Annotated in this window: 47 protein-coding genes, 1 rRNA gene and 1 riboswitch; of the genes, 20 read left to right on the forward strand and 28 right to left on the reverse strand. The window is 47.2% G+C overall.

Features of this window, described 5'->3' with window-relative positions; genetic code table 11:
- Positions 1-134: 134 nt before the first annotated feature.
- The 5 genes from EKM73_RS10070 to adhE all read right to left on the reverse strand — a co-directional run bounded on the left by EKM73_RS10070 (position 135) and on the right by adhE (position 6,185).
- Positions 135-485, reverse strand: a complete 351-nt coding sequence (locus EKM73_RS10070; RefSeq protein ID WP_125701772.1) for an aggregation-promoting factor C-terminal-like domain-containing protein — start codon at positions 483-485, stop codon at positions 135-137.
- Positions 486-720: 235 nt separating this feature from the next.
- The gene (gene apf / locus EKM73_RS10075) at positions 721-1,335 is read right to left on the reverse strand and encodes an aggregation-promoting factor (protein WP_125701773.1); all 615 of its coding nucleotides are present in this window, start codon (positions 1,333-1,335) and stop codon (positions 721-723) included.
- Between the two features lie 563 nt (positions 1,336-1,898).
- A complete protein-coding gene (gene apf, locus EKM73_RS10080; RefSeq protein ID WP_125701774.1) occupies positions 1,899-2,513 on the reverse strand; it encodes an aggregation-promoting factor in 615 nt (204 codons plus the stop codon).
- 389 nt (positions 2,514-2,902) lie between these two features.
- Positions 2,903-3,373: a flavodoxin gene (locus EKM73_RS10085; RefSeq protein WP_125701775.1), complete on the reverse strand. Its 471-nt coding sequence runs from the start codon at positions 3,371-3,373 to the stop codon at positions 2,903-2,905.
- Between the two features lie 193 nt (positions 3,374-3,566).
- Positions 3,567-6,185, reverse strand: coding sequence for a bifunctional acetaldehyde-CoA/alcohol dehydrogenase (gene adhE / locus EKM73_RS10090; RefSeq protein ID WP_125701776.1), 2,619 nt, complete (start codon positions 6,183-6,185; stop codon positions 3,567-3,569).
- A 373-nt stretch (positions 6,186-6,558) separates the two neighbouring features.
- On the opposite strand from adhE, the gene EKM73_RS10095 reads away from it, so the two are divergent.
- The gene (locus EKM73_RS10095; protein ID WP_225421375.1) at positions 6,559-8,412 is read left to right on the forward strand and encodes a glycerophosphoryl diester phosphodiesterase membrane domain-containing protein; all 1,854 of its coding nucleotides are present in this window, start codon (positions 6,559-6,561) and stop codon (positions 8,410-8,412) included.
- Positions 8,413-8,498: 86 nt separating this feature from the next.
- On the opposite strand, the gene EKM73_RS10100 is transcribed toward EKM73_RS10095, so the two are convergent.
- From EKM73_RS10100 to EKM73_RS10115, 4 genes are all read right to left on the reverse strand, one after another.
- Positions 8,499-8,867, reverse strand: coding sequence for a type II toxin-antitoxin system PemK/MazF family toxin (locus EKM73_RS10100; RefSeq protein WP_125701777.1), 369 nt, complete (start codon positions 8,865-8,867; stop codon positions 8,499-8,501).
- Positions 8,857-9,093 (reverse strand): type II toxin-antitoxin system PemI/MazE family antitoxin, encoded by a 237-nt coding sequence (gene mazE, locus EKM73_RS10105; protein WP_125701778.1) that lies wholly within the window; start codon positions 9,091-9,093, stop codon positions 8,857-8,859. The genes EKM73_RS10100 and mazE overlap by 11 nt, the downstream gene beginning before the upstream one ends.
- A 108-nt stretch (positions 9,094-9,201) precedes the next feature.
- Positions 9,202-9,729 carry a DUF1836 domain-containing protein gene (locus tag EKM73_RS10110; protein WP_020089570.1) on the reverse strand — a complete coding sequence of 176 codons (528 nt, stop codon included), beginning with the start codon at positions 9,727-9,729 and terminating at the stop codon, positions 9,202-9,204.
- 194 nt (positions 9,730-9,923) lie between these two features.
- Positions 9,924-12,263: a cation-translocating P-type ATPase gene (locus EKM73_RS10115; protein ID WP_125701779.1), complete on the reverse strand. Its 2,340-nt coding sequence runs from the start codon at positions 12,261-12,263 to the stop codon at positions 9,924-9,926.
- A 171-nt stretch (positions 12,264-12,434) separates the two neighbouring features.
- On the opposite strand from EKM73_RS10115, the gene EKM73_RS12790 reads away from it, so the two are divergent.
- Both EKM73_RS12790 and EKM73_RS10120 read left to right on the forward strand, forming a co-directional pair.
- Positions 12,435-12,596 carry a hypothetical protein gene (locus EKM73_RS12790; protein ID WP_164508912.1) on the forward strand — a complete coding sequence of 54 codons (162 nt, stop codon included), beginning with the start codon at positions 12,435-12,437 and terminating at the stop codon, positions 12,594-12,596.
- Positions 12,597-12,721: 125 nt separating this feature from the next.
- On the forward strand, positions 12,722-13,570 hold the full coding sequence (locus EKM73_RS10120) for an aldo/keto reductase (RefSeq protein ID WP_125701780.1): 849 nt from the start codon (positions 12,722-12,724) through the stop codon (positions 13,568-13,570).
- A 137-nt stretch (positions 13,571-13,707) separates the two neighbouring features.
- Here the strand turns inward: EKM73_RS10120 and EKM73_RS10125 are convergent, their stop codons facing one another.
- Both EKM73_RS10125 and EKM73_RS10130 read right to left on the reverse strand, forming a co-directional pair.
- A complete protein-coding gene (locus EKM73_RS10125; RefSeq protein WP_125701781.1) occupies positions 13,708-14,133 on the reverse strand; it encodes an Hsp20/alpha crystallin family protein in 426 nt (141 codons plus the stop codon).
- 390 nt (positions 14,134-14,523) lie between these two features.
- Entirely contained in the window at positions 14,524-14,889 is a 366-nt protein-coding gene (locus tag EKM73_RS10130; protein WP_125701782.1) for a hypothetical protein, read from the reverse strand.
- 215 nt (positions 14,890-15,104) lie between these two features.
- On the opposite strand from EKM73_RS10130, the gene EKM73_RS10135 reads away from it, so the two are divergent.
- The gene (locus EKM73_RS10135; RefSeq protein ID WP_125701783.1) at positions 15,105-16,475 is read left to right on the forward strand and encodes a hemolysin family protein; all 1,371 of its coding nucleotides are present in this window, start codon (positions 15,105-15,107) and stop codon (positions 16,473-16,475) included.
- A 72-nt stretch (positions 16,476-16,547) separates the two neighbouring features.
- On the opposite strand, the gene EKM73_RS10140 is transcribed toward EKM73_RS10135, so the two are convergent.
- Positions 16,548-16,757: a hypothetical protein gene (locus tag EKM73_RS10140; RefSeq protein ID WP_125701784.1), complete on the reverse strand. Its 210-nt coding sequence runs from the start codon at positions 16,755-16,757 to the stop codon at positions 16,548-16,550.
- Between the two features lie 101 nt (positions 16,758-16,858).
- Here EKM73_RS10140 and EKM73_RS10145 point away from each other — a divergent pair, with 101 nt between their 5' ends.
- The gene (locus EKM73_RS10145) at positions 16,859-17,782 is read left to right on the forward strand and encodes an AEC family transporter (protein ID WP_125701785.1); all 924 of its coding nucleotides are present in this window, start codon (positions 16,859-16,861) and stop codon (positions 17,780-17,782) included.
- A 139-nt stretch (positions 17,783-17,921) separates the two neighbouring features.
- Positions 17,922-19,256, forward strand: coding sequence for an MATE family efflux transporter (locus EKM73_RS10150; RefSeq protein ID WP_125701786.1), 1,335 nt, complete (start codon positions 17,922-17,924; stop codon positions 19,254-19,256).
- Positions 19,257-19,392: 136 nt separating this feature from the next.
- Here the strand turns inward: EKM73_RS10150 and EKM73_RS10155 are convergent, their stop codons facing one another.
- Together EKM73_RS10155 and EKM73_RS10160 are read right to left on the reverse strand one after the other, a co-directional pair.
- Positions 19,393-20,826 (reverse strand): DHA2 family efflux MFS transporter permease subunit, encoded by a 1,434-nt coding sequence (locus EKM73_RS10155; protein WP_125701787.1) that lies wholly within the window; start codon positions 20,824-20,826, stop codon positions 19,393-19,395.
- A gap of 135 nt (positions 20,827-20,961) precedes the next feature.
- Positions 20,962-22,473, reverse strand: a complete 1,512-nt coding sequence (locus tag EKM73_RS10160; RefSeq protein ID WP_125701788.1) for an ABC-F family ATP-binding cassette domain-containing protein — start codon at positions 22,471-22,473, stop codon at positions 20,962-20,964.
- Between the two features lie 367 nt (positions 22,474-22,840).
- Here EKM73_RS10160 and nrdI point away from each other — a divergent pair, with 367 nt between their 5' ends.
- Together nrdI and EKM73_RS10170 are read left to right on the forward strand one after the other, a co-directional pair.
- Positions 22,841-23,314 carry a class Ib ribonucleoside-diphosphate reductase assembly flavoprotein NrdI gene (gene nrdI, locus EKM73_RS10165; protein WP_125701789.1) on the forward strand — a complete coding sequence of 158 codons (474 nt, stop codon included), beginning with the start codon at positions 22,841-22,843 and terminating at the stop codon, positions 23,312-23,314.
- The gene (locus tag EKM73_RS10170; protein WP_125701790.1) at positions 23,307-24,059 is read left to right on the forward strand and encodes an NADPH-dependent oxidoreductase; all 753 of its coding nucleotides are present in this window, start codon (positions 23,307-23,309) and stop codon (positions 24,057-24,059) included. The genes nrdI and EKM73_RS10170 overlap by 8 nt, the downstream gene beginning before the upstream one ends.
- Before the next feature lie 48 nt (positions 24,060-24,107).
- On the opposite strand, the gene EKM73_RS10175 is transcribed toward EKM73_RS10170, so the two are convergent.
- Both EKM73_RS10175 and EKM73_RS10180 read right to left on the reverse strand, forming a co-directional pair.
- A complete protein-coding gene (locus EKM73_RS10175) occupies positions 24,108-25,307 on the reverse strand; it encodes an AAA family ATPase (protein ID WP_125701791.1) in 1,200 nt (399 codons plus the stop codon).
- Positions 25,308-25,545: 238 nt separating this feature from the next.
- A complete protein-coding gene (locus EKM73_RS10180) occupies positions 25,546-26,709 on the reverse strand; it encodes an MDR family MFS transporter (RefSeq protein WP_125701792.1) in 1,164 nt (387 codons plus the stop codon).
- Between the two features lie 237 nt (positions 26,710-26,946).
- Here EKM73_RS10180 and EKM73_RS10185 point away from each other — a divergent pair, with 237 nt between their 5' ends.
- From EKM73_RS10185 to EKM73_RS10205, 5 genes are all read left to right on the forward strand, one after another.
- The gene (locus tag EKM73_RS10185) at positions 26,947-27,174 is read left to right on the forward strand and encodes a heavy-metal-associated domain-containing protein (protein WP_125701793.1); all 228 of its coding nucleotides are present in this window, start codon (positions 26,947-26,949) and stop codon (positions 27,172-27,174) included.
- 29 nt (positions 27,175-27,203) lie between these two features.
- On the forward strand, positions 27,204-27,431 hold the full coding sequence (locus tag EKM73_RS10190) for a heavy-metal-associated domain-containing protein (protein WP_125701794.1): 228 nt from the start codon (positions 27,204-27,206) through the stop codon (positions 27,429-27,431).
- Between the two features lie 32 nt (positions 27,432-27,463).
- Positions 27,464-28,024: a Dps family protein gene (locus EKM73_RS10195; protein ID WP_125701795.1), complete on the forward strand. Its 561-nt coding sequence runs from the start codon at positions 27,464-27,466 to the stop codon at positions 28,022-28,024.
- A 419-nt stretch (positions 28,025-28,443) separates the two neighbouring features.
- Entirely contained in the window at positions 28,444-30,753 is a 2,310-nt protein-coding gene (locus EKM73_RS10200; RefSeq protein WP_125701796.1) for a glycoside hydrolase family 31 protein, read from the forward strand.
- 549 nt (positions 30,754-31,302) lie between these two features.
- On the forward strand, positions 31,303-33,204 hold the full coding sequence (locus EKM73_RS10205; RefSeq protein ID WP_125701797.1) for a heavy metal translocating P-type ATPase: 1,902 nt from the start codon (positions 31,303-31,305) through the stop codon (positions 33,202-33,204).
- Between the two features lie 97 nt (positions 33,205-33,301).
- Here EKM73_RS10205 and EKM73_RS10210 read toward each other — a convergent pair whose 3' ends face one another.
- On the reverse strand, positions 33,302-34,114 hold the full coding sequence (locus EKM73_RS10210) for a hypothetical protein (RefSeq protein WP_125701798.1): 813 nt from the start codon (positions 34,112-34,114) through the stop codon (positions 33,302-33,304).
- 198 nt (positions 34,115-34,312) lie between these two features.
- Positions 34,313-35,137, reverse strand: coding sequence for an Ig-like domain-containing protein (locus EKM73_RS10215; protein ID WP_125701799.1), 825 nt, complete (start codon positions 35,135-35,137; stop codon positions 34,313-34,315).
- Positions 35,138-35,474: 337 nt separating this feature from the next.
- On the opposite strand from EKM73_RS10215, the gene EKM73_RS10220 reads away from it, so the two are divergent.
- On the forward strand, positions 35,475-36,722 hold the full coding sequence (locus EKM73_RS10220; RefSeq protein WP_125701800.1) for a glycoside hydrolase family 28 protein: 1,248 nt from the start codon (positions 35,475-35,477) through the stop codon (positions 36,720-36,722).
- Positions 36,723-36,742: 20 nt separating this feature from the next.
- Here EKM73_RS10220 and EKM73_RS10225 read toward each other — a convergent pair whose 3' ends face one another.
- The 4 genes from EKM73_RS10225 to EKM73_RS10240 all read right to left on the reverse strand — a co-directional run bounded on the left by EKM73_RS10225 (position 36,743) and on the right by EKM73_RS10240 (position 43,356).
- A complete protein-coding gene (locus tag EKM73_RS10225; protein ID WP_125701801.1) occupies positions 36,743-37,708 on the reverse strand; it encodes an AraC family transcriptional regulator in 966 nt (321 codons plus the stop codon).
- A gap of 95 nt (positions 37,709-37,803) precedes the next feature.
- Positions 37,804-39,126, reverse strand: coding sequence for an MFS transporter (locus EKM73_RS10230; protein WP_125701814.1), 1,323 nt, complete (start codon positions 39,124-39,126; stop codon positions 37,804-37,806).
- Between the two features lie 31 nt (positions 39,127-39,157).
- On the reverse strand, positions 39,158-41,812 hold the full coding sequence (locus EKM73_RS10235) for a family 78 glycoside hydrolase catalytic domain (protein ID WP_125701802.1): 2,655 nt from the start codon (positions 41,810-41,812) through the stop codon (positions 39,158-39,160).
- Between the two features lie 32 nt (positions 41,813-41,844).
- Positions 41,845-43,356, reverse strand: a complete 1,512-nt coding sequence (locus EKM73_RS10240; protein ID WP_125701803.1) for an MFS transporter — start codon at positions 43,354-43,356, stop codon at positions 41,845-41,847.
- A gap of 325 nt (positions 43,357-43,681) precedes the next feature.
- Between EKM73_RS10240 and EKM73_RS10245 the strand changes: the two genes are divergently transcribed.
- Positions 43,682-44,524: an aldo/keto reductase gene (locus EKM73_RS10245; protein ID WP_125701804.1), complete on the forward strand. Its 843-nt coding sequence runs from the start codon at positions 43,682-43,684 to the stop codon at positions 44,522-44,524.
- 482 nt (positions 44,525-45,006) lie between these two features.
- Positions 45,007-46,494 carry a glucose-6-phosphate dehydrogenase gene (zwf, locus tag EKM73_RS10250; protein ID WP_125701805.1) on the forward strand — a complete coding sequence of 496 codons (1,488 nt, stop codon included), beginning with the start codon at positions 45,007-45,009 and terminating at the stop codon, positions 46,492-46,494.
- A gap of 88 nt (positions 46,495-46,582) precedes the next feature.
- Here zwf and EKM73_RS10255 read toward each other — a convergent pair whose 3' ends face one another.
- Positions 46,583-47,035: a GNAT family N-acetyltransferase gene (locus EKM73_RS10255; RefSeq protein WP_191988635.1), complete on the reverse strand. Its 453-nt coding sequence runs from the start codon at positions 47,033-47,035 to the stop codon at positions 46,583-46,585.
- 81 nt (positions 47,036-47,116) lie between these two features.
- Between EKM73_RS10255 and EKM73_RS10260 the strand changes: the two genes are divergently transcribed.
- On the forward strand, positions 47,117-47,548 hold the full coding sequence (locus EKM73_RS10260) for a MarR family winged helix-turn-helix transcriptional regulator (RefSeq protein WP_125701806.1): 432 nt from the start codon (positions 47,117-47,119) through the stop codon (positions 47,546-47,548).
- 148 nt (positions 47,549-47,696) lie between these two features.
- Entirely contained in the window at positions 47,697-49,136 is a 1,440-nt protein-coding gene (gene gndA, locus EKM73_RS10265) for an NADP-dependent phosphogluconate dehydrogenase (RefSeq protein ID WP_125701807.1), read from the forward strand.
- A gap of 120 nt (positions 49,137-49,256) precedes the next feature.
- Here gndA and EKM73_RS10270 read toward each other — a convergent pair whose 3' ends face one another.
- Together EKM73_RS10270 and EKM73_RS10275 are read right to left on the reverse strand one after the other, a co-directional pair.
- Entirely contained in the window at positions 49,257-49,520 is a 264-nt protein-coding gene (locus EKM73_RS10270) for a hypothetical protein (protein ID WP_125701808.1), read from the reverse strand.
- A gap of 93 nt (positions 49,521-49,613) precedes the next feature.
- A complete protein-coding gene (locus EKM73_RS10275; RefSeq protein WP_125701809.1) occupies positions 49,614-50,255 on the reverse strand; it encodes an SDR family oxidoreductase in 642 nt (213 codons plus the stop codon).
- 196 nt (positions 50,256-50,451) lie between these two features.
- Between EKM73_RS10275 and EKM73_RS10280 the strand changes: the two genes are divergently transcribed.
- Together EKM73_RS10280 and EKM73_RS10285 are read left to right on the forward strand one after the other, a co-directional pair.
- Entirely contained in the window at positions 50,452-50,799 is a 348-nt protein-coding gene (locus tag EKM73_RS10280) for a hypothetical protein (RefSeq protein ID WP_020090377.1), read from the forward strand.
- A 149-nt stretch (positions 50,800-50,948) separates the two neighbouring features.
- A complete protein-coding gene (locus EKM73_RS10285) occupies positions 50,949-51,953 on the forward strand; it encodes an aldo/keto reductase (protein WP_125701810.1) in 1,005 nt (334 codons plus the stop codon).
- Positions 51,954-52,020: 67 nt separating this feature from the next.
- Here the strand turns inward: EKM73_RS10285 and EKM73_RS10290 are convergent, their stop codons facing one another.
- From EKM73_RS10290 to rrf, 3 genes are all read right to left on the reverse strand, one after another.
- Positions 52,021-52,584 carry a peroxiredoxin gene (locus EKM73_RS10290; RefSeq protein WP_125701811.1) on the reverse strand — a complete coding sequence of 188 codons (564 nt, stop codon included), beginning with the start codon at positions 52,582-52,584 and terminating at the stop codon, positions 52,021-52,023.
- A gap of 209 nt (positions 52,585-52,793) precedes the next feature.
- Positions 52,794-52,964: riboswitch (M-box (ykoK) riboswitch) on the forward strand.
- 719 nt (positions 52,965-53,683) lie between these two features.
- Positions 53,684-54,970 (reverse strand): dicarboxylate/amino acid:cation symporter, encoded by a 1,287-nt coding sequence (locus EKM73_RS10295; protein WP_125701812.1) that lies wholly within the window; start codon positions 54,968-54,970, stop codon positions 53,684-53,686.
- 365 nt (positions 54,971-55,335) lie between these two features.
- Positions 55,336-55,452: ribosomal RNA gene (gene rrf, locus EKM73_RS10300) — 5S ribosomal RNA — on the reverse strand.
- Between the last annotated feature and the right edge of the window lie 48 nt (positions 55,453-55,500).

Below are 55,500 nucleotides of genomic sequence, written 5' to 3' on the forward strand. Positions count from 1 at the left end.
TTTTGCTATCCGCCCGCATAGCGGGTGGGTTTTTGTTTCGCACGCTTTAGCGTGCTCAACTGGGCCTAAAGGCAATACTAAAAAAGGTTCCTTGACCTTATCAGTCAAAGAACCCCTACATATTTACGATTTAATTAGAACCAACCCCAGGATAACCAGTGGCGCTTAGCCTGCGTCCACGTGCCATAACGGCTATGCGCGTAACGGTCAGCCGTCTTTTCTTGGTTAGCCTTACTGTAATCACCCTTCAAGTATGAGCGGGTCAACTGGTACTTCCCGTAATACCGGCCGTTGCTGGCGCGGTAGTTACCGCCAGATTCCTTATTAGCGATCCAGGCCTTAGCCTTCTTTTCGCTCTTAGACAGGGTGCAAACGTACTTCACGCTAGCTTCTGCCGTAGTGGTCGTGCCAGCAACTGAGGAAACGCTAGGTAGAACCATTGAAACAACCATTAACATAACCATAAACAGTGACTTAAGCTTCAATGTGGTCCCCTCCTAGCGAATTTGTTAAGAACAGCATAACGTTATTAAGTTACAGGAAAGTTGTCCGAATGTTACGAAACAGTAACAGCGACCCCCACTTTTAACAAAATGGGGTGAAAATCCCTGATTTACACGCTTTTAGGGACGCAAAAACGACGGTCCACCCTTTCAGGTTTTACCGTCGTTTCTTATTTTAGTTGCTTAACTGACTAAATTTAGTGACGCGTGGCTCAGTTTAGTACCAGCCGTTTGCTTGCCAGAAGGACTTTGCAGCTGCCCATGAACCGTAACGGGAAGAAACGTAGTTGTTCGCAACCTTTTCTTGGTTAGCGGCAGAGTAGTCCCCATTGAGGTAAGACTTACTTAATTGATACTTACCGTAATAGTTCCCGTTAGAGGCCGTGTATGAGCCGCCAGATTCCTTGTTGGCAATCCAAGACTTGGCTGAAGATGAGTCAGACGTTGAAGAACTCGTCGTGCTCGTTGCAGCTGAGCTCGTCGTCCCAGTAGAAGCAGTGGACGTGCTGTAGTTGCTCGTACCAGTCGTGGCACTCGTCGTTGACTTGCTTGGTGTCGTTGCTTGGCTAGTCGTGGTCGTTGATGTTGAAGCCGTTGAGCCAGGAACCACTAAGGATTCACCCACGTAAATTAAGTTGACGTTCTTTAAGCTGTTTGCTTTTTCGATTGAAGAAACACTTGAACTGTATTGGTTAGCGATCTTTGCGACAGTGTCTCCCGACTTCACCGTTACCCGGACGTCGGCGTTAGCGGAAGTGGTGCCTGCGAATAAACCTGCACCTAAGACTGCGGCAGTACCTAAAGTAGTAACTAAAGCTTTTTTGATATTCATAGAAATGAATGTCCTCCTTTTGATTTAAGTGAAGCGGTTGTCTATCAATTACTTAACGATACCTATCATAACCTGTGGAGGTTACACCGCGATTGTTCCTGAGTTACACCCGCGTTAAGAAAAACCTGGTTAAATGACAAACTGTAACATGGTTAATGGTGCCGAAACATTAAGCCGGTTTTCGAGTGCTTCTTTGCTGAGATGTGACGGTTTTAACCTAAATCGCGAATTGTTCGGCAAAAAAGATTCAGGTCTAAAGTCTCGAAAAAACGGAAAGATTCCATCTTATTTAGAAAAAAGTCTCATTTTTTGGAAAACCACGGTCCGTTTCCCTCGATAACGCGTCAGTTTGTGACCGCAACACAATCACACTCCCCCCCAATAGCTACTACAACTATTTTCTGATTCCTCAATACCAGTAGAAACAGGCCCATTTTCTACCTGCTACGATCCTTATTTTCCCAATCCTCACCAACATACGTTGACCTAAAAACGCAAAAAAGCCTCCACGGACCTGCATCCGTAGAGACTTACTTGATTTAAACGATTAGATTAGCTGAGTTTTAGTACCAGCCGTTTGCTTGCCAGAATGATTGCGCAGCAGACCATGAACCATAACGGGAGGTAACGTAAGAGTTAGCCACCTTTTCTTGGTTGGCAGCTGAGTAGTCACCGTTTAAGTAGGAAGAACTCAATTGGTACTTACCTACGTATTGGCCGTTACGAGCTGAGTATGAACCACCGGATTCCTTACCCGCGATCCAAGCCTTGGCACTGGCTTCGGAGCCAGAAACACCAGTAGACGCAGTCGTGTTGCTGCTAGTAGAAGCTTGGTTAGAGTAAGAAGTGGTTGCTTGGCTAGTCGTGGATTGACTAGTTTGCGTAGAAGCGTTGTTACTGTAGTTTTGGTTAGAAACAGTAGCAGCAGTCGTTGACGTCGTCGTGCTCGTAGGCACGTTCAACGTTTGACCAACGTAAATCAAGCTACTGTTAGCAAGGCTGTTAGCCTTTTCGATGGCGTTAACGGACGTCTTGTACGTGTTAGCTAATGACCAAACAGAATCCCCCTGCTTGACCGTAACAGTATCGGCGTTAGCCGTTTGAGTAGTAGCGAAGAAACCGGCACCGACAATAGCGGCCGTTCCTAAAGTAGTAACTAAAGCTTTTTTGATATTCATAAGAAATGAATGTCCTCCTTTGTTTGCTTAACGGATATTAGAATAACTGATGGGTATTACATTCAAATTGATGTTAGATTACGCGGAGGTTAAGAAAAATATTACATTGTGACATTCCGTAATATTTGTAATGATAGCGTAATATAAAACGCTTTAATCAACCAATTTTTACCCATTTTGGGCAAAACGAGGGCCAATTTTGTGTGCACTTTGCACTGAAAAATCGTGTTTTTTTGTCATAATTAATGATAATTCGATGAAAATACACCATTTTTCCGAAGGATTTTGGAAATTTTCGGAAATCACGCCCAATTTAGAGGCCAAAAAAACGGTAAATTTCGCTGAAATCATCTTCTTCAGCAAAACCTACCGCTAATGCTATTCATTATTTATAAGGGGAATTCATCCTTCATGCCGGTCGCAATCTCATCCGGCGTATTCGCTGTAAAGCTGTCTTGGATCGTAAAATCCCCAACTTCCGCCCACTTCCGCAAGTATGGCAAGCTCTCGTCTACCCGGCTACTAGCACTCGTCACAAACGGAATCACTGTCTTACCAGCCAACTGGGTAGTCGTCAAGAAGTTCTGAATGAGCCGTGGTGGCTGATGGTACCAGGTTGGGAATCCTAAATAAAGCGTCTCAACTTGACTCACATCGACGGGGTCAAACTCAGGTAACTTACGCTGCTCATTCTCGGCGTCGGTCCGCGCGACCAACTGCTGGAAGCCTGTCGTGGGATACGGATCACTAGCTTTCAGCCGAACCGGAGTTAGCTGCAGGTATCGGCCCACCGCCTCGGCGGCCGTTTGGGTCCGTCCTGATACAGAGAAGTACACAACTGCTGTTTTTGTTTGTGGCATAATGATTCCTCCTCAGATTAATTTGACGCCTTAAGCATAACGCTGTTTAGGGACTAACGGTAATGATTATTCCTATATTATAGAAGAAACGCGTTTATTAAGGCGTAAATTCACAGCCGTTCACCCCCTAGTTTTCCCCTTAGAGATTGCAAAAACGGCCACTCCATTCAGAGTGACCGTTCCCGGTTAAGCGCTATTTTTCGACGTTCTTGCCGTCGTATTCATCAATCATGATTTGCTTTAATTCAGAAACTAATGGTTCCTTAGGGTTAGCAGTCGTGCATTGGTCACCGAAGGCCAATTCTGCCAAGTGGGCAACAACCTTGTCGAAGTGGGCCTTGTCCACACCGTTAGCCTTCAAGCTCAAGGTAACGCCAACTGAGTGAGCCAAGTCAATAACCTTCTTGACTAAGGCTTCCTTCAGTTCTTCTTTGGTGTTCCCTGGTAAGCCCAGGTAACGGGCGATTTGGGCGTAGTCTTCGTCAGCACGGAAGTATTCGTACTTAGGCCACATAGCCAGCTTCGTTGGTTCCTTGAAGTTGTAACGAATAACGTGTGGCAAGGTGATGGCGATAGCCAAACCATGAGGTAAGCCGAATTCCCCACCTAACTTGTGGGCAATCGAGTGGTCAACCCCGAGGAAGGCGTTAGCAAAGGCCATCCCGGCAAGTGTTGAAGCGTTATGCATTTCTTCACGTGCCGTCACATCACCATTGTAAGAGTTAGTCAGGTTGTCCATAACTAACTTGATGGCTTGTAATGACCATGGCCGGGTGTAATCGGAAGCCATTGCGGAAACGTAAGATTCGATGGCGTGGGTTAAGACGTCTAATCCAGAGTAAGCCACCGTCTTCTTTGGTACCGTTTGGATAAATTGTGAATCCACGATAGCCACGTCAGGCGTCAAAGCGTAGTCGGCCAGTGGGTATTTCACGTGAGTCTTGGAATCAGTGATGACGGAGAATGGCGTCACTTCTGAGCCAGTCCCAGACGTCGTTGGAATTGCGACGAATTGGGCCTTGTGTGGCTTGTGGAACTTGTAAGTCCGCTTCCGAATGTCCAAGAACTTCTGCTTAGCACCGAAGAAGCTAGCGTTAGGATCTTCGTAGAATAACCACATGTTCTTAGCGGCATCGATTGGTGACCCACCACCTAAGGCGATGATCGTATCTGGCTTAAATGTCCGCATCTGAGCGACCCCACGTTCAACCGTGTCAGTCGTTGGATCTGGTTCAACGTCGGAGAAGAGGGAGTATTCGATACCACCTGGTTGGCGCTTCAATTCGTTTAAGACGGTGTCGATGTAACCCAATTCAACCATGGATGGGCTGGTTACCAGGAAGACCCGCTTGATGCCAGGCATATCGTCGAGGTAACGGACAGACGTCTTTTCAAAGTAAACTCGAGGTAATTTAATCCATTGCATATTATTTCGCCGCTTTGCAATCGTTTTGATGTTCAACAGGTCAAATGAGGAAACGTTATGGGATACGGAGTTCTTACCCCATGAACCAGTCCCCAGCGTCAATGAAGGAATCATTTCGTTGTAGAGGTTCCCAATACCACCGATAGCGGATGGCGTGTTGACCAGCACCCGGCTAGCCTTCATCTTAATCCCAAATTCAGTAGCTAAGTCGTCATCCATCGTGTGAATGCCGGCCGTGTGACCTAAACCACCGAAATGGAGAAGTTCATCACAAAGTCTGAATGCATCCTCGTGGCTCTTTGCTTTGTAAACGGAAAGAACTGGAGATAGCTTTTCTTGTGAAAGTGGGAACTTAGGACCAACGCCCTTCAATTCAGCAGCCAGCACCTTGGTTGTAGCTGGAACCTTGATGCCAGCAATCTCAGCAATCTTCTGTGCGGACATCCCTGCGATAGGCCCCTTGACCCCGCCTTCTGGACGGAACATTGCGTCAGCTAAGGCTTTTTCGTCGCTCTTCTTAATGAAGAAGACGCCACGGTCTTCCATTTCCTTCTTAACGGTGTCGTAGATTTCTTGGTCGATCACGGCACTGTTTTCAGAAGCACAGACCATCCCGTTATCAAACGTCTTGGAAAGGACGATGTCGTAGACGGAACGCTTGATGTTGGCCGTCTTTTCAATGTAAGCTGGACCGTTACCAGGGCCAACACCTAAGGCTGGCTTCCCAGTTGAGTAAGCGGCCTTAACCATACCAGGACCACCGGTAGCCAAGACACTGGCAACCATTGGGTGGTTCATCAATGCTGTCGTAGCTTCCAAGCTAGGCTTGTCGATCCATTGGATAACACCTTCTGGCGCACCAGCAGCAATCGCAGCGTCGCGGACAACTTTAGCAGCCATCACGGAAGACTTCTGTGCTTGTGGGTGGAAGGCGAAGATGATTGGGTTCCGCGTCTTAACGGCGATCAATGACTTGAACATTGCCGTTGACGTTGGGTTGGTTACAGGCGTTACCCCGGCCAAGATTCCCAGTGGTTCAGCAACAGTGATCAGTTGACGTTCGCGGTCATCTTTGATGATGCCGACCGTCTTGTCGTTCTTGATGGAGTGCCAGATTTCTTCAGTGGCAAACATGTTCTTAACAGCCTTGTCTTCCATCACACCACGGCCAGTTTCTTCAAAGGCCGCCTTGGCTAATTCCATATGGTGGTCCAAACCAGCAATCGCCATTTGGTGGACGATGTGGTCAACTTTTTCTTGGGTAAAGTCATCCATGGCGCAGAGGGCGTCGTGGGCTTTAGCGGTCAACCGGTCGATCATTTGGTCAACGGTTTCCGTACTTTCTTCTTTTTTTACTTTTGGATTTTCTTTCACGTCTTTTAACATTGTTATGCCTCCATTTGAAAACATCTTGTTAAGTTCTTCACGAGTTAAATCATATCACCTTTTTAGAATTCTGCAAGAGGTTTATGTTAAAAAAATCACAACTAGGTAGACTGACAAACAAACCCACTATCCGCAAGGCTTACGGCGATAAAGAATGTAAGCGCATACACAGTTTTAAAAAACTTTTCAGAAAATTTTTCGATGTATTTTAAATCACAACCCTTCGCCTTTCTTTCATAATTTCGGCGATTATGTCACTGAACCCTTTCGTTTGCCAAGTTTTTTCCACCAACTGAACGGTTTCCATACCGGCAGTGCACCGATTATGCTAAAGTTAAGATGTGAAAAATCTACAGCCTGGCTACTTAGCACGGTGAAAGCACGCTATGCCAGCCGACTGCAAATCGTAAATAAATTCGAAAGCGTGATTTCTATGCGACCTTTAGCCTTCTGGCGGGACGCGAACAGCCACTTCTTCCATCATTGGGGAAGTTACGTCACCCTAGTCTTTCTGACCAACTTGGTCGTCAGCTACATTGCAGTGCCAATCTTTACCTGGTTGACAGCCGCTCTGATGCGTTGGCAGCATGTGCCTTACATTTCCTATACCAACGTTGGCTCCCTACTGATTCGTCATCCCCTAGCCATTCTGGGACTGATCGTCATTCTATTGGCCATTATTACCTTGATCTATTGGCAATTTGCCTACTTACTTCTAGGAATCACCAATATCCGTCACGGTCGGCCTCAAACCATGTTGGGCGTTTTAGGCGATACCATTCGCAGCATCGCCGGTGCCTCACCCAGCACATTTCTCTTCTTTATTGGCTACTTCATTGTGATCATGCCTTTTGGGAGTGAACTCTTTACGACGCCACTGCTCAACAAAGCCAAAATCCCGGCATTTATCATCAGCTACCTCATGGACAACAATGCTTTCGCCGTTCTGCTGGGGATCTTCTATGTGGGAGCTGCCTATCTGGGAATTCGGTTAATTGCCGTCCTACCCCTAATGATGATTGACCATTACCACAGCCGTGATGCCATTCGCCTAAGTTGGCAGCGCACCCGTGGTCACTTTTGGAATTACTTTCTCAAAATTATCGTGACCCTCGTCATCGTCAGTATCGCCGTCGCCATCATCTACGGCGCACTCTACCTAGGCCAAGTTCTCTTTGATAAGACGGGAATTGCTCTGATCACCGCGACCATCAACCTCTTTCTAATGGAGGTGATTACGGAGTTCATTGTCTGCTACGCCACCGTGATCTTTATGATGGTAATTCTCAGTAGCCACGATACTCATCAGCCCACGCCATCCGTCCTGTTTAGCTTCCGTGAACCCGCTAAAACCCGGTTACGAACTCGCCTCCTGATCATCAGTGGCTTAACGGTTATCAGTGCCGCGCTAGTTGGATTCAACTTAATCTACCTGAATGGACTGGCCATGAGTAAGCCCCTGACGATTGCTCACCGCGGGGTGGACAATGGTAACGGCGTTCAGAATACGATTCCAGCCATGGTCAAGACCAGTAAGGAACGGCCAGACTACGTTGAAATGGATATTCGGATGACGAAGGATCACCAGTTCGTGGTCATGCACGACGCCAATTTGAAAAATCTAGCTGGGTTGAATCGTAAAGTCTCAAAGATGACTCTCAAGCAATTGACCGCCGTTACAATCACGGAAAATGGCTACCAGGCCAAGATTCCGAGCTTCAACAACTACCTCAATACCGCAATCAAGCACCATCAAAAGCTGCTGATTGAAATTAAAACGGGTGGGGCCGATACCAAGGATCTGCCGGAACGCTTCTATCGGCAATTTGGTAGCCGGATTCTCACCAACCATGAACAGGTGCACACGTTGAGCTACACCATCATGAACCGTCTGAAGAAGGAACATCCCAACCTCTTTGTCAGCTATATCATGCCGTACAATCTCACCTTCCCCCAGACGCGGGCCAACGCCTACACCATGGAGGAAACTACGCTCAACGATACCTTCATCGAGCAGGCTGACCGCGAGCATAAAAAAGTTTATGCCTGGGACATCGATGACATTACCAGCATGGATCAAATGATGTTTATCGGGGTTAACGGGGTCATCACCAACAACCTTCACCTAATTCAGCAGGAAATTAAGGACAACACGGATCATCCGAGCTACGCCAACCTCCTGTTAACGTTTATGAACGACTTAACGTTGGAAACGCAGACGCAATAGACTTTAAAAATTGAAGTTTAGAATAAATAAGAGTACCATGCTACTTTCAAAATCTGAAAGTGGCATGATACTCTTATTTGAGTTACTTAATAGATTCCAAATATATCCTTCACTGCTTCCAAAGCACGTATTCGTAGAGCCTTGCTAACATGATCCACAATTTCTCCATTTCTCGCAGCAAAATCATATCCTAACACATTACTCAACACAGCTATTCCGTGAATTTCAGTATTTTCCAATTTCAAGCCCGCTGGAAAACCATCGGGGACAACCGAAGTAATCGGAAATCCTACAACCATTCCAGTTCGTTCATTATAGACGTCTCCGCTAATAATTAGCATTGGCCGCCTAATATTACTTATTGCATTGTGACCACCATATTCGTGTCCAGCATGTGGTTCTGCATCAATCCAAACCAAATCACCTTGCTTAGGATACTCTACTTTACCAGACATTTTCTTTGCCTACTAACTTTCCGTTATCATTCAATCCCATTTGATCAATTGCCATTTTAAAATCATAATTAGGGTTTTGTGAAAAGATATTTTGATGTACTGGCACAAACGACAATATACCATTATCATCAAGAACTGGCTTATACTCAACATTTTCATCAACTTTAAAATCTGCTGGAATCGTGATCATTAAGGAGTTTCCTTGCTTACGCGTCTTCACCGTCATAATTATCACCTCGCTGTAATTATATATGTAATTACGAATAATGCAATCTATTCGCTTATCCTCACAAAAAATCTCTTTACAGCCGTACGCCGCAAAGAGACTCTAGAACTATTTACTTTTTTCGATCTTTCGGAGCGGACGCTTAATCAAGTGCAGTAGCTTTTCTGACTGCAACCGAGCCACTACGGCATCGACCGCGACCTGCATCAACTTTTCATTCAAATCCTTGGCGGCAGGCTGAACCTGTTCTTCACCTAAATGGTGCAAGCGGTCTTCCAACTGGCCAATAAAGTTATCGTAGGCTTGCTTAGGGTAATCTCCGGCCGTAATCTGGTCAATCCCGGAGCGCACTGTATCCGTTTGGAACATGGGCTTGAGGAGGCTGATCATCAGGATATCCGTCAACTGCATCGTCTGATACTTCTTCTTGACGGGCGCTAGGATCACGTGATGCTTCACATAATTATTGATCATTGCCGGCGTGATGGTATCGATACCCAATGGTCCCAGAATATCGTTGATCAAGGCAGTCACCTGGTCCATGTAGAGGTCAAACTTTGGTAAATCATCCCATCGTGGCAATTTAGCTTTGTGCATCTGGTTTTCCCAACGGGTGTATTGATTATAATCAGCCATATTTCTTCCCTGCCCTTCCATTTCTTACTTTCATTATAGCATATTACCTAGTTTTAGTGACTAGATATGACTAGATTAAGTTATTTCAGCTAGCGTTGAGATGAAAACATCAGTGAACGTAATCAACAGTACCTACTCCAAATTGCAGTGAGCATACTCGAATATGCCAACTGCAATTTTAAATCTTTTAAAATTTACCGCCACCGAATCCGACTTAAAATCCGTTTGCCTAAGCCCTCTTGAACCACGATGAAGACTGGGTACACGCTGAGCATCAGCGGTAAGTAGATCAAGGCAAGCTTCCAATTCAACAGGCTAACCAGCGAGAAGATTGGGCCAAACAGCAAGAAGACAGCGGCAAAGAGGCTCGCCATAAGGGCGATCAAACCGATCTTAAACCGGTTCAACGGCCGGGCAACCATGATCAAAGCGTTTAGACTGATCAATCCGGTCATCAAGACACTTAACGTGGAGGTCGTGGCGAAGCTCAGACCAAATTGTGTGCCTAACGCCAGAATGACTAGGATATAACCTACCACGCAGACCGCAGCCGGCGCGGCAATTTCCATAACTTGTTTCATAAAGCGACCGGCAATTCGGGCGTAGTTCGGTTGCAGGGCCAGGAAGAACGTTGGAATCCCAACCATCAGTGAAGAGATTGGCGTTAACTGAATGGGTTCAAATGGATAGCTACGGCTCATGAAGATAAAGATCAACGTGAGCACCACAGAGTACATGGTTTTAATCAGGTAGAGTGAGGCCACCCGCTCGATGTTATTGATGACCCGGCGTCCTTCATTCAGGACATTGATCATCGCGTCAAAGTTGGAGTCGACCAACACGAAATCCGCCAGGCTCTTCGTGGCTTCACTACCTGAGGCCATCGCAATACTACAATCGGACTGACGCAACGCCAACAGGTCGTTGACCCCATCCCCAGTCATGGCAACGGTGTGTCCCGCCGTTTGGTAGGCTTTGATCAGCCCTTGTTTCTGTTGCGGCGTCACACGGCCGAAGACGTTATAGTCCGCGACTAAGCGGTCATAGTCGGGGTCCGTCCCAACTTGACTCATATCGACTAACTGATCAGCGCCGGCAATTCCTGCCCGACCAGCAATGCTGGCAACCGTGACCGGATTATCTCCAGAGATGACCTTCAGCGCCACGTCTTGATTGGCGAAGAAGCTAAAGGTATCCGCGGCGCGCGGCCGCAACTCATCGGTGATCAGAATTAATCCGATGGCTTCCGGTGCAGTGGGCTTGGGCGACGTTAACGCCGCAACCTTGGCCAGTAACAACACCCGATAACCCTGTGCGGCGAGCGTTTGAATTCGCTGCTTCACAGCTGCCGGTACAGTATCAAAGATGAATTCTGGTGCACCCATAACATAGGCACCCTTGTCCAATTGGGCCCCACTCCATTTGCGCCCAGACGAAAATGGTAAGACCTCCGATGAAGTGACAGTTGGTGTTCCTAGAGCATTCTTGATGGCCGTCGCCGTTTCGTTATCGTCCCCCGTCGCCGCGACAAGTTGCGCCAGCGTCTCATTCAAATCATCCGTTGACTCAGTTCCTATGGCTTCGACCTTTTCCAATTCCAATTTACCGTTGGTGATGGTCCCGGTCTTATCCAAACACAAGACGTCGACTCGCGCCAGCGCTTCAATCGCGGGTAGTTCTCGAACCAACACGTGTCGCCGACCCAGGGTAAAAGCCCCCGCGGCCAACGCCACTGACGTTAATAAGACTAACCCTTCTGGAATCATCCCAACCATCGAGGCGACGGTTCCCAGAATGGCACGATTCTGGTCTTGCCCCCGCATCAGTGCGGAAATAAACAACCCTGCACCCAGGGGGATAATGGCAAAGGTCAAGACTTTAATAATCCGATTAATAATGATCAGGAGTTGACTGGCAGAACGCCGTTTTTGCTTAGCCGAATGGGCCAGCTGCTTGACGAAGCTGCCACTGCCAACCTTGGTGGCCTGGACAATGGCCTTGCCACCGAGAATGACGCTTCCCGAAACCAGCTGGTCATTGGTATTCTTTATGATTGGCGTCGATTCCCCGGTAATCTGAGATTCATCGACTTCCATCCCGGCCGTCTCACGGACTAACCCATCGACGGGTAGCTGATCCCCGCGACCAATCGCGAGCAGATCATCCTCGACAATTTTATCCTGATGCATGGCCGTAAGCTCACCATCTCTAAGAACGTTGATCTGCGCCTCCGAAAGCAACGCTAGCTTATCGACCTGGCGTTTCGAACGAATTTCCTGAAAAATTCCAATCCCAGTGTTGAAAATAACCACACCTAAAAACAGCAAATTTTTATAGCTGCCCGTAAACAGGACAAGGCCGCCCAACAGAATATTGATTAAGTTAAATAGGGTCAATAAATTATCCCTAAATATTTGTTTCACACTCCGCGTTAACGGTGGTAATGGGTCATTCTTTAGCCCGTCAGCCACCCGTTGTTTCACTTCGACCGCAGTTAAGCCTTGGTCGAGTGGTGGCAGGTAACGTTCCGTCATTTAGGCGTCCTCCTTTACCGATTCGTTACCCATATTGTACTCGATAATGCGCTTTCATACCGACTAATCTGTTGCTTTTTTCGGATTCTTAAGCGAAACGCTAGCTGTTAACAGGGCTCGTCAAGAGTGGTTAAATGGAGATGAACCCAATTATACGAGGGAGGAATTACCATGAATCATAAATCATCGGCAGTTATTTTATTTATCCTCTACATTATTTTGCTCGGCTGCATGCTGGCACATCAAGAGATGTTGGCCATGTGGTTGATGACTTTCGGGATGCTGGCAGAAGCCGCAATTAACCTCTACGACCAATTCAAAACTAAAAAGTAAGCGTTGCCAACACTGCTAAATTGGCTTAACATATTATTTATAACCGGATTTTGGCGTTGCCCGCCGACTCGAATCGCTTCCGATATTCGCTCGACCAACGTCCTTAATGCCAAGGAGGAAAAATAATGACACTTACTAACATTGCAGACACCATCAAGCTCGCCGATGGCCATGAGATTCCCGGCTTTGGTTTCGGGACCTACCTCATCAGCGACCAGGAAAGCATGGATACCACCATCAAAGCCGCGTGGGACGAAGGTTACCGGCTGTTCGATACGGCGATGCTTTACCGTAATGAAGACATCTTGGGTGAAACCTTGCACCGCCTCGAAATTCCCCGTCAGGAACTGTATTTGACGAGCAAAGTTGCTGAAGAAGTTCAGGGTTACGACCAAACACTGAAGTCCGTTGAAGGATCTCTGAAACGGCTACAAACGGATTACCTGGACCTATTACTGATTCACTGGCCCGTCCGCGAACATTTCTTCGACACGTGGCGCGCCTTTGAACAATTAAGGGCGGACGGCAAGGTTAAGTCCATCGGGGTCTCCAACTACACCGCGGCACATTTGGACTTACTGGCAACCAAGGCTAAAGAAATGCCGGTCGTTGACCAAGTGGAATACCACCCCTACTTGAATCAGTTGGCGCTTCTGGACTACAACAAGCAGCATAACATCGTAACGGAAGCGTGGAGCCCACTGGGCCGGCGCGCTGTTCTGGGCGACCCAATGATTGCTAAGATTGGAAAGCACCACGACAAGTCCGTCGCTCAGGTTATCCTACGCTGGGAACTCCAACACGGCATCTTACCAATTCCTAAGTCCCAACATCCAGAACGAATCGTCGAAAACACGAAGGTCTTTGACTTCACATTGGATGAAGACGAAATGTCCACGATCGACCTGCTGAACAAGTACCAACGGACCGGGAATGAACCGGAAATCGTGTATGAAACGGGTAAACAATACTAACAATTAGAAAAGACCTGATGGCTGGTGAGAGAATCACTGCCAATCGGGTCTTTTGCTTTAGCCACTATTTTTATCCCTAAAGAAAAGGCACGTATTCCGATCTCGCCAGAATACGCGCCTTCACTCGTCTTTAAAGACTAGTCAATACTGATTTTATGGTTATCTTCAACTTCGGTTTGCTTTGGCAGGGTCAACGTCAAGACGCCATCGGTGAAGCTTGCCTTAACCTGCTTCAAGTCAATGTTTGGCAGATAGAAGGAACGCGCAACGTTTTGGCTGTGACGTTCTTGCCGTAAGATCCGTCCATCATCGTCCTTAGCGGATTGACTGACTTCGGACTTACCGGAGATCCGCAACGTCTCATCGCGGTAATCCACGTGGATATCATCCTTCTTGAACCCTGGCAATTCAGCCGTAACCACGTAGTCCTTGTCGTGTTCAACGACGTCGGTCTTCATGTCACTCTCACCACTAAACATATCGTGACCCAAGTTACCCACTTCGTTAAAGAAATTCATTGGATCAAAGAAATCAAAGTTCCGGTTCATTACATCATTAGCCATAATCAATTAACCCCTTTCTGCTTTGTTTGATTACATTTTCTATAATAGTCAGTATTGGTCAGAATTGCAAATAATTAGCACTCAATTTTTAGAGTGCTAATTACGTTTCTGCATTGTTGACATAAAAGCATTCTATTTTCTGGTAGATTAACTCTTTAGTTTTCAAAGGTCAAAGATATTGGTTAAAGGTCAAAGATCATTTAATCCCTCTATACTTATACCAATGTAAAAAAAGCGTTTTGAGTCTCATGCTTTAGCGCGGCTTAATCAAATCTTTAGTAATCCAGACAACTTGAAAAAATTCTCCCCTTGAACATCGCTAATTTTAGCCAGCAAAAAAGCACCCAACATCTCTGTCAGGTGCTTCACCGCAAGTAACGCGATTAGCTTTTAGTAAGTTTCTTGGTCGTTATCCTTAGGAACAACAATCTTTTCGCCCAAGGCGTCGGCTAAGTCTTGCAAAGCCGCTTCACGGGTTGGTACAACGTCCATGTTAAAGAGAATGGAGTCGATATCCCCACCAGCAAAGTCAAATTGTTCAAAGTAAACATAAGGATCGTGATCGTCGTCATTTTCCAAGAAGTGCTTTGTTACTGCCTTAGAGAGAGCCGTTGCCCAAGCTAGGTCCTTCATCTTTGGTAAGTCCTTCTTCGTCACAAATCCTGGCGTCAAAATCAATTCTGCCGCCTTTTCGACGTCGGCCGTTGGAATCTCAATGGTTGGCGCAACTTCTTCGTCCTTTGGTGTTTCTGCCATAATCAAAATCTCCTTTGATGTTACTAGTTTTAGTCTAGTCCTTTTTGGTGAAAACGTTAAGTATCTCATTTCTCAAAGTTAATCCAATTATTTTGCCCTGTTCGGTTGCCAGGCGAATGCTTTGAGAGTAAAATTTGGTTCAATCTACTCACTATAAAAAGGCGTGCAGACGCGCTATAATAAAGAGATAGAATTAATGAAATGAGGAATGATGTGTGGATAGCGGTCAGATAGTTGTGAACCTAATTATTATTTTAATTACCTTCTTCTTTGCAGCTTTCTTTGTTGCTTGTGAATTTGCCTTAGTACAGACCCGGCCTAGTGCTTTAGAGGAAAAAATTGCCGAACGAGACAAGCCGTCGGTCAAGCTCAACCGGGCCATGAAAATGGTAACCAATTTAAATGAATATTTATCAACGACCCAAGTGGGGGTCTCACTCGCCGGAATCATCTTAGGGTGGATCGGTGAAACCTTCTTCGTTGACCTTTTGCTGGACGGAATAGCGCCAGCGCACCTGAACACGGCAACGACCCACACCATTAGTGTGATTGTCGGGGTGCTCCTGTTGACTTACTTAGAAGTGGTCTTCACGGAAATTGTTCCAAAGAACATCTCGATCGACATGCCAATGAAGGTCTTGATGTTAATCGTGACACCACTGCACTACTGCCACATCCTGTTCTATCCGTTCGTCTGGTTACTCAACACCAGTGCGTCCGGGGTCGTTCGACTGATGGGACTGAAGGTTGCTAACGAAAGTGACGAAGTCTTCTCGCAAGCCGAAATTTTAAACCTGTCACGGAGCGCCGTGGAAGGTGGGCAACTGGAGAAGAACGACTTGGTCTACATGCAACGGGCCTTCGAGTTAAACGATAAGGTCGCCAAGGATATCATGATTGACCGGACCCAGCTGGAAGTTATCGACATCACGTCGAGCGTCAAGGAAGCATTGAATGTCTACCTGCAGGAACGGTTCAGTCGGTTGCCAGTCGTTGCCGATGGCGATAAGGATAAAGTCCTCGGTTACGTCTACAACTACGATTTGATTCGTCAACAACAGGTCGACTCCTCAGTGCGCGTGGATAAATTGATTCGTGATATTTCTACGACCCCCGAGACGACGCCTATCACCGAAGTCTTACAACAAATGATCAAGAAACGGACCCCAATCGTCGTCGTTGTTGACGAATACGGGGGGACCTCCGGGATCATTACCGATAAGGATATCTACGAAGAGTTGTTCGGGACCGTCCGCGATGAAATCGATGACGCCAACGATCAGTACATCTTCAAGCAACCTAATGGCACCTTCCAAGTTAACGGTAAGATGACGACCTACGACTTCGAGCGGTACTTCAACACCGATATTAAAGGCTTTGAAACCACCGAAACCGTCACGATGGCCGGGTTTATCATTGATAATTACCCGAACGTCAAGGTTAACGATGTCATCCAGCTGAAGAACTTCGACTTGAAGGTTCTGGATTACGAAAATTCATTTATCAATTGGTTAGAGGTCACGGTCAACCCGCCACAGAAGCAGATTGCCACGACTGAAACTAGCGATGATGACAACGACAAATAACGAAGATTAACCAAAACCGCCGCCCAATTGGGTGACGGTTTTTTGATGCTTTCGAATCAACGCATGATGGCTTCACTTACGCGTCAACATCCCCGCTACCAGATAACCGGCACCACCGACCAAGCAGGCCAGTGAAGCCCACCAGAAGGCACTCGTTAGGCTAACTGAGATTACGTTAGGCAGCATGAGGCCAATGACAACAAGTCCACTCCAGAAGCGCACAGAGCGGTAAAATTTGCGATTAAAGCGCATAGTCTGATCAGCCTCTCTTTCTTTTCCCATTGTAAGCTTGACGACGACCAAAATCACGGTCAAGTTTGACACCCACCGCCAACTGTTCCCATAATAGAGCGTTGTCTTTTTCAGAAAGGAAGTCCCGCGCCATGGACATGGCCCAACTAACCACGCAAATTCTCCTGATGTTCCTACTAATGGGTATCGGCCTGTTAACCAATAAGCTTGGCTTCATGCACGGTCAGACGGCGACAGACCTGACCAATATTCTCCTGTATATCGTTTCCCCCTGCTTGATTGTGAATGCCTTTGAACAGGATTTCTCGACCAGTCGGCTGCAGAGCCTCGGTCTGGTTCTCTTGGGAATTCTGCTGACCTATGGCCTCATGGTGCTCATCACCAACCTCGCCTTCAACCGTGTTGCGGACCCTAATCTGCGACGTATCATGCGCTTTGGTGCGGTCTACTCCAACGCCGGCTTCATGGGAGTCCCTCTGGCTAGCGCGTTGTTCGGCAGTACCGGCGTCTTCTTTGCCGTCGCCTCCCTGGCTGCCTTTAATATTTTCTGTTGGACGCACGGTATCGCACTATTTACGCCGCGTGAAAAGGGCGAACCCATCAATTGGCGGCAAATTCTGCTCAATCCCAACATTATCGCAATCATCGTGGGTCTAGCCATCTTCATCAGTGGCTTTCACCTGCCAAGTCTGCTGAATCATGCGGTAACCGACGTGAGCTCTATCAACACACCCTTATCAATGATCGTCATTGGGAACAGCTTGGCCGCGGTCAAATTCAATCGTGACTCTCTTAATCAACGCCTCTGGTGGCCGTTGCTCTGCCGGAATCTCTTGTTTCCAGTTATCGATATCGTGATCTTGCGGGCCTTTGGGATCAGTGGGATTCCCCTCTACACAACGGTACTGATGGCCGCTTGCCCCGTTGCTGGTAATGTCGTGTTGTTCACGCTCAAAGCCCATGGGGACACGAGTCCCGCCGTAACGTTGATGAGTATTTCGACGATTTTTAGCGTCGCCACGATTCCTGTGGTCTTTGCATTAAGTAATCTCTAAGGTCTGTCGACTGCCGTGATGGTGGTCACGGCATTTTTTCATGCACGCATTCAAAAGTTCCCCGAATCGTGGTGACTTTTCCCAGCAGCGATTGGTATACTAGTTGATATTGAGACCGCTAACAAATAGGAGGAACACTATGGCACCCTTGAAACTAACTGAGGGCCGGCCCATCAAACAAATTATTATTTTTTCACTGCCCTTGATTGGCGGCTCCCTCTTTCAACAACTCTATAACTTTATCGACACCCTCATCGTTGGCCGATTGATCGGCGTCGATGCCGTGGCCGCAATTGGGGCCTACTATCCCCTGAGTTTTCTGATTATGGGTTTCGTGCAGGGAACCTGTATTGGCTACAGTATCCCCCTCTCTCACAGTGTGGGTGAGGAGAATCACGCCGCCGTTCGGCAATACCTGACCAATGCTGTATGGCTCTGCCTGGCACTTGCCGTGATTCTGACGCCGCTGATGGTGGCCCTGACACCGACCCTACTGACTGCTCTACATACGCCGAACCAGATTCTTCAGTTGACCATTATCTTTACGACTATCTCGTTTCTGGGGATTCCGGCCAATATTCTCTTTAATTACTCAGCGGACGCCCTGCGATCCTTTGGTGACGCGGTCCATCCGCTCTACTTTCTAATTGCCTCACTGGTGGTCAATGTGATTCTTGACCTGATATTCATCCTCGTTTTCCATTGGGGGATTGCCGGGGCCGCCATCGCCACCGTCATCAGTGAATTCATCGGCGGTCTGCTCAACCTGACCGTCTTTCCAAAATTCAACCTGGGCTTGACCCGCAAGGATTGGGCGTTAAACTGGGCCCGGATGAAGAAAATGAATCTGATTGGTCTACCGATGGGCTTTGAATACTCCGTCTCCGCCATTGGGGCCATCGTGATGCAGGACGCCATTAACCTTCTGGGAACCAGCATCATTGCGGCCCAATCCGCCGCCGAAAAGATTCGTCAGCTCTTTACGTTGCCGATGGAAAGCGTTGGGGCGGCAATGGCCACCTACCAGGCCCAGAACTTTGGGGCCAAGCAACGCGGTCGAATGAAACGAGGGATCATCGACGGGGTCTGGATTCAAGTGATCTACTCCGCCGCAGCCTTTATCATTATTAACCTGGTCAAGACGCCACTAGTGACCGCCATCATTGGTCCAGGTCACCCGGACATTATCCGTGAAGCCAATTACTACATTATCATCATTAGTTGTTACTTCCCGGTTCACGGGATTCTGATGATCTTCAGAAACACCTTACAGGGTTGGGGCCACAGCTTCTACGCTATCTTCTCTGGCATGGGTGAGTTGATTGGGCGGACCGCTGCCGGTTGGCTCTCCATCGCCGGCTTTGGTTTCACCGCTATTGCCTACGCCAACCCACTGGCCTGGGGGCTCGCACTGGCCTACTGTATCTTTATGGTTATCCGCGTCTTTCGACGGAAAAACTTCTTAGATGATTAGTTAATAAGTGTGGGACAGCGGAACCGTCTAGTGGAACACGTTTCAACTATAGTGAATTTTTGCATAAAAAATGGACCCGAGATGTAAAAATCTCGGGTCCATTTGTATTAATAATTTAAACTTTACACGAAACAGCTTACCGGTTAGCCTTAGGAATCCGCAGTGCTAACACGAACCCAACGATAGCCAACGCAAACGTGAAGAAGAAGCCATAGTGGGCCCCGTTGACGAATGCACCGGCAGCGTTGTTCGCACCGTTCGCCATGTAGGCTGCTTGACCGATACCTAACAGACTGGTGGCAATCGCCGTCGCAATCGCCCCAACAATCTGCTGTAAGGTGTTCATGATGGCACTCCCGTCGGCCGCAATTGGACCAGTCAGGGAGTTTAATCCATACGTCTGTGATGGTGACATCGCTAGCGGTGCCCCAATCATCAAGATGATGTGGGCCATGATGACGTACCAGATGGCACTGTGCGTGCTGGTAAAGGCCAACATCAATGCCCCGACCATCGAGATGATAAAACCGATACGGGCAGGCATTTGCGCACCCACCCGGTCATACATCCGGCCAGCAACGGCTGAAATAACCGCGTTCATAATCCCACCGGGGAACATGATGATCCCGGTCAAGGCAACTGGAACTAACAGTCCCTTTTGAATATACATAGGTAACAGGTACATTGCAGATAAAATAATTCCGAAGTTGATCATGACCAAGCTAGCCCCGATTCGGAATCCAGGAATTCCAAAGGCCCGCAGGTTCAAGATTGGCTTGTCCATCGTCAATTGACGATGCGTATACCATGCCAAGACAGCCAAACCAACAACTAAGGACCCAATCACGGCAGCTGAGCCCCAGCCCCGGTCACTAGCCAAGCTGACCCCGAGCACTAAGCTCCCAAAACCAACCGTTGACAGTAGGATTGATAAGAAATCAACCTTGGGACGCGTGACTTCAGCGATGTTTGTCAGTGACGATACCGCGAAGATAAAGGCAATAATCAGAAATGGCACAAACAGCCAGAAAATCCACCGCCAAGAAGCAATCCCCAGCACGATACCAGCTAAGGTAGGTCCAACGGCTGGTGCGAACATGATGACCAGTCCGACCATCCCCATGGCAGCCCCCAACTTATAGGGTGGGAAAATCTGCATGGCAACGGTGAACATCAGTGGCAAGATCAGCCCAGTCGCAATCCCCTGAATCATCCGACCAAACAATAAGACACCAAAACCTGGTGCAGATGCAGAGATGATCGCCCCAACCATAAAGTCAATCAAGGCAAACAGAATCACTTGCCGCGTTGTAAACCATTTCGTAATAATACTGGATAATGGCAGGACAATCCCGACCATTAACATATAACCCGTAACCAACCACTGAATCGTGGCGGTCGTTACGCCTAATTGCGCCATTAATTGTGGCAATGCAATATTTAAGGACGTTTCGGAAAACATCCCGACAAAGCCCCCGATGAGCATCCCCATCATGGCTAGCATTGGGTGGGCAACTTGTACTCGCGCTTTTTTAGCCACGTTCTCTTGGCTACTTTGTACAGAATCCATTTTGTTTTCACACTCGCTTTCATTTTAAACACAATGGATTACTCTACCAGAAAAAAACAATCTTCGTAAGCACAAATTTTGAAAATATTAAAGGTAACCGGTTTCATCGCCAATTTCTTACCTATTTATTACTTTCTACGACTTTAAGGCCGTAATCTGGTCCCGTATTTCTTTGAGCCGTTGAGTATCCAACTCCGGCGCCATCATCAATTGATCATATTCAAATTGTAATCGTGGTAAGTCGGTTGCTGGCGTTCCCTGTGCCGTCTGTTCCGGATCAATCAACTTCTGGTCGGTCAATTCTAGCACCCGCGTTGCCACCTTTTCCCGGAAGGTCTGATCATGTGCAACGAACAAGACCGTCCCCGGGTAACCAACTAAAAAGTCTTCGAGCGCTTGTAGCGCTGGCAAATCCAGATAGTTGGTCGGCTCATCGAGGATCAGCAGGTTGCTGGCACTGACCAGAATCGTCAGCAGTTGGAGCTTGACCTGCTCGCCCCCGCTGAGGTCGCCAATCAGTCGGTCGTAAAAGCTAGCGGTCAACCCAAAAGCACCCATCACTTGCCGCGTCCGATTTTCATCTAACGCCGTAGCCCGCCGTAAGACGTGCCACACCGTTTGACCGGTCGGTAACTGCGTCATATCCTGATGGAAGTAGCCCACGCGAGCACTGGGAGCTAATCGCGTCCCCGGCGTCTGGTTCAAAATAGCCGAAATCAGCGTCGACTTGCCGCTACCATTGGGCCCGGCCAAGGCAACCCGCTCTCCCGGACGAATCCGCAACTTCACGTGGTGGAGCAGGTCATGCTTTCCCCGTTTCAGGTGCAGGTCCTCTACCGTCATGAGGTACTTTCCCACGACTGGCGGCAGATCGGTTGCGACGAGCTTCAAAGCAGCCGTCTCATGCGGCTTCACGGCTGTGGTCTGACGATCTGCCCGTTCCCGCAAGGCCCGTGCGCCGCGTTCCATCTTACCGGCGTTCTGTTCCCGTACCTTCTTAGAGTTCGACCGTTCGGCAGCACTCATGCTTCGACTCCCCTTACGAATCCGGTCGGCCTTTTCATGGCGGGCCTGAACAGCCTGTCGCAGTTCTTTTCTTTCCCGCTGTTCATTCTGATACCGATCCAGCGCGTTATGCCGTTGCTGTTCGCGTAAGGCCGTGAACTCGGCAAACCCACCGTTGTACTGCGTATAGATTTTTTCCGTCAACGACCAGATCTGCGTGGCTACCGCCGTTAACAGGTCCCGGTCATGCGAGATCAGCAACAGTAACCCATTGAAGTGTTTGAGCTGTTGGGTCAGCCACCGTTGATGTTCATCATCGAGATTGGCGGACGGTTCATCTAAAATTAAAATCGCTGGGCGCTGCGCTAGGGCAAACCGGACCCGATCCAACATGCTCTGCCCACCGGAACGCCCCCGTGTAGGGGCAATCTGTGGCACCAGCGTGACGTCATCGGTCACGATTCGTTGGCCATCAAAGTCCGTATCAATGCCGGCAATAATCCGTGCCAGGGTCGTCTTTCCTGTACCGTTGGCGCCTACTATACCGATGCGTTCACCAGTATGTGCCGTCAGTTGGTCCACGCTAAACAGCGTTTCTCCGACGATTGTTTTCGTTAAGTTATTTAAAGTAATTTGTGTCAAAGAGTCGTCCCCCTTTTGAAAGCAGGGATCGATGGCTGGCAAATAAAAAAGTGGCCGCATTTCCCGTCCGGAAATGGCACCCACTGATTGCGTTTGGCAATTCAGTCGGCGGAACCATCAATCCCAATTGCAGGCCCACTCCACCCCTCTAAACGGTGGTGAAGCTGACAAACATTTGAGAGTGATTAGTTACGCATCGGCTGAATACCTCGTTCTTTCTTAAAGTACGAATAGAATAGCATACCGTTACGCCTTTGACAAGCAGCCCCCGTTTTTTTACTAATTTCTCGTGAAAACTTATCAGCATTCCCGGTGAATTTCGAGTACACTAAGGATAAACGAACAGCCGAAATCGGAGGGAAATTTTATGCAACCATTACGTATTTTATTCATCTCTATTGAAGGCAACACCCGGAACTTCGTCGAAAATTTAACGACCTACGCTACCAAGCAGCATGCCCAAAATGCCGAATTACCAGAAATCACAGCTACTGAAATCAGTGAAGCCAGTGACTTTGTTGCTGAAACACAGCCTTACTTCTGCTTTGTCCCCACCTATCTCGATGGGGGTAACGGTATCGACAACGGCGTCAAGGAACTCATGACTAACGTTTTAGGCGAATACATCGACTACGCCACCAACGCCCAGCATTTAATCGGTGTCGTCGGCAGTGGTAATCGTAATTTTAACGAACAATACTGCCTGACCGCTAAACGGTATGCCAAGAAGTTCGACGCCCCATTCATCGCAAACTACGAACTCCGTGGCGTCCCGCGCGACGAAACCCGTGTTTATAACGCCTTAGTTACCCGAATGAAGGAAGTCTCTATCCATGACTAATCCAACACTAACAACCCTATTGAATCACCGTAGCATTCGAAAGTTTACCGATGAGAAGTTAACGACGGCCGAAGTCACGACCCTAGTGGACGCCGCGCAACACACGCCAACCAGTACCTTCTCACAACAATACAGTATTATCAGTGTCACTGACCCTGAAAAGTTGGCGGTCCTGGGTGACATCACCGGCCATCACTGGCTCGAAAAATCTGGCCACTTCTTCTTGTTTTTAGCCGATCAATACCGCAACTCACAATTGGTCACAGCGACACCGGCCACCATAGCCAACCTGCACAGCACGGACAAGTTCTTAGCCAGTATCTTTGATGCCAGCATCGCCGTGGAAGCCATGGTCGTTGCCGGTGAAAGCATGGGCCTAGGCAGCACGATCATGGGCAGTATCTTAAACGATGTGCCTCGCTTAATTGACTTGTTCCATTTGCCAGAGTTGACCTTCCCCGTTTTCGGACTCGCCGTGGGTCATCCAGCGGAGAAACCTGAATGCAAGCCCCGGATGCCACAAGAATTGATTCATTTCACCAATGATTACCAGCCATTGACCGCCGATAGCGCGCCGTTAGCTGCCTATAACAAGGTCATAACGGACTACTATCAGAAACGTGGCGATCATCCGAACGCAGAGTCATTCACCCATCACGTGGCAAATGAATTGGCGCGTGATCCAAAACAACGTGCAAAATTAAACCAGGCGCTTGAGTACCAAGGATTCTTACAACACCATTAAGTGTCAGTCGGGATGTCTCGCAGTCGTGAGACATCCTTTTTTGATGCATTACAAATTTGGATCAAATGCCGCCAGTAAGTCACTCGGATCGACTACTGGCATGGCACCAAACCGACCGCTCAAATAGTCTTTCAGCCAGCCCTCTGCTGGCACATCGACAAAATCGAAGAGTGACACCAGTTGGCTTTCGCCCCGATAATCCTTCTCCGCCAAGTAAATCTGATCAACGCGAAGGTGTTGACTCATCAATGCCGGTTGGTTCGTGGTTAGGATGACTTGGCTGGTATTCGCCACTGAATTAAATAGGGCTAGGAGCGCTGCTAAGGCCGTTGGATGAATCGCGCCCAATCGGTTATCGGTCAGAATTGTTTGCGGGTGCTCGGCATGCTGGGCGGTAATCAAGGCCAATCCCAGTACGACTAGCTGCTGCATACCCATTGACGCACTAGTCAGTGGCAATTCCTCGCGACCAATGACGGCTCCCTCCTCATCATACTTTTCATAGACCAGATACAGGTCTGGGCGCGTAACCGCCGACCCATCTAGAAATTGAATTGCCACTTTACGCTGGGTGATTCCGGCAACTTCACTGCCCACGGCTCTCAGAAACTGGGCCATTTGACTGTGGACCCACTCATTATCTAGTGCATGCCCACTGGGATGCTCGTTTAAAATAATCAGGTCATCATTGAACCACTCGAAGACGGTGATGGCTGGCCGATAGTTCCAGTCCTGTAGCGCATAGAGCATCAGTGCATTGGGCCGGACACGTTGGGTTACCGGTAACAATCCTTCCGGCACCACCGTCATGGTGCCCTTCTCTCGTGCAAATAACACCTTATAGTCATCCCCGGCCGCAACGCTCAACATCTCATTCACAATTTGTGTCGCCGTGTAGCTGAATGCATAGCGGTACTGCTGATCATCGCGGGTAAAGTTCACCATAAACGTGGTCCGTTTGCTCGCAGATCCCCGATCAAACCGAAAAGGCTCGTAGGGCAGGTTATCCGTAATCTGTTCCGTGGGCCCCACGACCATCTGGCGCATCCGTTCCAGTCCGGCCAATACGGTACTTTTGCCGGCACCATTCGCACCAAAAATGGCCGCACTTTTCAGAAGGCTCAGTTCAGGCTTAATCGGCACCGTATTTTCATGGGCCCACTGCTGGACGCCACCCCCGGTCTCCATTGAAAGCGTGGCGGAATCCTTGAACGAACGAAAATTACCCAACGTGAAGTCGATTAACATGACAAAGCCTCCCCTTTTCTTAGCATATTACGCCTGTTCACGTGATAAGCAATGACTTTCACCTTGTTCTGCTAAATCCGCTATTACAGAGTTTATAAAACCGTTACCTATCCCTTCACATCAAGGCCGGTCGTCACATCCCATCATTAGTTAATAAACTAGTTTAGTTAGACTAAAAAAGGGTAACTTCATGAAGAAGTTGCCCCTTAACTCAACAATTCAAATCAGCCCAATTGACTTACTTTAATCGTGCCTGATTCAGCCGATTGCGCACCATAACCGCTGCCAGTGCCAGTAACATCAGCAACGTCACTGACCCGAACAGGTCTCGGTAACTCCCATACTCGATCAAAAGGCCCCCGTACAGTGGCCCAATTGCCCGACCGAAGGAAATCGCCATGTTATAGATTCCTTGAAATTTCCCTTTGTCGTTGTCACCGGCCAGCTTGTCGATCCACGCTGGAATTCCGGGAAACCCAATCATTTCCCCAATGGTCAAAACGACCATTGTCACGACGAACATCGCGTAGGTCTTGGCAAAGACCAGAATCAGGAAGGACAGGATGAAGATCAGCGACCCCGCGGCAATCTGGGAACTCATCTTAAAGTAGCCGCCCAAACGGTTAGCGATGGGTTGCCCGAAGACGATCATCAAACCATTCAGCGTCCACAATAAACTATAGTGCTCGAATGAGATGCCCAGGTTGGTCATGTGAACGGAAATCACACTTTCCCACAGCGTGTAGCTCATGTACAGGCAAAAGACCATGACCGCAATCAGCCAAATCAGATTTAACTGTGCAGGCTTGGCTGTCTTCTGCTCGTGGTGCTGGGTCTTGGTGGTAATCTTCATTCGGAAGTCCGCCAAGATAATCAGTAAGAGTGCTGTGTAACAGATGCTAGCAGCGATGAAAACCAGCTGAACACCGTGGTCCATCAGGTACCCAACCATTAGCGTGCCAACGACGACCCCCAGGTTCATCCCAATATATAAGTAATTAAATACCCGGCGACTGCTGATGGTCGTGACGTTGGCAGCAAACGAGTTGACCACGGTCATCACGACCCCATCACCCAAACCGATAAACAGTAGCATGATGCCAAAGATTGGCCAACCGTGAAAGAAGATCAGAATCAGCATAGGGATAAAGGAACACAACGTTCCTAAAATAGCCGACTTAAATGGTGACCAGTTATCGAAGAGCCATCCCCCGAGCCAATTCCCTAAAATCATGCACAACGACATCCCTAACAGGGCGATGCCGGCTAACGTCAGCGTTTGGTGTAATTGGTTATGCATATAGACCGTCGTCAACGGCCACATACACGCCGCGGCCGCGTTAAGTAACAGCGTTGCCGAAAGAATCCCGACCAGGCTGACTTCCTTGTTGCTTTTCCACATTTAAGGTACCTCACTTGTTTGAATTCTGCTTTCCATTGTCGCATATTTTATAGGGAAAGAAAACCACAACGCTCATCGGGCCCAGTAAAGCAACTTTTTAAATTTAATTTTATTCATTTTATGTATATTACAAAAAAGATTGGCTAACTTGATTTGAGTCAAGTTTTTCCCAGCCGCCTGACCGTATACTAGGTTATGTAATCAAGACAAACGAAATAGCCGAAGGAGGTTTTCATGATGCGTAAAGTCACAATGAAATTAGACGACCTGACCTGCCCGTCTTGCATGACTAAGATTGAAGGCGCGCTGAGCAAGAAGAACGGCGTGGAAAACGTCAAGGTCCTCTTCAATGCCAGCAAGGTCAAAGCCGAATTCGATGACGCAACCGTTTCTGCCGAGGATCTCGCAACCGTCGTCACCGACTTAGGCTATGCCGTTCAAAGTAGTAAGGTTAAGCAACTTTAGTTAAAACACAACACAGGAGGTTTTTGATTATGAGTAAAGTAACGATGAAATTAGATGCACTGACCTGCCCATCTTGCATGACCAAGATCGAAGGCGCATTGAGCAAGAAGACTGGCGTGGAAAACGTCAAGGTCCTCTTCAATGCCAGCAAGATCAAGGCTGAGTTCGACGACAGTCAAGTAACCGCCGAAAGCCTAGCAGACACGGTAACCGACCTCGGTTACGTCGTTCAAAGTTCTAAAGTAAAAGCCCTCTAATCCCCCACCCACATTTGAAAGGAAGTTTACCTATGACAAACACCACCATGACCGTTGAAGACCGCTACACTGCCGAACAAGCCCAAACGGAACACGACCACCACGTTCCAACTGCAGGCGCGATGACCAATCACATCCTATCTAACCTGCACATTTCCATTGTTAAATTCCATCAAGTTCGTTGGTCCGTCAAAGGCCCACTGGCCTTGAGCGTTCGTAGCCTGCTCAGTGACTACATCGACACCTACCGCAAGCAATTCGACGCTCTAGGTGAACTACTCCTGGATGAGGGCGAGATCGTCTCGACCACGACCAAGGAATTCCACGACTACAACATGCTCCAAGAAAGTGGCGCTAAGAAGTACCTAACCGCCGAAGAACAAGTCAGTGAACTGGTTCACGACGCAGATACCCATAACCTCTTCATCGACCGGGCCATCAAGCTCGCCGAAAAGGAAGAACGCCCCGCACTGGCTAGCTTCTTGACCACGCTGCGCGGAACCAACAACCACATCATCCGTGAGCTGCAAGCCCTACTGGGCAACGACGCTCGCGATGGTCTGGACGAAGAAGACGATGATGATGATGACTAGTCTATGGGTTTAGTGCTGTCGCCTGCGGCTGCCAGGGATTGTGCCTGCTGTGGGGAACGCCTACAGCCTTAAGAGCAGGCTTCCTCCGGCTAAATTAACAGCTAATCCCATGCGCCAACTCAGTCATCAGCACTCGCCATTTCTTCCAGTCAACTCTTAAATTACATCATACAATCTAAAACCGTGAAGCCACACTGCGAGGTGACTTCACGGCTTTTAATTTACGTCAAAATTAGCTTATCACGCACAAAAACTGCCAATTAACGTTACGCGATGATAGCGCTAACTAGCAGTTTTTGTGCATAAACATTTTTTTCTGGAAATTGCCCTATTTCAAATAGATCATGTAGGAGAAGGTCCAAAAAGTTTTGCTCAAAGATGTACAATAGTCTTAGCTTCTGATTGAGGAGATAATTAGAATGACAACTTTACCAAAATACACGCAAACTAAACAAACGGTGACGCTGAATTATCCACAGCATCCCCTTCAGCTCACCATCGTGACCCCAGCTATCATCCGGGTCTTTGAAAATCGCGGTGACGACGGGCAATCCTATGCCATCGAGGGCAATAAGGAACAATCGACCGACTACACCTTTACCGATGCCGGCGATCACTACGAATTAAAGACCAGTGCCCTGACGCTGAAATTAGATGCTGATCGTCACGTGGACGCTTACGACGCCAACGGCAATGCCCTCGTCACCGACTACCGCGGCGACCGGCAACTCCTCGACAAGGGGATCGACAAGGTTCATCAACAGTTAGTCGAAGCCGAAGGTCACAGCGTCACGAAATCCACGGTCAAGTCCGACACGGGCTACTACGAAGTCGTCAAGGCCCTCGCCCCCGACGAACACCTCTATGGTCTAGGCGACAAGACCGGCTACCTCGACAAGCGGGGCTTCGAATACGACAACTGGAACGTGGATAACCCCGCTCCCCAACTCGAAAACTTTCCCAACCTCTACAAGTCGATTCCAGTCATGCTAGGCTTAAAGAACGGCCACCCCTATGGCTTGTTCTTCGACAACACCTACAAGAGTCACTTCGACATGGGCAAGGAAGACACTCACTACTACTTCTACTCCGCCGTTCAAGGCAACCTAGACTACTACATCATTGGTGGGCAAACGTTGAAGGACGTCGTTACCAACTATACCTATCTCACTGGACGGGTACCGTTACCTCAGAAATGGACGCTGGGTTACCAGCAATCCCGTTGGGGCTATAGTGCTAGCCAGGCAGAAGTTCAGTCCATTGCGGACGGCCTGAAGAAGTACGACCTCCCCTGCGACGCCATTCATTTCGACGTCGACTACATGGAAGGCTACCGAGTCTTCACCTGGGACAAGGCTAAATTTGAAGGTGACCCCAAGGCCTTCGTGGCCAAGCTCAAGCAAAATGGCATCAAGGTTATTCCGATCATTGATCCTGGGGTCAAGCAGGATCCGAACTACCCCATCTATGCAGAAGGCATCAAGCAGAATTACTTCGTAAAGACGCCGGACAACAAAGTCTATATCAATAAAGTTTGGCCCGGCGACTCTGCCTTCCCCGACTTTGGCCGGCCAACGGTTCGCAAATGGTGGGCAAACAACAATAAATTCCTAACGGACAACGGGGTTGGCGGGGTCTGGATCGACATGAACGAACCCGCAACCTTTGAGGGCAACATCCCCGACGATGTGGTCTTCAGCGACCAGGACACGCCATCGACTCACGCCAAGATGCACAACGTTTACGGCCACAACATGGCCAAGGCCACTTATGAAGGCCTGAAGAGTCAGCAAGGACGGCGGCCATACGTCATCACCCGGGCGGCCTACGCTGGGACCCAGAAGTACTCAACCGTCTGGACTGGGGATAACCAGAGTATCTGGCCACACATTCAAATGATGATTCCTCAGCTCTGCAACTTAGGACTGAGCGGTTTCAGTTTTGTCGGCACCGACATCGGGGGCTTTGCTTCCGATACCAACGCCGAACTGCTGACCCGGTGGATTGAAGCTGCCATCTTCAGTCCTTTACTGCGGAACCACGCGGCAATGGGCACCCGGCGGCAGGAGCCCTGGGCCTTCGGTGAACCGACACTATCGATCTACCGCAAGTACCTGAAGCTCCGCTACCGCTTCATCCCCTACCTGTACGACTTATTCGCGCAGGAAAGTCAGAACGGTCTCCCCGTCATGCGGCCATTGGTTCTGAACTACGAGGACGACCCACGAACCCGCGACTTAAACGATGAATACATGGTTGGCGACGACGTGTTAGTCGCCCCAATCGTTCAGAAGTCGCAGATCAAGCGGCTGGTCTACCTGCCAGCTGGCAAATGGATCGACTTCTGGAACAATCGTGAATACACCGGTAACCAGGACATTGTCGCCGATGCCCCACTGGATAAGTTGCCCCTATTTATCAAGGAAGACACTCTCTTGCCATGGGGTGCACCAGTCAGTCATATCAGCGAGGAACCCGATACGACCATGACCTTCAAGCTCTTCGGTAATGCCGGTACCTACACTCACTACCAAGATGACGGTCTCGACTTCAATTATCAAAACGGTGAATTCAACCGCTACGAAATCACCGTCAAGGATGGTCAAGTGGCCGTTGACTTGCTACACCACGGTTACGACCCTGCCTACCAGACGATTACGGTTGATCTGCCAGACAGCAGTGTGACGTTGACTTACGACCGTGCCAGCGATGGTTACCGGTTGAAATAACAACTGACTTCATTATGATAAGGTTAAATTGATGTGAGCTGTCCGCACTGCGGCTGCCAGAGGTTCCACCTGCTGTGGGGACGCTCCAGCCTAAGAACCGGGCTTCCGACTCGACTTGAAGCCACGAAAAAGCCGTGTCTCCAAGCTCGCCTGTGCTGTAAACTGGCAAAAAACACCAGTTAACACCACCGCCACGGCTGGCTACACCTCTGGCCTCCTTCGGCTAAGCTTGATTTTACCAATTCAATTGAAAAGTCATAACTTCACTAATAATTTCAAGAACCACCACAATGTTGTCCGGCATTGTGGTGGTTTTTTGATATCTATTGGCATGACTTCCTACAGTCTACTATTCATCGTTAACTACTGTCTGAGCTGGAAGAGATTGTGGATGAAGCCGACACAGGTCACAATTCTCACTTTATTTGAAATAAATCGGCCAACTTGATTCGCATCAAGTTAATGTTCCCCGTTCCCAGGCATAATGAATACATAAACGAGGAACACAAAAACCTTAAATAACTTAGACAAAGAAAGGATCGTTATCTTATGGCATTTCAACGTTATATTTATTCTCACACCAACCCTATTACCTTCTGGTCCGCCGGCTTAATTATCCTCGGCTTCCTCAACACCTGGTTCACCAAGGTGCCCTACGTCACCGACACCGCCTGGATCATCGCGTCCGTTATCGCCGCAGCTCCCATTGTTCTACGGGCCATCAGTGCTTTGAAAGCCAAAGTCTTCAGTATTGAATTACTGGTCGGCATCGCCGTTATCGGGGCGTTTGCCATCGGCGAATTTGAAGAATCAGCCATTGTAACGTTCCTGTTTCTCTTCGGTTCCTACCTGGAACAAAAGACACTGGCCAAGACGCGGGGCGCGATTCAATCCCTGACTGAAATGGCCCCAACCACGGCACTGCTGGTCGGCGACGATGGTGCGACTGAAGAAGTCGATGTCGATGACCTAGAGGAAGGGAACATCGTCCTCGTCAAGGCCGGTGGCCAAGTTCCCGTCGATGGTAAAGTCGTCAGCGGTACTGGTTACGTCAACGAATCTTCCATTACGGGTGAATCTCGGCCCGTCAACAAGGCCGATGGTGACGGCGTTTACTCCGGGGCCATGGTCGAAAGCGGTACGCTGCAGATTGAAGCCACCCAAGTTGGGGACGAAACAACCTTTTCCAAGATTATTGAACTGGTCGAAGAAGCCCAAGACACCAAGTCTCCTGCCGAAAAGTTTATCGACAAGTTTGCCCAATACTATACGCCAGCCGTCCTGGTCATTGCTATCCTAGTCTTTGCCTTCTCTCAAGATCTCCGGTTAGCCATCACGGTCCTCGTGCTCGGTTGCCCTGGGGCCCTGGTTATCGGTGCGCCAGTCTCCAACGTGGCTGGGATCGGTAACGGCGCCAAAAATGGGATTCTTATCAAGGGTGGCGACGTGGTCGAAAGCCTCGCCAAGGTCGATACAATTGTCTTCGATAAGACCGGGACATTAACAACCGGTAAGATGGATGTTGCTAGCATGAAGCAATACACGGGCGACTCTGACTTATTAGGGGCCATCGCTCAGGTCGAACAGACCTCTGATCATCCCCTGGCTACGGCTATCACGAGTCATCTCGCTGCCCACATGCCGGCTGACGCATCAACCATGACCACTGAAACCATCAAGGGTCGCGGCATGATTGGCCAATGGCACGACGAACCCCTCTATGTCGGTAACGCCGCACTGTTGAAGGACAACGGCATTACGTTAACGGATACACAATTAACTGATTTACACGAGATGCAAGACGACGGCCAATCCACGGTATTGGTTGGCTACCAAGGCCAATTAGCCTTCATCCTCGGCGTCGCTGACACGGTTCGGACAGAAGTCCCCGCCGCACTCGCTGCGCTGAAACGCCAAGGCATCAAGCACCTAATTATGTTAACTGGTGACAACCAAGCCACCGCCCAAGCCGTTGCCGAATCCTTAGGTATCGACGAGGTCCACGCCGACTTGTTACCAGCCGACAAGGTCACCTTCGTCAAGAAGTTCCAAGACATGGGTCGTAACGTGGCCTTCGTCGGGGACGGTATCAACGACAGTCCTTCCTTAGCTACCGCTAGCGTCGGCATTGCCATGGGTGGTGGGACAGACGTCGCCATTGAAACGGCGGATGTGGTCCTGATGCAATCCAGCTTCAACGCCCTGAACCACGCGGTTGGTTTGGCCAAGAAGACCTCCGCCAACACGAAGGAAAACATTACGATTGCCATCGCTACAGTCCTGTTCTTACTGATTGGTCTGGTCTACGGCTACATCTACATGGCCAGTGGGATGTTCGTCCACGAAGCCTCAATCCTCGTCGTTATCTTCAACGCGATGCGCTTGATTGGCTACCATCCCCACGTCAACAAACCCACGAAACAACTCGTTCAGCAATTAGCAACGAACTAACACAGTCGAATAGAAGCGACAAAAAACCGATTACCCAGAAAATTAGGGTAACCGGTTTTTTAAATACAAATTTTAATGTTCCTGGAAGCAGTGACGCTTAACCAAAGTCATTAATGATGCCAGAGAAGTAAGGCTTGCCATTGACCGTATAGTTATTCCACGTGCCACCATAATAGTCATCTTCGAAGGATTTACTCCCTTTGGTCTTAAGGTCGGTAATCTTAATCTGGTAAGTGTGCGCACCGATTTTCTTACCGGGTAAGCCTTTGATGTACTTGTTGTATTGTACCGTCGTCGTGTTTCCCTTGACCGTGGTCTTGGTCATCTTGGCAGAGGCAGTCGGCTTGTAAGTCTCCACACTAGTGCCATAGTTGACTGCCATATCGCCACCATCATACTTGTTCATCGCAGCTTGATTGTAATACTGGATGTAGTTGTCGAGTGTCAGGTAAAACATTGGCGAGGCAAACCCATTTTTCTTGGTATCCTTGAACCCATTTCCTTGGCGCAGGATTGTTCCGCGAATCGGCGCCTTAAGGGTGACCTTCTTAAAGTTTGCCTTCGTCAGTGGTACTGAATCTGTCATCGTAAAAGCCAAATTTTTGAGGCGATTATAGTGCACCGCCCCAGAAGTGAAGGATGACTTAACCACTGGGCTCCCAAATTTTTGGGAGGAGCTGGTCACGAAAAGCAAGGATCCCTTCTTTTTTAGCAGCGGCTTATAGGCCTGCCCATGTCGCTGCGAAATACCAACGTACACGTTGCGTTTGGCCCGGACGTAGCTCCCATACTGACCCGTCAAATACTTGCTTGACGCCTGCGCCGTTGCTGGTGCTGCGAGCATCCCCATGCTCACGACCGCACCAGCCAGCAGTAAACCAGCCGTCAATTTTCCCTTAAAATTCAACAATCTAACTACCCCCTAGATATATGTGGTACACAACTATTATACTGCAGAATTAGGACTCGGTTACAACTGCTATCACCTATTTTTCTAGCAAAAAACTCGTGATAGCTCACCCGCTGGCATCACAAAAACCGAACAAAAACCGTCATTTCGCAAAATTACGAAATGACGGTTTTAATTAACTAATTTATAGAAACAAGCTTACTTCGTGAAAGTCCACTTAGCAGCTGGCGCAACGCTGGCCTTAACGGCAACGACTTGGTCCTTGCTGTTAACGATCTTGAACTTCTTAGCAGAAGTGAAACGTAAGTAGAAGGTCTTAGAAGTCTTAGAACCCTTAGGGGTGTAAGTAATCTTCCAGAACGTAGGGGTCTTAGCCTTAACACTGTACTTAGCGTAAGAAACTAAGGTCTTAACCTTCTTACCATTCTTGTAGAGGTATTGGTTGAAACCAGTCTTTTGACTGAAGACGATCTTTTGAGAATACTTGTTAGCCGTGTTGGACTTCCAAGTACCAGTAGGCGTCTTAACCGTAAAGCTAGCAGCCTTCTTGGTTGAAGTCGTCTTCTTAGTAGCGGCCTTCTTAGTCGTTACCTTTTTTGTGGCAGTCTTCTTGGCAGTCGTCTTCTTAGTTGTCGTTGCTTTTTTAGTAGCAGCGGCTTGAACCCGGATGATCCGGTAGAAAGAAGTCTTAGTCTTTGAGTTAGTAGCGTAAACGTAAACGTTAGCGTTCTTCTTCAACGTCTTAGCTAACTTAACCGTGTACTTACCAGTTTTCTTGGAAGCCGTTGCGCTACCCAAGTTCTTCTTGGCATTTTTCGTGCTCTTAACCGTGATCTTAGAGCCCTTCGTAGCAGTCCCCGTGATTGACTTGGAATTGTTGTAAATTGCCTTAACACTTAAGCTAGGACCAACATGCGTAGCGGCATGTGCGGTCGTCGTGGCAGTCCCCGTCACAGCTGGTACTGTGGCACCAATTGTAAATAAAGTAACCAAACCAGTCATTGCAACCATAAATTTCTTCATTGTTTTCCTGACCCCTTATATTGAATTGACCGACAAATTTTGCCGACAAAGTATTTTCTAACCGCCTAGTAGTATAACAGATTTTTTGCAAATTAGTGACAAATTTATAACCAGGTTGGACCTTCTTTAACAACACTTAAAACAAATTAACCCGTTATCCATTCTTTACCCGCGCGTTAGGCGATAATTCCCACAACAGCAGCCTTACACGTAGATTGGCTCACAAGTGTGGCACCGTTTTCAAATTATGTTAAGCTGGAATCAAAATGCCAGCTACTGTCCACCAAATCGTACTTATTTTCACCTGCGCAATCTGCTAGAAATGGAGCGTAAATTTATGCCGAATATCAATATTCTTGACCTCCCCATCGAAGACGATCTTACGACCAATGCGACCATGACGATTCAAACTGCCATCGATCGCTGTGCAGCCAATAGCGGCGGCACGGTGACCATCCCCAACGGTACCTACGTCATCGACGGTCTGCAATTGAAGAGCGACGTCACGCTACACCTAGAAGCCGATGCCATTCTCAAGGCCAGTGGCGATGAAACTAAGTATACACATCGGCCCGGCCCCTTCGAGCTGAACCGCAACCACACGTCAATTTCAGCACTCATTTACGCCAAAGAGCAACACAATATCGCCATTACCGGGGAAGGCCACATCGATGGCAACTATACCGCCTTCACTTATCCCAATCAGGAAAACGAGGTTCATCTAAAGTTCTACAACTATCCCCGCCCCATGACGATTTATCTGGAGGACTGTACCAACATCACGCTGGACCACATTACCGTGGAAAACGCCCCCTTCTGGACAATTCATTTGGTTGGCTGCCACAATACAGAGATCAGCCACATCGCCATTCACAACGAGGTCCGGATGCCCAACACTGATGGCATCGATGTCGACCGGAGCAAAAATACTCACATTCACGACTGCGAAATCATTACCGGTGACGATGCTATTTGCCCCAAGTGTACTGAGGAAACCGCACAATACGGGGATTGTACCAACCTTCTCGTGGAGAACTGTTACCTGAAGACGCAGAGTGCCGCCGTGAAATTCGGTAGTAGTAGCTTTGGCAATTTTGAAAATTGTAAATTCCGTTACCTGACGATCGAAGATACCAACCGTGGATTGGCCTTTCAGTTGCGCGATCCCGGCAGTGCGGAAAACATTAGCTTTGAAGACATTGCCATCGATACCAAACCTTATAGTGCGGATTGGTGGGGATCGGGTGAACCCATCTTTATCAGCCTACTTTCCCGTGATGCCGCGACCGATCTTACCGGCCAGACTATCCGGAACGTAGCGTTCAAGAGAATTACCTGTACCGCAGAAAACGGGATTCTCGTGGCGGCCGAATCCGCAGAAGCTATTCAAGGCATCACCTTCGAAGACATCGATCTCACGTTGCGACAGGATAATGAAACGCCAGTAACCTTTGACTTACGCCCATGGAAGGGAACGGCCAAGGTTCAGCGGTCTTTGCGGCTGGTCACCAACCTCGCGGGTAGTGATCTGCGTTTTAAGCATGTTCGAGGCCACTTTCCCAATCAGCTCACCGTAACCCTATAGCCTAAAATCTGCAAAACTTATCATTCACGCGGGGCTTTATGATAGTAATCTCGATATTTTTTATAGAAGAAAGTTCGATTTGATATACCAACTTTTTTAATAACTTCACTCACTGGCATTTGCGTTGACGATAACAACGTGTGGGCATGCATAATTCTTTGTTTAGTTAAAACTTCCGAGAAAGTTTCACCTACAGTCGAGCGGAAAAGATTACTTAAATAGTTCCGATTATATCCATACTTCTGCGCAACATAAGAAAGACTGATAGTATCATCGTTATCGTTAATGTCTTGCAGAATCTTCGTAATTAAAAGCTGTGGTTTCGTTAAATCCTTATCTACGTCAACGGAATAGTTACGCACTAATTGCGCAATTAAAATAGACAAATATGCCTTGATAATGGTATCGGCATAGTCTCGTTGCAAATAATATTCCTCAATGATTCTATCTAATGTTTCCTGAATCTCACGACCATCTTCCTGACGAAATAACAAATACGATGCCCTATTTCCAACCCCAACTTTTCTATTAACAAGAAATTCATAAAGCACGCTTCGGCTACTACGGAGACTGTTCAACAAATCAATATTAATTGTTCTATCCTGAAACAAAATATTGATTAATAAATCATTAGTTCCTAAGTAGCCAATAGAATGTTCACATCCAACATCTAGTAGCAACAAATCTCCTTGGTTTAAGTGAATCTCTTTACTACCAACAACTTCGTCGGCTTCTCCCCGTAACATATAATTGACCTCTAAAAACGTATGCGTATGCATCGGATATGGCGCATATCTATTATGCTTACTGACATAGATGTTTTTATTTTTAAAAAAGTAATTATTCAAAACTAACGTGTTGCGTCGTTTGGTCAATTGACTATCATAAGCGGCCAACGGAATATCATTATGAAATTCATAGCTTTTAAGCTGTTCTTTCTCAATCTTCGTTGGCTTCATCAAGCTATTTAAAATATTATCGAGCATAACCCCAACACTCTCCTCGAATTAGCAAAAAACGCCCTATAATCATAAATTTCCTTTATGCCTATAGGACGTTCTTTGTATTCTATTAATTTTTATTAGTTAGGTTGAACTGAATGATCAGCAGGCGTTTGCTTGCCATCATCCTTCTTATCGCTATCCTTTAACATCCCGTACTTCTTTTCAGCACGAATCATACTAAAGCCAGCTAATCCAAAGATAATAACAACGCCGACGAATCCCCACATTGTCGTTTTGATAGTTCCTGGTAAAACAAGCAATGGTGTCACAATTGCTAGTAGGCCGCAAAGGAATCGAGAAAAGCCATTGATAAACCCTTGAATACTTGCCCGAATTTCAGCAGGGAAGGATTCTTGCGTCCATACCTTGTAAATGGCTTCACCTGAAAGCATACTACCAACACCCCAGATCAGCATGAAGGCAACAATCATCGCAATTGAATCACTACCGAAGATAGCTAAACCACCCATAGCAATCAATGCACAAACAACCCCAATACCAAACCAAGTATTCCGTTTAGCAGAACCAGCAATCGTAACGTAAATTCCTAAAATAAACAGCGCCGCAATATGTAGCCCTAAACCAATACCAGTTGACAAAGTCTGAGATGCCCCAGCCTTTACCAATACGAAGGTCGTAAACTGACCCCAAGTATTAGCAATAAAGTTCCAGAAAACATAGTAGATTAGAATACTCGAGAAGAGATACAGGTACTTTTTGTGGTTAGGATCCTTAAACAAAGTCCGAATAATTGAGGCACCGTTAGCATGCTTCTCTTCACCGGCATCTTTCACAGCTGCTAAGCGTTCAGCCGCTGCCGCATGGAGCTTCCTAATTGTACCTGATAAAGTCCGCCATAACCATACAATTCCAGCCACCGCTGCAAAGACAGCGAAGACAATCCGACCACCTGTAACACTCATCGTAGAAACAATAAATGCGGCCCCAGTCGAAACAAATTGTCCGACTTGCCAGAATATTTGAGTTGAAGCAACCATTTGAGATGCCATTTTTTGATCTGGCGCATCCCGTGAGATAATCGTTAAGGAGACTGGTAAGTCAGTCCCTGAAGCTACCCCCGCAATGACAGTCCCCAATAACAAAGTCATAAAGTTTGAGGCGAATACACAAACTAAAGCCCCAACCGCATAAGCTAAGTTAACCCAATTAAAGACGCCAACTAATCCAACCTTATCAGCGAATCGACTACCGAAGATTGAACCAAACGCAATCGCAAAAGTCAAAGCCCCCGAAATGATTCCGACCTGACTATTCGTCAAATTCAACCCTGCTTGCCACACCGTAATGGTACTTGCTAATCCCACAATGATTCCGGAACCAAGCATTGATCCTAAACCAGCCGCTGCAGTTAATCCCCAGTAGCTTCCATATTTTCTCATCATAGTTAAAGCCCTCCATGACCTAAACTAGCTATTTATATGCAATGACATAATTACCAGATGGTAAGACAACATGGCTATTCTCTAGTCCTGGCTGAATATCCTCTTCACCATCATTAACCTCAATTAATTGGCTACCTTTAGGTAGTTCAATCTGAATCTTTGAGTTCATTGGGACATTCACACTAATTTTATTTTGCTGTTTTTCGGCAATAAATTTAGCTTGAATAATTCCTTTAGAGCTTGGTGTTGTAACTTCAACTCTCTTTAACTGCCCTGGCTGGATTCTTAAGCGGAACAAATCAAAACCAGGTTTCAAAGGAACAATACCCATAATTCCTTGAACAATCGTTAGGCCCGGTGTAGCCCCCCAAGGATGGGACATCGTTAAGTTAGGTTTGTAATAGTTGCTCCAGGCTTCTGGTGCAATCGTAGCCTTAAGGTTATCCAAAATAGCAGCAAAGGTCTTTTGATCCTTGCGATTATCTGGATTGGTCAACAATCTCAGAGCGTCTTCTGAATGTCCTGTATCAATCAGTCCCTTGAGCATGAAGTAAATAAAGTAAACACTACCAATGAATTTACCATCATTGGCTACGAACCGACTTAATTTATCTGCCATCTTTTGGTCTTCATACATCCCATAGCAAAGCGCATATGCCGAAGAATGATGAGCAGCATGCTGGTTAACTTTTAGATTTTCATCTAATGAATCATAGTAAACACCCTGTTCACTATCATAGAGATAGTGAATCATCTGCTTCTTAATCGTTGCAGCACGGTCAGCATAAAACGTACGATCCTCTAGGTGCCCAGTAACTGCGGAGATATGACTCATGATCTGGTAAACACCATAATAGATTGCATTAAATGGTGTGTTATATTTACCCTCAACAAATCCATCCCGTTCACGGATTGGCCAGTCAATTAAGCCATCATTAGTAACTAAACCAACTTTTTCATCAAAGTTATCCACACCATCTTGTCCGCGCTTAAATTTTTTCTTTAAAACGTCATACCGATTCTCTAAAAGCTCTTTATCATTGGTGTAGAGATAATCTTGCCAAGCCATTTCGACGTTAAACAACTTATAGTCCTCTGGCCAAGTTGGATCATCTAATAAGTAATCAATGGAGTGACGTGCTAAAGAGTAATGTGAAGACAAAACATAACTTGTATTTCCATTAACTAATAAGTCACCTTCATACGGTTTTCTTTCTCTAGCCTGTGAATCAACATAAACATCTTGGTTAGTGGCCTCGATTGTATATTTTGAAAGCTCATACTCTCTATTGAGTAAGACATTATCACTATGAAATGAGCCCTCATCTTCATCGAATGGCTGCGCGATTGCCCAGCCTTTGAAATCATCTTGTGACAAATTACCAACAAAACCAGTAATTTCGATATAGCGAAAATTCTTCATTTGAAGCGTTTCGAAATCATTATTTCCGGCAACCAATGTCCAACTTTCTAGATAATCTGGGCCGCAAGCTAAATGATGACGAACCTGACCGTTATCCTCCAACTGCTCCCCCATTGCCACATCAATTCGTTGCGCTTTCGTACTGTGGATTCGAACGCGCAGACTGCCAATAATTTCTTTTCCTAAATCAATGACATAATGTTGCGGTCCTAATTTAGTCATCGACTTTGTTTGCTCGTCCTTGACAATTCGGCATGAGTTTTCACTTCGATAAGGGTACAATGTCTCAGCCTCACCAACTAACTCGTCTGGATTATACTGCGCTTTGGACCACGCATGATCGTTATAATCTAGCGCAGACCAATTCTGGGGATAATAATTCATATCAACATTTTCGGAAACCATCCCAAAATACAGGCTTCTCATCCGAACACCATAATCGCCAAAAGCATTGCTACCATCTAGAGCTTTCCAATCTTCATCGGATACTATGACAGTCTTCTTTTCACCACTATTTAAATAAACTTCCAGTTGTCCCCAAAAGGCTTTTCGTGCCGATTGCCCTGTTGCCAGAACACCAATAACATTTTCATCATCCAAAAGCTCTGTAACATCATAACTATTGTAGTAAATAGCTGTCTTATCTGATCCCTCGTAATTTGCTTGCGGTCTAGCAGAACCGACCCCTACAGATTCTCCATTGACATATAAATCAAATCCCTGTGTCAAAACTGGCTCATTTCCACGAGAAAATGCAGTTAAGATTGCAGTATCAATATCTAATTTTGAGAGTGTGAACTTGGGACTTCTCATAAACACCACGTTACCAATGTGTGGCAATTCATGATCATCTTGTTTAAGACCGTTACTCCAAATACCATGATTCTTTTCAACCAAGTTGTCTGGCACGCAGATAAATTTATTTGGCTGAGAAAAATCACTTATTCTTCCAAAATTGTCTTTGATACGAACTTGCCAATAATATAATCTTCCTGACTCCAGAAATTGTGAAAGTTCTGGAATTAATACTGCAGAGTTCTGATTTGATGCGATCCATTTGCTATCAAACAAATAATCCTTATTGGCTAACTCATGCAATCTCCTAGAAACGACCACTTCAAAGTCCGTTTGAACACTGCCTGTCCGATTGCTATGATCCCACCAACTAAACCGTGGGTGCTTTCGGACATTATAAGCAAAGCCCAATAAATTTACGTTTAAATGTGTCGGTTGTAGTAACCGATCTACAGCTGCTGTCAAATTCAATTCCTCCCATAACTTATTCACTAAAATTATTGATTATCTGGCCAAACTTTATCGTAATCAATTCCAGTCAAATCCTTAACGGTCTCAGCAACCTTAGGATCAACATCCTTTTTACTACCGCCGTTACGTAAACGTTCAATTTCGCCTAATACAATGGCATGACTCTGCTTATTTAACTTGAAGGTCAAGGCAACTAATAATGCTAAAATAATCAGACCACCTGTACCAAATAGTAAGATGTTAGCAATTGCATGCTGAGCAGCAATTGGTTCAGAAGTGGCATTCTTGACGAAATGACTACCATCTAAGATGAAACCAACGGCAATCGTCGCAACTGCCACCGTTGACTTACGCGTGAAGCTCATAACAGCAGCAAAGATACCGGCTCGCCGACGCTTTGTCACAATTTCATCCAAATCTGGAATGAATGGAAAAACATTCCATGGGGTAAATTCAAGAGTCGCACGTCCAATTTGGTAAATCAATGAGATGAAGAACAGAATCAAGATAATATGATGTGTGATGTGGAGTTGGAAACAGATATAGTAGGCAACTAACATCAGTAGCATCAATCCGTAACCAGTAGTGTACAGAAACTTCGGCCCATACTTGACCATGGCAAATCCAGCAACAATGGTTACGAGCAATCCTATCAAGGAAAGAGATAACATGTTGGCAGCTACAGTAGCCGACAAACCTAAACAATAAATACAGAAGTAGGCAAATACCGTATTGAAAGTATCCTTCCCGGTAAAGGAAAATAAGTAAATCAGCAAGTGCTTCCGAAAACTCTTAATCTTCAGAGTAGAACCATAATCTTTCAGCAAGCCCCAAATTCTTTGGCCAACACTACCTCTATTAACAGCATCTTTTTCAAGCTCTGCCGCCATTTCCGGCGTAACTGGCTTTTCCCAAGTAACGGAGTAACAAACGTAAACACCGATAACAAAGATAATTGCAAACATAGTCCCATTTACTAAAAATGGTACAGGACTATTCTGGCCGAGAATGGCAAATAACTGACCTGGAATAAAGGTAGCTAAGAACGTTGCCCCTGCTGAGATAAACATCCGAGCAGAAGATAATTTCGTTCTCTCGTTATAGTCATCGGTCATTTCGTTTGGTAAGGTTTCGTATGGAATCATCATGGCACTTGAGATAACCTCAAAAATCATGTATGTTGCGAAGTAGTACCAGTAATTCATCCCAGCGATCCAAAGTGTTATGTACAATAGCATTAGTGGAGATCCAATCAGCAAGAAGAAGTGCCGACGTCCGAATCGCTTGCCTAGCTTTGTCTTGTAGAAGTTATCTGTTAAACTTCCCATCAGCAAACTACAGATTGCATCGGCAACTCGAGCAGCCCCGATAATTGAAGCACCCTGAACCGCGGTTAAATTACAATATGAGGTGTAGAAGAAAAGCATCCAGGCACCGATGATTGTCATCGAGCCACCGCCGACGAAATCAACAATACCGTAACCTATGCCACGCCATACCGTGATTTTACGTGGCGTATAAACTTTGTTCCTACCCATTTTTTCAGCTCCTATCTCTAGATTTTTGAATTAATTCTGCCAACTTATAAGTTCTTGTTAAGCATAAAATCCGATAAAAACGCCGTCAATGAAGCGCTTACACATTTAATTTTTCAACCACGACGTAAGTTAGGCCCCACAAGGTAATCGGACTTTTATTTATTTTTTTAGGCACTTAATAAATCTGTATATTTGATACAGCAAATATGTAAATCCGCCTATCCGCCCCCCCCTATCAGCTCATTCAAAATCAAAATGTTTGTATCTCCCCCCGCAAAAGCCTATCTTAATCATCAGACAAAAAAACTAAGGTGGTCAGCTATCTATGGAAAAAACATTCAAATTTGATAACGAGTTAACAATCAATCGGTTAGGCTATGGTACCATGCAACTCCCTGGCAAGGGTGTCTGGGGCCCGGCCGCAGATCCAGAGAACGCGCCCAAGGTCATCGAGACTGCCATCGACAATGGCGTCAACTTCATTGATACCGCCGATGCTTACGGTCCCTTCTTCGCCAACCTCTATCTGCGCACGGCCCTGCAGAACCGGCCAAATAGTCACGTGATGGTCGCCACTAAGGTTGGCCAAACGCGGCAAGGTCCTAACCAGTGGACCCCAACCGGCGTACCAGCCTACCTCCGTCAACAGGTCGAACTGAACCTATTTACCCTCGGTCTCGACCATCTTGACTTGCTACAGCTTCATCGGGTGGACCCGACCGTTCCCTTTGAAGATCAGATCGGTGTCCTCAAGGATATGCAGGACGAAGGTAAGATCAAGCATATTGGGCTCAGCCAGGTTTCCGTCGACCAACTGAAGGCCGCCCAGAAGATTACGCCAATTGCCGCCGTTCAAAACATGTATAATCTCAGCAATCGTCAAGATGAAGACGTCTTAGATTACGCGGAATCCCAGCATATTGCCTTTATTCCGTGGTACCCGCTTGCGACCGGTCAGCTGATCACGAACCCCACACTGACGGCCATCGCCAAGAAATACAGTGCCTCACCAGCACAGATTGCCTTGGCTTGGCTACTCAAGCGTTCTGACGTGATTCTTCCCATCCCCGGTACCAAGTCCAGTGATCATGAATTGCAAAACATTCATGCCCAGGACATCGATCTTAGCCAAGCAGACTTTGATGCCTTGAAGGACTTAGCCAAATAGATCATTGGTCACTCACCAAACATACTGGCCAGCGGTTCTGTCCCTTGGTCACTGTGTCCCTTAATTATTTTTCATGAAAATAGTTTCAGCAAACCAACTCGTCTGACGTTACTTCGACGAGTTTTTTTGTTAGACTACGAGTGATAGCGATTTCATAGTTTCTCAGTGAGCACGGTGTTTCCATCAACTTTCAGACGATACTATTTTGCTTTCATGAAAACGTAGAAATCGTGTAATCGGTGTTTTCATAGCATTGCAACCGGTTGTCTAAATTTTAAATTCTTGGTTTAAAAAGGTCGCGTTTCATCAGAAAGAGGCGTATAATAACTTCCGAAGTGGTCTAGACATACTTTTTTACTAGGCAACTCGCGGATTCCCGGATGGTTGCCCCCATCCGTGGATAACCGATGGCAATTTTCAATGCTTTTTGATTCGTAGACACTGCTCATATAACGATTTTAAATTTAAGGAGTGACGATCTCGTGGCAACTGAACGTAAAGCTGTATTCTTATTCTTCGGTGGTACTGGTGACTTAGCTTACCGGAAACTCTACCCAAGCCTGTTCAATCTCTATCGTAAAGGTAACTTGCGGTCCCATTTCGCCGTTATCGGGACTTCCCGTGCAAAGATGGACGACGACAAGTTCCGCGCTGCTATCAAGAAATCTTTAGCAGACAGTGGTAACCGGACTGACTCTAAGGAAGCAAGCGACTTTGTTTCCCATTTCTACTACCAAGACCATGACGTTACCGACACGGCGCACTACGCCGTTCTGAAGGACCTGATGGACAAGTTAGATAAGAAATACAAGGCAGAAGGCCACCGGATCTTCTACCTATCAATGGCCCCTCAATTCTTCGGCACGATTGCCCAAGACTTGAAGACACAAGGCTTGTTATCTGAAGGTAACGACGTCTTCAACCGTCTGGTTATCGAAAAGCCATTCGGTCGGGATTACGATTCCGCTAGATTATTAAACGACGCCTTAAGCAAGTCTTTCGATGAAGATCAAATCTTCCGGATCGACCACTACTTAGGTAAGGAAATGATTCAAAACATCGAAGCCCTGCGTTTCGGGAACACCTTGGTTGAATCTCTGTGGAACAACCGTTACATCGACAACATCCAAGTTACGTTATCCGAAAAGCTTGGGGTTGAAGAACGGGCTTCCTACTACGATAACAGTGGGGCTTTGCGGGATATGGTCCAAAACCATATCATGCAAATTGTTTCCCTGTTAGCTATGGAACAACCTGTTGCCTTCACCGACACCGACATTCGGGCCGAAAAAGTTAAGGCCTTACGGAGCCTGCGCGTTTACAACGTTGCCGATGCCGCAACCAACTTTGTTCGTGGCCAATATGGCTCGATCAACGAACAAGCTGACTACCGTCACGAAGACAATGTCCCTCACGATTCAACGACTGAAACATTCGTTGCTGGGAAGTTGTTATTCGACAACTACCGTTGGTCTGGCACCCCATTCTACATTCGGACTGGGAAGATGTTAGCCGACAAGTTCACGCGAGTTGACGTTGTCTTCAAGCGGCCATTAGTGGACATCTTTGCCTTTCCACAAAGTCAAAACACCCCACTGGCTGCCAACGTCTTGACGATCTTCGTTGAACCACACGCTGGATTCTCTCTGCAATTAAACGCCAAGACCAACGACACTGGTTTCTCAACGGAACCAATCAAGTTGGACTACCTGGTCGATGCTCAGAAGTCCAAGGACACGCCAGAACCTTACGAACGTCTGTTACATGACGTCTTGAAGGGTGACGGGACCAACTTCTCCAGCTGGCCAGAAGTTTCTTACGCTTGGAAGTTCGTGGATCAAATCCGTCGTGTTTGGGACTTACAAGAACCACAATTCCCTAACTACACGCCACATTCCATGGGACCAGCCGCTGCTGAAGAATTAATTCAACGCGACCACCGTGAATGGGTCTACCGTTTAAACAACTAATTTTAAAATGAAAATGGCGACCGCCCGCTATTGGGTGATCGTCATTTTTTATTTATCGTTAGAATTACCGCCCGTAACCAGTCAGCATCTACTCCGCCATTCGCAATGCTGCTTTGTCCATCCGAATGTGTGGCGAGCCATTAAAATCAAAAACGGTCCCTAATGCCTGGTAGCCAAACTTTTCATAAAAGCCGCGCTTGTCGATCTGCGCTTCGATACTGATGGCCTCACCCGCATAGTGCCGCTGAATCTCCGCTTCAATCTGCTCCATGAGTTGCCGGCCGACGCCTTGTCCCCTGACTTCCGGAATCGTCAGCACGCGACCAAACGTGACGTGACCATCTTCCCGAAAGATTCGGGCATATGCCACCAGCCGATCGCCTTGAAAACCCAGTACGTGGCGGGCAACGGGATCGATCTCGTCAATTTCCTGGTAAAGTCGATCCTGGGCGATAACAAATGTCCGAATACGTTCATATGCAACTTTATATAGTTCTTTGCTTGATAAGTCGTCAAGCGTTCCAATATGCCATTTAATCATCAAATCATTCTTTCTTCGTGTTATAATATGTCTATCAGTATTGCGCATTTTAATTTCAAATGCAACAAAAAGGAGAAAAATATGGCAAATTCTTTTCGGAGTATCGGGCTGATTGCCCGGTCGACCTCAATTATTGGGAACCAACTTTTCCAGCGTGACGACCTGCAAAACAACCAATTCATCTATTTAATGCGGATTTTTGAGAATCCTGGGATCACCCAGACCGAGTTGGCCGAACAGCTCCATGTGGACCGCTCAACGTGCCTGAGAACCGTGCGCAAGCTGATCGAGCATCAATACGTGGCCCGCCAATCCGACGCCGCTAACAAGAAACTACGGCCGCTAGTCGCCACCGACAAGGGCCGGGCTATCTATCCCGAGCTCGAAGCTTACGAGCAGCATATTCTCGCTATCGGGATGCACGGCCTCTCTGCCGGTGAACAGCTCATTTTAGAGGAATTATTAGGAAAAGTTGCGGCCAATGTTAAGGACTATCAACTGACGCAAGACTAGTTGCGCACGGCCTAACGAAATTTTTTTACAAAAATTAAAATTATTTTGAAAAAAAGCAGTCAAATGAGTTCCCTTTTAAATTGTTCAATGCTACACTAGGAGTTGGTAAAACCGAAATCAATCTTAACAAAGTAAAGGAAGGTTTCTAATGGCAGAAAAAGCTAATATTGGTGTTGTTGGTATGGCTGTCATGGGCAAGAACTTAGCCCTGAACATTGAAAGTCGCGGATACACGGTTGGTATTTACAACCGGTCCTCCAACAAGACGGAACAAGTTATGAAAGACCACAGCGAAAAGAAGTTAGTTCCAAGTTACACGGTGGAAGACTTCGTTAAGTCTTTGGAAACGCCACGGCGTATTCTTTTGATGGTTAAGGCTGGTAAGCCAACTGACGCCGTTATTCACGAATTGCTTCCTCTGTTGGACAAGCATGATGTCCTCATCGATGGTGGGAACACGAACTTCCACGACACGATGGCTCGTAACGCCGAACTGGACAAGTCCGGTATCAACTTCATCGGTATGGGTGTTTCCGGTGGTGAACTGGGTGCCTTACAAGGTCCTTCCTTAATGCCAGGTGGCCAAAAGGAAGCTTACGACTTAGTTGCCCCAATCTTAGAAAAGATTGCTGCTAAGGCTGACCAAGACGGCAAGCCATGTGTATCTTACATCGGTCCTAACGGTGCTGGTCACTACGTTAAGATGGTCCACAACGGTATCGAATACGGTGATGAAGAGCTGATCGATGAAAGCTACAACATCATGCGTAACGTTGCTGGCCTCTCCATTGACAAGATGGCTGACATCTTCAAAGAATGGAACAAGGGTGAACTTGACAGTTACTTGGTCGAAATCACTGCTGACATTCTGACTCGTAAGGATGACTTAGGCGATGACAAGAACTTATCCATTTTGGATGCTATCTTGGACCGTGGTAACAACAAGGGTACTGGTAAGTGGAGTTCTGAAGACGCCTTAGACGTTCAAGTTCCTCAATCAGTTATCACTGAAGCTGTTTACGCACGTTACATCTCAATGCTTAAAGACGAACGTGTTAAGGCTTCTAAAGTCTTGGCACCCGCTGAAAAGCAAGGCAAGGTTGACACCGGTGACGAAACTGAATTCGTTGAAAAGGTTCGCCAAGCCCTCTTCTTTGGTAAGTTAATGAGCTATGCTCAAGGTTTCGAACAACTCCGGTTTGCTTCTGAAAAGAACAACTGGGACTTGAAGTTCGGTGAATTAGCACAAATCTGGCGTGCCGGTTGCATTATCCGGGCCCAATTCCTGCAAAAGATTACCGATGCCTTTGACAAGGAACCTGACTTAACCAACTTACTCTTTGATGATTACTTCAAAGAAGTTGCTGCTAAGTACCAACAATCAACGCGTGACGTTGTCGCTATGGCCGTTCAAGCTGGTATTCCTGTACCTAGCCTGTCAGCTGCTATCACTTACTACGACAGCTATCGTGCTGAAGTCTTGCCAGCTAACTTGCTGCAAGCACAACGGGACTACTTCGGTGCTCACACGTACGAACGTCGTGACCGCCCTGGTGACTTCCATTACTCATGGTACGAAGAACAATAAATCATTAAAACCGATTGAAAAAGACGCCGTTATGGCGTCTTTTTTTTGCGTTTCCATCCCCATAACATAGAAAAAGATCCCCACCTAAGCGAGGATCCTGGTGTTATATACAATTAGCGTTCATTGCCGCGTGTGGCCGCGATAAGTGGTCCCGGCAATGTTATCAGTCAATGCCATTTGCAGGGCATGTAGGCTCTCCCAGTGGTCAATTTCAGCGGCTAGGCCCGCTTCCCACTCTGCCTTTTGGCGACTCTTTTCAATAAATCGGTCCCAATCACTATCGGCAGTGGTCCGATCGGCGGTCTGCCGCCAGTGGGTCCATTCGTTGAGGTGGTCAGCTAGAACTTCAGCTTCGGATGGAGCAATCAGTAACTTTTCAGTCATGGTCGTCGCCTCCTTTGGCAAAATCAAACGGACAAGTCTTCTTTTCTATGGCTTAATTATAGCATATATAGTAAATCATTACTAGTATTAGTTTTAAACCTTATCCAGCACTTCAGCGATTGATGAGGACCCCTGCAGCAATGGGATCGTCTTCCCCACTGCCTGTGGCGCATGCAGAGCCGCCACCATAAAGGCCGCGAGATCTGCTCGCGGAATACTGCCGACCGCTAGCGGATCACTCTTAACACGCCCAGTCCCGGGGTGAAACGACAGCGCGCCGGGTTGGATAATGGTGTAGGCCAGATTCGTCTGATGGACCAGCCAGTTGTCAGCGTAGAACTTCGCGGCGTAGAGGGGCTTCAGTGGCTCCGCCCACCGATTGCGATCCTCAGCAAAGAGCATGCTGATCATCAAAAATCGTTGAACGCCAGCAATCTCAGCCGCCTGCATGGTCTTCACAGCTCCATCGAGGTCAATCAGCAGGGTCATATCATCCTTGGTTCGACCGCCAGATCCCGCAGCAAACATGATGGCATCACACCCCATCAGGACACTCGCAATCTTCTCTGGCTTGGCCAACAGGTCGACCCGCCGAACCGTAATGTCCTGGTCTTCCCAGTCTTCACCGTCCTCATCGGGACCCAAGCCGGCGATGGGTTCATCCCCTCGCGCCTGTAATTGCATGACCAAATTCCGCCCCGTTTGACCGTTGGCACCCACGACGAATACCCGCATGGTCTACAGCTCCCTTCACCTTTTTCTTAGTCATTATTATACACTAGTCCCATGATAGCGTTTTATTTCATTTACACTGAAAAAATTTGGACCAGTTTCCTTTACGAACGGTCAAAGTGTGCCATAATAAAAAAGGGGCACCGATCGACAAACGACCGATACTCACGGCAACACAGAATTTGAGGAGGTCTCCACTTTGCAAAACCAAGATTTAACGATTACCGACCTGGACGAACATGCCCAATTAACCGCGTTAACCGACTTCGTTCACTTCTATCTTGAACATTACCGGACCAACGATCTCGAAATTTTATCACAGTTCAAGGTTGACTACGCCATGAACGATATCAACATGTACATCTACGCAAACCGGAACTTTGGCCCTGACCAATTAGCTGCCGGCGTGCTGGAATACAAGAAGAATCTATTCGTAGAAATTCTGCAAACGATCAACCTACCATTTAACGAAAACGGCTCCCTCAAGGAAAATACCTGGGACGGTTGGTATCAACAAGAATACGCTAAAATTCCCCAAGGGAAATAATCACTTCAGGAGTCAACGCTCCCCACGAAACGCGACAGGTGCCGTTGGTGCTCGGCGCGTTTTTATGTGGCTATTTATGAATTCGTTTTCATTTTTATCATAAGACCCGTATACTTAAAGGGAGCACCTTACATATTGGAGGTAGTTACATGTATTTAGCAGATGAACACCGCTATGACGCCATGCAGTACCGGCGTAGCGGCAACAGTGGCCTCAAACTCTCGGCAATTGGCCTGGGCTTCTGGCATAACTTCGGTAGTGTCGATCCTTTTGATAATCAACGGGCCATCGTCCACACGGCCTTTGACGCCGGCATTACCTATTTCGACCTGGCCAACAACTATGGGCCGGAACCGGGGAGTGCCGAGACCAACTTTGGCCGGATCATGTCGCGCGACATGCGGCCCTACCGAGACGAAATGGTCATTACATCCAAAGCCGGTTACTTGATGTGGCCCGGGCCTTACGGCGAATGGGGCTCTCGGAAGAATATCATCGCCAGTGCCAACCAGAGTCTGAAACGGATGCAGTTGGATTACGTCGATATTTTCTACTCTCACCGGCCGGACCCGAACACCCCGCTGGAAGAAACTGCTTTAGCCTTAGACCAACTGGTGCATCAGGGTAAAGCCTTGTATATCGGGATTTCAAACTACGACCCACAACAGACCAAGGCCATCAAAGCTATCTTTGACGACCTCCACACGCCATACATTGTCCACCAAAGTCGCTACAGTCTGTTCGATCGGCATATCGACAGTAACGGCCTGCTGCAGACGTTGACTGACGAACAGACCGGGCTGGTCACCTTTAGTCCCCTGGCACAAGGCCTCCTGACCGACCGTTACCTCAACGGCATTCCCGCCGACTCACGGGCGCATAAATCCACGAGTCCCTTCCTGCATGAGGATAACGTGGAACACACGCTGAGCACGGTCAAAGCCCTCAACGAGCTGGCCCAGCAACGTGGCCAATCGCTGGCTCAAATGGCAATTGCCTGGCTTCTTCATCAGCCCGTCGTCAGCTGTGTCCTAGTCGGCGCCAGTCGTCCTAGTCAGCTGCAAGACAACCTGAAGGCCTTCGCCAACACTGACTTCAGCGCTGACGAAATCAATCAGATCACTGCCTTACTGGCAAAAATGCCGCAAGCCTAAAAGAAGCGTGATCACCTCAACTAGGGGGTGACCACGCTTTTAATTTGCCTTTTTAATTGAAATCAGGTTAAATCTTACCAACCAGGTTCGTCCCTGGCTTCAGCGTCTGTTCGCCAGGATGCCAATTGGCTGGACAAACTCGGTCGCCGTGTTCAGCAACGAATTGTGCTGCGGTCAACGTCCGGAGAATTTCCGTGGCATTACGGCCGATACCCATGTCGTTGATCGTGTATGACCGGACCTTACCTGCTGGGTCGAGGATGAAGACGCCCCGGTAGGCTTGACCGGCATCGGTATCTAAAACTTCATAATGGCGGGCCAAAATACCAGCGGGATCAGCAATCATGGGGTAAGCCACCTGCCCTACTTCTTGACTCTGTTCGTGCCAAGCCTGATGGACAAACTCGGTATCCTCGGAAATGCTATAGATTTCAGCATTACTTTGTTTGAATTCTGAATAGTGAGTGGCTAGATCCCCTAGTTCAGTCGGACAAACAAAGGAGAAGTCAGCCGGATAGAAGAATAGCACTGACCAGTGGCCTAATAGGTCGTCTTGTGACAATGCCTTAACCTCGCCATTCTGAAATGCATTTACAGTAAAATCGGGTAACTCGGAACCAATAAAATTCATGATAACTACTCCCCTCATTTGATAAACTTCAACGCACCCTAAGCATAACCGTTTAGCCAAGTTAAATCAAGAATGATTCTAAACTAGACTAATATATGAGTCCTTTTATAAATTTATTAATAGTTTGTTATTATAATTATTATTCGATTTTTCTGAGGGTTTCTGATTGCTTTTTCTTTCTGGATAGGATAGAATGAACTATAGAATAAATTAGAAGCTGTTAGGTGAGGCTCCTATACGGAAAATGCTACTGCTCAGAAACGTCGAGAAACGCCAATGAGTCAGCTGTTCAGGTCAAATTAAGGCCTGTTCTAATGTAGCTGTTAATGAAACAAGTAACTACGCCGTATAGTGCTAAAACTCAACGACTGGCCGTTCGTACACAAATGCTTTTTATTGTGCGCTTAGCTAGTCGTGGCTAAGCGCTTTTAATTTACTCACAGTCGTTACTGTCGGTTAGATTATAGGAGGTGATTGAACATGACAACACAACGCATAGATGATCCCGGAGCGTGTTATCACTCGCCGGTGGGAAAGTTGCAGTCAGTTCACACCTCTTGGTTGACGCTTTGAGGAAAACTGTTCTCTAGCTTTCCCTTTCCCGGACCCCGTAGCTTGATGCGGAGGTTCGACTGGTAGATTTTAGACTGAATCGATTGGCCACTTTAACTCAGCCGCTGTCGGCGTTGTAACCGACTGAACCACGGCTGACCTTCCCGAATTCGTTCGTGTGCCGGTTGGATTCAAACCACTTAATGGAAAACGCAAGCTAGAGTTACCCAGTTTTTCTCGGCCCTATGACAACCATAATGCATTGACGTGCTAGTTCACATAGCCGCTTCACCGTTGGGGGAACCCAGTGGGGAGGAAGACACTTGTAACTGACGCTGATTCAACTAGGCTGGTTTTTAATCTCTAATAGTCGATACGAAATTAACACAAATCCTACAACTTAATCCTGATTATCGCGTGTCGCGCCAACACCCATGGGCTGATGGGAATCACCCCGCAAGGTTAGCAGCACACCGTTGATCTGGTTTCTGCAATTATAAAAACGTCCTGTAATTCGCGAAGAATTACGGGACGTTTTGCATTATATTTATTTGGTTTTAGCTGTACGAAGCTCCGCGAGATAATTCTGGCTCTTTTCCTCGCTAAACTCGTGCTCGGAACGACCAATGACCACCGTTGCAAGGGAGTTCCCCACAACGTTGACCGCCGTCCGACCCATGTCGACTAAGCGATCGATCCCAGCGATAAACGTCAAGCCACTCATTGGTACCCCAATCGTGGAGACGGTTGCCAGCAGGACCACGAAGGACGCTCCAGGCACCCCGGCCATCCCTTTACTCGTGATCATCAGAACCACCAGCAAGGTGATCTGCTGCCCCAGGCTCAGGTTAATGTGGTAGGCCTGTGCCAGAAACAGTGCAGCCAGTGACTGGTAGATGGCAGAACCATCCAGGTTAAACGTGTAACCAGTTGGAATCACGAAGGAAACGATCCCCTGACTGACCCCGAACTTATCCATCTTATCAATCAGACGTGGTAAGGTGGCTTCAGAACTGGCGGTTGAGAAGGCCAATACCGCTTCATCCTTAATAACGAAGAGGAGATCCTTCAGTCGGAATTTAAACATCCGCGCAACGAGGCCCATGAAGACCACGATGAAGACGGCCATGGTCCCGTAAGCCAAGAGGATGAAATATCCCAATGGTGCTAGGGCTGAAATCCCCATTTGCGCAATGGTGACCCCAATCAAGGCACAGACCCCAATTGGTGCCGTATGCATAACCCAATTGGTGACCCGGAACATGACCTGTGATACAGCATCTAAGAAGTCGATAATGATTTTCCCCTGCTTACCAATAGCAGCCGTTCCTAATCCGAAGAAGACGGAGAAGAAGATGACAGGCATCATATCGCCCTCACCTAACGACTTGAAGAAGTTAGTGGGAATAATTCCCAGTAAGGTCGCCCAGATGCCGGAATCCTTGGCTGATTTGGCCGAGGAGACGTATTGACTGATGTCTGAACTATGTAGTTGATGAATGTCGATAAAGCTCCCAGGATGGAAGATATTCCCCACCAGAAGCCCTAAGGCAATAGCGATGGTGGTCATGACTTCAAAGTAAATGATGGTCTTCCCACCGATACGGCCTAATTTCTTAATATCTCCCATGTTGGCAATCCCAACGGTCAAACAGGAGACAACAATTGGCAGCACGATCATTTGAATCAGACTGATGAACATGTTCCCAATGTTCTGCATGGCCGTGATTGCCAACTTGTTTTGGTAAAAGACGACACCTAGAATAATCCCCAAAACCAGACCAATTAAGATCTGCCACCCTAAACTCAGGCGATAACTACGGTATTTTTTCATAATTACTTTCCACCTATTTTCTAAAGATAATTCACTTATACCATTCTAAATAATACTTCTCTCATCTCTTGTGGCTAGTCCACAACACTAACTATGATAGCACAAGCCGGGAACGTAACCAAGAGACGAGCCACAAAGATATTCGAACATATACCTAAGTTTAACTGATAACGTTCGTTTAGAGCTTGTAGACCTCACAGACTGGTGCGTGGTGCAATGCCGACCGAGTGGGCTTATCTCTGTTATATCAAGACTCACTACGCTTACACGAATGTACGTTTTAAGCACCAAATTGTAAGCAATTAAGTTTGAAACGTTCTAAATTTTTTGTATAAAAAAAGAACCCTCACAGGGTTCTTTTGCTCGCGTGGCAACGTCCTATCCTCGCAGGGGGCGATCCCCCAACTACTATCGGCGTGCTAAAGCTTAACTTCCGTGTTCGGCATGGGAACGGGTGTATCCTTTAGGCTATCGCCACCACACTATAAGAGAACTTCTTCCCTCAAAACTAGATATTATTCAATTATTTT

This window comes from Levilactobacillus fuyuanensis, from assembly GCF_003946395.1.
Classification (GTDB): domain Bacteria; phylum Bacillota; class Bacilli; order Lactobacillales; family Lactobacillaceae; genus Levilactobacillus; species Levilactobacillus fuyuanensis.

Coding starts and splice junctions, on each gene's coding strand:
- EKM73_RS10150 (WP_125701786.1), top strand. CDS start 17,922: ATGGCACCCTTGAAACTAACTGAGGGCCGGCCCATCAAACAAATTATT.
- EKM73_RS10295 (WP_125701812.1), bottom strand. CDS start 54,970: ATGAAAAAATACCGTAGTTATCGCCTGAGTTTAGGGTGGCAGATCTTA.
- EKM73_RS10225 (WP_125701801.1), bottom strand. CDS start 37,708: ATGCTCGATAATATTTTAAATAGCTTGATGAAGCCAACGAAGATTGAG.
- EKM73_RS10215 (WP_125701799.1), bottom strand. CDS start 35,137: ATGAAGAAATTTATGGTTGCAATGACTGGTTTGGTTACTTTATTTACA.
- gndA (WP_125701807.1), top strand. CDS start 47,697: ATGGCAGAAAAAGCTAATATTGGTGTTGTTGGTATGGCTGTCATGGGC.
- EKM73_RS10290 (WP_125701811.1), bottom strand. CDS start 52,584: ATGAATTTTATTGGTTCCGAGTTACCCGATTTTACTGTAAATGCATTT.
- EKM73_RS10185 (WP_125701793.1), top strand. CDS start 26,947: ATGCGTAAAGTCACAATGAAATTAGACGACCTGACCTGCCCGTCTTGC.
- EKM73_RS10275 (WP_125701809.1), bottom strand. CDS start 50,255: ATGCGGGTATTCGTCGTGGGTGCCAACGGTCAAACGGGGCGGAATTTG.
- EKM73_RS10130 (WP_125701782.1), bottom strand. CDS start 14,889: ATGGCAGAAACACCAAAGGACGAAGAAGTTGCGCCAACCATTGAGATT.
- EKM73_RS10260 (WP_125701806.1), top strand. CDS start 47,117: ATGGCAAATTCTTTTCGGAGTATCGGGCTGATTGCCCGGTCGACCTCA.
- EKM73_RS10170 (WP_125701790.1), top strand. CDS start 23,307: ATGACTAATCCAACACTAACAACCCTATTGAATCACCGTAGCATTCGA.
- EKM73_RS10100 (WP_125701777.1), bottom strand. CDS start 8,867: ATGTCTGGTAAAGTAGAGTATCCTAAGCAAGGTGATTTGGTTTGGATT.
- mazE (WP_125701778.1), bottom strand. CDS start 9,093: ATGACGGTGAAGACGCGTAAGCAAGGAAACTCCTTAATGATCACGATT.
- EKM73_RS10195 (WP_125701795.1), top strand. CDS start 27,464: ATGACAAACACCACCATGACCGTTGAAGACCGCTACACTGCCGAACAA.
- EKM73_RS10270 (WP_125701808.1), bottom strand. CDS start 49,520: ATGACTGAAAAGTTACTGATTGCTCCATCCGAAGCTGAAGTTCTAGCT.
- EKM73_RS10120 (WP_125701780.1), top strand. CDS start 12,722: ATGACACTTACTAACATTGCAGACACCATCAAGCTCGCCGATGGCCAT.
- EKM73_RS10190 (WP_125701794.1), top strand. CDS start 27,204: ATGAGTAAAGTAACGATGAAATTAGATGCACTGACCTGCCCATCTTGC.
- EKM73_RS10085 (WP_125701775.1), bottom strand. CDS start 3,373: ATGCCACAAACAAAAACAGCAGTTGTGTACTTCTCTGTATCAGGACGG.
- EKM73_RS10180 (WP_125701792.1), bottom strand. CDS start 26,709: ATGTGGAAAAGCAACAAGGAAGTCAGCCTGGTCGGGATTCTTTCGGCA.
- EKM73_RS12790 (WP_164508912.1), top strand. CDS start 12,435: ATGAATCATAAATCATCGGCAGTTATTTTATTTATCCTCTACATTATT.
- nrdI (WP_125701789.1), top strand. CDS start 22,841: ATGCAACCATTACGTATTTTATTCATCTCTATTGAAGGCAACACCCGG.
- EKM73_RS10245 (WP_125701804.1), top strand. CDS start 43,682: ATGGAAAAAACATTCAAATTTGATAACGAGTTAACAATCAATCGGTTA.
- apf (WP_125701774.1), bottom strand. CDS start 2,513: ATGAATATCAAAAAAGCTTTAGTTACTACTTTAGGAACGGCCGCTATT.
- EKM73_RS10140 (WP_125701784.1), bottom strand. CDS start 16,757: ATGGGAAAAGAAAGAGAGGCTGATCAGACTATGCGCTTTAATCGCAAA.
- EKM73_RS10205 (WP_125701797.1), top strand. CDS start 31,303: ATGGCATTTCAACGTTATATTTATTCTCACACCAACCCTATTACCTTC.
- EKM73_RS10285 (WP_125701810.1), top strand. CDS start 50,949: ATGTATTTAGCAGATGAACACCGCTATGACGCCATGCAGTACCGGCGT.
- EKM73_RS10175 (WP_125701791.1), bottom strand. CDS start 25,307: ATGTTAATCGACTTCACGTTGGGTAATTTTCGTTCGTTCAAGGATTCC.
- EKM73_RS10220 (WP_125701800.1), top strand. CDS start 35,475: ATGCCGAATATCAATATTCTTGACCTCCCCATCGAAGACGATCTTACG.
- EKM73_RS10115 (WP_125701779.1), bottom strand. CDS start 12,263: ATGACGGAACGTTACCTGCCACCACTCGACCAAGGCTTAACTGCGGTC.
- EKM73_RS10230 (WP_125701814.1), bottom strand. CDS start 39,126: ATGAGAAAATATGGAAGCTACTGGGGATTAACTGCAGCGGCTGGTTTA.
- EKM73_RS10155 (WP_125701787.1), bottom strand. CDS start 20,826: ATGGATTCTGTACAAAGTAGCCAAGAGAACGTGGCTAAAAAAGCGCGA.
- EKM73_RS10255 (WP_191988635.1), bottom strand. CDS start 47,035: ATGATTAAATGGCATATTGGAACGCTTGACGACTTATCAAGCAAAGAA.
- apf (WP_125701773.1), bottom strand. CDS start 1,335: ATGAATATCAAAAAAGCTTTAGTTACTACTTTAGGTACTGCCGCAGTC.
- EKM73_RS10240 (WP_125701803.1), bottom strand. CDS start 43,356: ATGGGTAGGAACAAAGTTTATACGCCACGTAAAATCACGGTATGGCGT.
- EKM73_RS10145 (WP_125701785.1), top strand. CDS start 16,859: ATGGACATGGCCCAACTAACCACGCAAATTCTCCTGATGTTCCTACTA.
- EKM73_RS10110 (WP_020089570.1), bottom strand. CDS start 9,729: ATGGCTGATTATAATCAATACACCCGTTGGGAAAACCAGATGCACAAA.
- EKM73_RS10125 (WP_125701781.1), bottom strand. CDS start 14,133: ATGGCTAATGATGTAATGAACCGGAACTTTGATTTCTTTGATCCAATG.
- EKM73_RS10200 (WP_125701796.1), top strand. CDS start 28,444: ATGACAACTTTACCAAAATACACGCAAACTAAACAAACGGTGACGCTG.
- adhE (WP_125701776.1), bottom strand. CDS start 6,185: ATGTTAAAAGACGTGAAAGAAAATCCAAAAGTAAAAAAAGAAGAAAGT.